This is a genomic window from Lelliottia jeotgali (assembly GCF_977070485.1).
The window spans coordinates 56,679-112,069 of the sequence record NZ_CDRVFO010000006.1 but is presented as its reverse complement, the minus strand read 5'-3'; the positions used below and the strand labels follow the sequence as shown (position 1 = coordinate 112,069).

56 protein-coding genes (2 of these 56 cut by a window edge) are annotated in these 55,391 nt (G+C 61.6%); 34 read left to right on the top strand and 22 right to left on the bottom strand.

All coding sequences use genetic code 11. The features are described from left to right. The 6 genes from prlC to ACW4TB_RS10890 form a co-directional block, all read left to right on the top strand. On the top strand, positions 1–549 hold the final stretch of the coding sequence (prlC, locus tag ACW4TB_RS10915) for an oligopeptidase A (RefSeq protein ID WP_279930223.1). It extends 1,503 nt beyond the left edge of the window; the window shows 549 of its 2,052 coding nt (coding positions 1,504–2,052); its start codon lies beyond the left edge, outside the window; the stop codon is at positions 547–549. After that, entirely contained in the window at positions 546–827 is a 282-nt protein-coding gene (locus ACW4TB_RS10910; protein WP_012312067.1) for a YheV family putative zinc ribbon protein, read from the top strand. The genes prlC and ACW4TB_RS10910 overlap by 4 nt, the downstream gene beginning before the upstream one ends. 164 nt (positions 828–991) lie before the next feature. Further along, on the top strand, positions 992–2,920 hold the full coding sequence (locus ACW4TB_RS10905) for a M3 family metallopeptidase (RefSeq protein ID WP_455842970.1): 1,929 nt from the start codon (positions 992–994) through the stop codon (positions 2,918–2,920). A gap of 65 nt (positions 2,921–2,985) precedes the next feature. Then, the gene (locus ACW4TB_RS10900; RefSeq protein WP_279930219.1) at positions 2,986–4,044 is read left to right on the top strand and encodes a PA0069 family radical SAM protein; all 1,059 of its coding nucleotides are present in this window, start codon (positions 2,986–2,988) and stop codon (positions 4,042–4,044) included. 271 nt (positions 4,045–4,315) lie between these two features. Beyond that, on the top strand, positions 4,316–5,035 hold the full coding sequence (locus ACW4TB_RS10895; protein ID WP_012312070.1) for a carbonic anhydrase: 720 nt from the start codon (positions 4,316–4,318) through the stop codon (positions 5,033–5,035). A 192-nt stretch (positions 5,036–5,227) separates the two neighbouring features. Then, positions 5,228–6,754, top strand: coding sequence for a SulP family inorganic anion transporter (locus ACW4TB_RS10890; protein WP_254466918.1), 1,527 nt, complete (start codon positions 5,228–5,230; stop codon positions 6,752–6,754). 2 nt (positions 6,755–6,756) lie between these two features. Here the strand turns inward: ACW4TB_RS10890 and ACW4TB_RS10885 are convergent, their stop codons facing one another. After that, positions 6,757–7,845: a hypothetical protein gene (locus tag ACW4TB_RS10885; RefSeq protein WP_012312072.1), complete on the bottom strand. Its 1,089-nt coding sequence runs from the start codon at positions 7,843–7,845 to the stop codon at positions 6,757–6,759. Positions 7,846–7,961: 116 nt separating this feature from the next. Next, positions 7,962–8,603 carry a hypothetical protein gene (locus ACW4TB_RS10880; RefSeq protein WP_012312073.1) on the bottom strand — a complete coding sequence of 214 codons (642 nt, stop codon included), beginning with the start codon at positions 8,601–8,603 and terminating at the stop codon, positions 7,962–7,964. Positions 8,604–8,972: 369 nt separating this feature from the next. Here ACW4TB_RS10880 and coxB point away from each other — a divergent pair, with 369 nt between their 5' ends. The 4 genes from coxB to ACW4TB_RS10860 are packed head-to-tail and all read left to right on the top strand — an operon-like array spanning position 8,973 to position 13,214. After that, positions 8,973–10,100 carry a cytochrome c oxidase subunit II gene (gene coxB, locus ACW4TB_RS10875; protein WP_012312074.1) on the top strand — a complete coding sequence of 376 codons (1,128 nt, stop codon included), beginning with the start codon at positions 8,973–8,975 and terminating at the stop codon, positions 10,098–10,100. A 43-nt stretch (positions 10,101–10,143) separates the two neighbouring features. Next, positions 10,144–11,733 (top strand): cytochrome c oxidase subunit I, encoded by a 1,590-nt coding sequence (gene ctaD / locus ACW4TB_RS10870; protein WP_012312075.1) that lies wholly within the window; start codon positions 10,144–10,146, stop codon positions 11,731–11,733. A 10-nt stretch (positions 11,734–11,743) separates the two neighbouring features. Further along, positions 11,744–12,310 (top strand): cytochrome c oxidase assembly protein, encoded by a 567-nt coding sequence (locus ACW4TB_RS10865; RefSeq protein WP_012312076.1) that lies wholly within the window; start codon positions 11,744–11,746, stop codon positions 12,308–12,310. A 16-nt stretch (positions 12,311–12,326) separates the two neighbouring features. Then, positions 12,327–13,214, top strand: a complete 888-nt coding sequence (locus tag ACW4TB_RS10860) for a cytochrome c oxidase subunit 3 (protein WP_012312077.1) — start codon at positions 12,327–12,329, stop codon at positions 13,212–13,214. A 135-nt stretch (positions 13,215–13,349) separates the two neighbouring features. On the opposite strand, the gene ACW4TB_RS10855 is transcribed toward ACW4TB_RS10860, so the two are convergent. Continuing rightward, the gene (locus ACW4TB_RS10855; RefSeq protein WP_254466920.1) at positions 13,350–13,553 is read right to left on the bottom strand and encodes a twin transmembrane helix small protein; all 204 of its coding nucleotides are present in this window, start codon (positions 13,551–13,553) and stop codon (positions 13,350–13,352) included. 51 nt (positions 13,554–13,604) lie between these two features. Here ACW4TB_RS10855 and ACW4TB_RS10850 point away from each other — a divergent pair, with 51 nt between their 5' ends. The 5 genes from ACW4TB_RS10850 to ACW4TB_RS10830 are packed head-to-tail and all read left to right on the top strand — an operon-like array spanning position 13,605 to position 17,486. Next, entirely contained in the window at positions 13,605–14,345 is a 741-nt protein-coding gene (locus ACW4TB_RS10850) for an SURF1 family protein (protein ID WP_254466921.1), read from the top strand. Further along, a complete protein-coding gene (locus ACW4TB_RS10845) occupies positions 14,311–14,895 on the top strand; it encodes a hypothetical protein (RefSeq protein ID WP_254466922.1) in 585 nt (194 codons plus the stop codon). Before ACW4TB_RS10850 ends, ACW4TB_RS10845 begins: the two co-directional genes overlap by 35 nt. 10 nt (positions 14,896–14,905) lie before the next feature. Continuing rightward, a complete protein-coding gene (locus tag ACW4TB_RS10840) occupies positions 14,906–15,979 on the top strand; it encodes a COX15/CtaA family protein (RefSeq protein ID WP_279930209.1) in 1,074 nt (357 codons plus the stop codon). Then, a complete protein-coding gene (cyoE, locus tag ACW4TB_RS10835; protein WP_279930207.1) occupies positions 15,964–16,857 on the top strand; it encodes a heme o synthase in 894 nt (297 codons plus the stop codon). Before ACW4TB_RS10840 ends, cyoE begins: the two co-directional genes overlap by 16 nt. Continuing rightward, positions 16,854–17,486, top strand: a complete 633-nt coding sequence (locus ACW4TB_RS10830) for an SCO family protein (RefSeq protein ID WP_012312083.1) — start codon at positions 16,854–16,856, stop codon at positions 17,484–17,486. The genes cyoE and ACW4TB_RS10830 overlap by 4 nt, the downstream gene beginning before the upstream one ends. Before the next feature lie 97 nt (positions 17,487–17,583). Here ACW4TB_RS10830 and ACW4TB_RS10825 read toward each other — a convergent pair whose 3' ends face one another. The 4 genes from ACW4TB_RS10825 to aspA all read right to left on the bottom strand — a co-directional run bounded on the left by ACW4TB_RS10825 (position 17,584) and on the right by aspA (position 22,415). Next, on the bottom strand, positions 17,584–18,690 hold the full coding sequence (locus ACW4TB_RS10825) for a polyamine ABC transporter substrate-binding protein (protein ID WP_455842979.1): 1,107 nt from the start codon (positions 18,688–18,690) through the stop codon (positions 17,584–17,586). Next, positions 18,687–19,730: a histone deacetylase family protein gene (locus tag ACW4TB_RS10820; RefSeq protein ID WP_012312085.1), complete on the bottom strand. Its 1,044-nt coding sequence runs from the start codon at positions 19,728–19,730 to the stop codon at positions 18,687–18,689. The genes ACW4TB_RS10825 and ACW4TB_RS10820 overlap by 4 nt, the downstream gene beginning before the upstream one ends. 111 nt (positions 19,731–19,841) lie before the next feature. Beyond that, positions 19,842–20,834, bottom strand: coding sequence for an AraC family transcriptional regulator (locus ACW4TB_RS10815; RefSeq protein WP_012312086.1), 993 nt, complete (start codon positions 20,832–20,834; stop codon positions 19,842–19,844). A gap of 156 nt (positions 20,835–20,990) precedes the next feature. Beyond that, a complete protein-coding gene (gene aspA / locus ACW4TB_RS10810) occupies positions 20,991–22,415 on the bottom strand; it encodes an aspartate ammonia-lyase (protein WP_042111854.1) in 1,425 nt (474 codons plus the stop codon). A 182-nt stretch (positions 22,416–22,597) separates the two neighbouring features. Here aspA and ACW4TB_RS10805 point away from each other — a divergent pair, with 182 nt between their 5' ends. Continuing rightward, on the top strand, positions 22,598–23,515 hold the full coding sequence (locus ACW4TB_RS10805) for a LysR substrate-binding domain-containing protein (RefSeq protein ID WP_012312088.1): 918 nt from the start codon (positions 22,598–22,600) through the stop codon (positions 23,513–23,515). On the opposite strand, the gene ACW4TB_RS10800 is transcribed toward ACW4TB_RS10805, so the two are convergent. Further along, positions 23,507–24,127: a hypothetical protein gene (locus ACW4TB_RS10800; RefSeq protein WP_012312089.1), complete on the bottom strand. Its 621-nt coding sequence runs from the start codon at positions 24,125–24,127 to the stop codon at positions 23,507–23,509. The genes ACW4TB_RS10805 and ACW4TB_RS10800 overlap by 9 nt on opposite strands. Positions 24,128–24,396: 269 nt before the next feature. Between ACW4TB_RS10800 and purE the strand changes: the two genes are divergently transcribed. The 4 genes from purE to ACW4TB_RS10780 all read left to right on the top strand — a co-directional run bounded on the left by purE (position 24,397) and on the right by ACW4TB_RS10780 (position 26,917). Beyond that, complete coding sequence (purE, locus tag ACW4TB_RS10795; RefSeq protein ID WP_012312090.1) at positions 24,397–24,888, top strand: 5-(carboxyamino)imidazole ribonucleotide mutase; 492 nt, start codon at positions 24,397–24,399, stop codon at positions 24,886–24,888. 10 nt (positions 24,889–24,898) lie between these two features. Continuing rightward, entirely contained in the window at positions 24,899–25,981 is a 1,083-nt protein-coding gene (locus ACW4TB_RS10790) for a 5-(carboxyamino)imidazole ribonucleotide synthase (protein WP_254466925.1), read from the top strand. Positions 25,982–26,089: 108 nt separating this feature from the next. Beyond that, positions 26,090–26,335 (top strand): GlsB/YeaQ/YmgE family stress response membrane protein, encoded by a 246-nt coding sequence (locus ACW4TB_RS10785; protein ID WP_012312092.1) that lies wholly within the window; start codon positions 26,090–26,092, stop codon positions 26,333–26,335. 48 nt (positions 26,336–26,383) lie between these two features. Further along, positions 26,384–26,917 carry a DUF3299 domain-containing protein gene (locus ACW4TB_RS10780; RefSeq protein WP_012312093.1) on the top strand — a complete coding sequence of 178 codons (534 nt, stop codon included), beginning with the start codon at positions 26,384–26,386 and terminating at the stop codon, positions 26,915–26,917. 86 nt (positions 26,918–27,003) lie between these two features. Here ACW4TB_RS10780 and ACW4TB_RS10775 read toward each other — a convergent pair whose 3' ends face one another. Further along, on the bottom strand, positions 27,004–27,900 hold the full coding sequence (locus ACW4TB_RS10775) for a D-hexose-6-phosphate mutarotase (RefSeq protein ID WP_012312094.1): 897 nt from the start codon (positions 27,898–27,900) through the stop codon (positions 27,004–27,006). A gap of 71 nt (positions 27,901–27,971) precedes the next feature. Beyond that, positions 27,972–28,370 (bottom strand): acyl-CoA thioesterase, encoded by a 399-nt coding sequence (locus ACW4TB_RS10770; RefSeq protein ID WP_003253317.1) that lies wholly within the window; start codon positions 28,368–28,370, stop codon positions 27,972–27,974. A gap of 378 nt (positions 28,371–28,748) precedes the next feature. Here ACW4TB_RS10770 and ACW4TB_RS10765 point away from each other — a divergent pair, with 378 nt between their 5' ends. The 8 genes from ACW4TB_RS10765 to ACW4TB_RS10730 all read left to right on the top strand — a co-directional run bounded on the left by ACW4TB_RS10765 (position 28,749) and on the right by ACW4TB_RS10730 (position 39,330). Beyond that, on the top strand, positions 28,749–30,017 hold the full coding sequence (locus ACW4TB_RS10765; RefSeq protein WP_455842978.1) for an MFS transporter: 1,269 nt from the start codon (positions 28,749–28,751) through the stop codon (positions 30,015–30,017). A 165-nt stretch (positions 30,018–30,182) separates the two neighbouring features. Beyond that, the gene (locus tag ACW4TB_RS10760) at positions 30,183–31,181 is read left to right on the top strand and encodes a phosphate ABC transporter substrate-binding protein PstS (RefSeq protein WP_012312096.1); all 999 of its coding nucleotides are present in this window, start codon (positions 30,183–30,185) and stop codon (positions 31,179–31,181) included. A 138-nt stretch (positions 31,182–31,319) separates the two neighbouring features. Continuing rightward, positions 31,320–33,608 carry an ABC transporter permease subunit gene (locus tag ACW4TB_RS10755; RefSeq protein WP_254466926.1) on the top strand — a complete coding sequence of 763 codons (2,289 nt, stop codon included), beginning with the start codon at positions 31,320–31,322 and terminating at the stop codon, positions 33,606–33,608. A gap of 92 nt (positions 33,609–33,700) precedes the next feature. Further along, entirely contained in the window at positions 33,701–35,296 is a 1,596-nt protein-coding gene (pstA, locus tag ACW4TB_RS10750; protein ID WP_455842977.1) for a phosphate ABC transporter permease PstA, read from the top strand. A gap of 135 nt (positions 35,297–35,431) precedes the next feature. Continuing rightward, positions 35,432–36,232, top strand: coding sequence for a phosphate ABC transporter ATP-binding protein PstB (gene pstB / locus ACW4TB_RS10745; RefSeq protein WP_196998186.1), 801 nt, complete (start codon positions 35,432–35,434; stop codon positions 36,230–36,232). 131 nt (positions 36,233–36,363) lie between these two features. Next, positions 36,364–37,134: a phosphate signaling complex protein PhoU gene (gene phoU / locus ACW4TB_RS10740; RefSeq protein ID WP_012312100.1), complete on the top strand. Its 771-nt coding sequence runs from the start codon at positions 36,364–36,366 to the stop codon at positions 37,132–37,134. A gap of 165 nt (positions 37,135–37,299) precedes the next feature. Then, positions 37,300–38,202: a response regulator gene (locus ACW4TB_RS10735; RefSeq protein WP_012312101.1), complete on the top strand. Its 903-nt coding sequence runs from the start codon at positions 37,300–37,302 to the stop codon at positions 38,200–38,202. Between the two features lie 225 nt (positions 38,203–38,427). After that, positions 38,428–39,330 carry a peptidoglycan DD-metalloendopeptidase family protein gene (locus ACW4TB_RS10730; protein ID WP_012312102.1) on the top strand — a complete coding sequence of 301 codons (903 nt, stop codon included), beginning with the start codon at positions 38,428–38,430 and terminating at the stop codon, positions 39,328–39,330. Between the two features lie 33 nt (positions 39,331–39,363). Here the strand turns inward: ACW4TB_RS10730 and ACW4TB_RS10725 are convergent, their stop codons facing one another. The 3 genes from ACW4TB_RS10725 to phoB form a co-directional block, all read right to left on the bottom strand. Further along, positions 39,364–40,704, bottom strand: a complete 1,341-nt coding sequence (locus tag ACW4TB_RS10725; protein ID WP_012312103.1) for a hemolysin family protein — start codon at positions 40,702–40,704, stop codon at positions 39,364–39,366. Between the two features lie 116 nt (positions 40,705–40,820). Next, a complete protein-coding gene (gene phoR / locus ACW4TB_RS10720) occupies positions 40,821–42,128 on the bottom strand; it encodes a phosphate regulon sensor histidine kinase PhoR (protein WP_012312104.1) in 1,308 nt (435 codons plus the stop codon). A 136-nt stretch (positions 42,129–42,264) separates the two neighbouring features. Then, positions 42,265–42,954: a phosphate regulon transcriptional regulator PhoB gene (gene phoB / locus ACW4TB_RS10715; protein ID WP_012312105.1), complete on the bottom strand. Its 690-nt coding sequence runs from the start codon at positions 42,952–42,954 to the stop codon at positions 42,265–42,267. A 174-nt stretch (positions 42,955–43,128) separates the two neighbouring features. Between phoB and ACW4TB_RS10710 the strand changes: the two genes are divergently transcribed. After that, a complete protein-coding gene (locus ACW4TB_RS10710) occupies positions 43,129–43,500 on the top strand; it encodes a COG4315 family predicted lipoprotein (protein WP_012312106.1) in 372 nt (123 codons plus the stop codon). 72 nt (positions 43,501–43,572) lie between these two features. Here the strand turns inward: ACW4TB_RS10710 and ubiA are convergent, their stop codons facing one another. Continuing rightward, complete coding sequence (gene ubiA / locus ACW4TB_RS10705) at positions 43,573–44,463, bottom strand: 4-hydroxybenzoate octaprenyltransferase (protein ID WP_012312107.1); 891 nt, start codon at positions 44,461–44,463, stop codon at positions 43,573–43,575. Then, positions 44,463–45,020: a chorismate--pyruvate lyase family protein gene (locus tag ACW4TB_RS10700; protein ID WP_012312108.1), complete on the bottom strand. Its 558-nt coding sequence runs from the start codon at positions 45,018–45,020 to the stop codon at positions 44,463–44,465. Before ACW4TB_RS10700 ends, ubiA begins: the two co-directional genes overlap by 1 nt. A gap of 131 nt (positions 45,021–45,151) precedes the next feature. Here ACW4TB_RS10700 and ACW4TB_RS10695 point away from each other — a divergent pair, with 131 nt between their 5' ends. From ACW4TB_RS10695 to ACW4TB_RS10680, 4 genes are all read left to right on the top strand, one after another. Continuing rightward, complete coding sequence (locus ACW4TB_RS10695; RefSeq protein ID WP_012312109.1) at positions 45,152–45,319, top strand: rubredoxin; 168 nt, start codon at positions 45,152–45,154, stop codon at positions 45,317–45,319. A gap of 34 nt (positions 45,320–45,353) precedes the next feature. Next, the gene (locus tag ACW4TB_RS10690; RefSeq protein ID WP_279930204.1) at positions 45,354–46,502 is read left to right on the top strand and encodes an NAD(P)/FAD-dependent oxidoreductase; all 1,149 of its coding nucleotides are present in this window, start codon (positions 45,354–45,356) and stop codon (positions 46,500–46,502) included. Between the two features lie 188 nt (positions 46,503–46,690). Beyond that, on the top strand, positions 46,691–46,990 hold the full coding sequence (locus ACW4TB_RS10685; RefSeq protein WP_254466929.1) for an HU family DNA-binding protein: 300 nt from the start codon (positions 46,691–46,693) through the stop codon (positions 46,988–46,990). A gap of 146 nt (positions 46,991–47,136) precedes the next feature. Further along, positions 47,137–47,514 carry a helicase gene (locus ACW4TB_RS10680; RefSeq protein WP_254466930.1) on the top strand — a complete coding sequence of 126 codons (378 nt, stop codon included), beginning with the start codon at positions 47,137–47,139 and terminating at the stop codon, positions 47,512–47,514. A gap of 32 nt (positions 47,515–47,546) precedes the next feature. Here the strand turns inward: ACW4TB_RS10680 and ACW4TB_RS10675 are convergent, their stop codons facing one another. From ACW4TB_RS10675 to exbB, 6 genes are all read right to left on the bottom strand, one after another. Beyond that, on the bottom strand, positions 47,547–48,950 hold the full coding sequence (locus ACW4TB_RS10675; RefSeq protein ID WP_012312113.1) for an aminoacyl-tRNA deacylase and HDOD domain-containing protein: 1,404 nt from the start codon (positions 48,948–48,950) through the stop codon (positions 47,547–47,549). Between the two features lie 78 nt (positions 48,951–49,028). Continuing rightward, positions 49,029–51,107 (bottom strand): ATP-dependent DNA helicase RecG, encoded by a 2,079-nt coding sequence (recG, locus tag ACW4TB_RS10670; RefSeq protein ID WP_254466931.1) that lies wholly within the window; start codon positions 51,105–51,107, stop codon positions 49,029–49,031. Positions 51,108–51,110: 3 nt separating this feature from the next. Beyond that, positions 51,111–52,037, bottom strand: coding sequence for a hydrogen peroxide-inducible genes activator (locus ACW4TB_RS10665; RefSeq protein WP_012312115.1), 927 nt, complete (start codon positions 52,035–52,037; stop codon positions 51,111–51,113). A 94-nt stretch (positions 52,038–52,131) separates the two neighbouring features. After that, entirely contained in the window at positions 52,132–52,866 is a 735-nt protein-coding gene (locus ACW4TB_RS10660) for an energy transducer TonB (protein ID WP_012312116.1), read from the bottom strand. Then, positions 52,863–53,291, bottom strand: coding sequence for a TonB system transport protein ExbD (gene exbD, locus ACW4TB_RS10655; RefSeq protein WP_012312117.1), 429 nt, complete (start codon positions 53,289–53,291; stop codon positions 52,863–52,865). Before exbD ends, ACW4TB_RS10660 begins: the two co-directional genes overlap by 4 nt. A gap of 3 nt (positions 53,292–53,294) precedes the next feature. Further along, the gene (exbB, locus tag ACW4TB_RS10650; protein ID WP_012312118.1) at positions 53,295–54,266 is read right to left on the bottom strand and encodes a tonB-system energizer ExbB; all 972 of its coding nucleotides are present in this window, start codon (positions 54,264–54,266) and stop codon (positions 53,295–53,297) included. Between the two features lie 191 nt (positions 54,267–54,457). Here exbB and ACW4TB_RS10645 point away from each other — a divergent pair, with 191 nt between their 5' ends. After that, positions 54,458–55,315, top strand: coding sequence for an SDR family oxidoreductase (locus ACW4TB_RS10645; RefSeq protein WP_254466932.1), 858 nt, complete (start codon positions 54,458–54,460; stop codon positions 55,313–55,315). 74 nt (positions 55,316–55,389) lie between these two features. Here ACW4TB_RS10645 and ACW4TB_RS10640 read toward each other — a convergent pair whose 3' ends face one another. Then, a protein-coding gene (locus ACW4TB_RS10640) for a hypothetical protein (protein WP_279930203.1) crosses the window boundary here: on the bottom strand, positions 55,390–55,391 show a 2-nt sliver of it. Its footprint extends 721 nt past the window's final position; a 2-nt sliver of its 723-nt coding sequence is all that appears in the window; the start codon falls outside the window, past its right edge — the gene reads right to left on this strand; its stop codon straddles the right edge of the window (only 2 of its three bases are visible, at positions 55,390–55,391).

The window sequence follows — 55,391 nt, the reverse complement described above, 5'->3', positions numbered from 1 at the left end:
CCGAGCCAGTTCATGGAGAACTGGTGCTGGGAGCCGGAAGGCCTGGCACTGATCTCCGGCCATTACGAAACGGGGGCTGCCCTGCCCCAGGACCTGCTGGACAAGATGCTGGCGGCGAAGAACTTCCAGTCCGGCATGATGATGGTGCGGCAGCTGGAGTTTTCGTTGTTCGACTTCGAGCTGCACGCCAGCCACGGCGATGGCCGCAGTGTGCTGCAGGTGCTTGAAGGCGTGCGCGACGAGGTGACGGTCATGCGCCCACCGGCGTACAACCGCTTCCCGAACAGCTTTGCGCACATCTTTGCTGGCGGTTACGCGGCGGGCTACTACAGCTACAAATGGGCCGAAGTACTGTCGGCTGATGCCTTCTCACGGTTCGAGGAAGAAGGCGTGCTCAACGCCGAGACAGGCCGCGCCTTCCGCGAGGCCATTCTGGCCCGAGGCGGCTCGCGCGAGCCGATGGTGCTGTTCGTCGACTTCCGTGGCCGTGAGCCTTCCATCGATGCATTGCTGCGCCACTGCGGGCTGAGCGAGGACGCGGCGGCATGAGCGAGGTAGCTGTGAACAAGACCAAGAAGCGCTTCATCGCCGGGGCGGTCTGCCCGGCGTGCAGCGAGCCGGACAAGTTGATGATGTGGAGCGAAGACGACGTGCCGCACCGAGAGTGCGTGGCCTGCGGCTTCACCGACACCCTGAATGAACAGGGGCTGTCGGTACCCAAGGAGCTTGGGACGCGGGTCAACCACTTGGCGCCCAAGGCGGCGCCGGCCAAGGTACAGACGGTGCAGTTCTTCCCCAATCCCAAGCTGAAGAAACCGGCTGACTAAGGCCCGCCCGCCTGTGTCGGGGTGGTAGAAGATCAAGGCTCTACCGCTCCGCCAGGCAGGCATGCTCGCCCGCTCCCACTTGAGACAGGCGATGCAACATGAACAATCCCCTGCTGCCAGGCAGCAACTCCCCTATTGATTTCCCTTCGATAACGCTGGAAAACATGGTCGCTGCTTTCGACCATGTGCTTTCGGCGCATGAGCAAGGTATCGCGCGCATCATCGAACGACAGCAGGCGCAGCCGACCTGGGACGACCTGGTGCTCGCCGTGGATGAACTTGACGCGCAGTTGTCGGGCACGCTGTTTGCCGTGATTCCCTTCGTGGGCCGGGACCAGGACTGGGCCGAATCCATTCTGGGGTTCTACGGCAGAACAGTTGCGCGCTCGGAGCAGAAATTTACCGACAGCAAGCTGCACGCTTTGTATGAACGGTTGGCGCGCAGTGCCATCGGCGTCAACCTGGCCGCGATGAAGCGCGCTACTTTGCGCAGGCATCTAGACAGGTTTGCAACCAGCGGCGCAGCGTTGGACGACGACGACAAAGCCCGCCTCGCCGGGCTGCAAGCGCAGATAGGCACGTTGCGGGAGGCCTTTGTACGCAATATCGACCGGCCGGGGTTGCTGATCGAGGACGAGCGCGAACTGATTGGTCTTTCGCAGCGGTTGCGAGATGAGCTGGCCGTGCGCGCCAGCGAGGCTGGCTTGCAAGGTTGGCTGGTTGCCTGCGAAAGCGCCCCAACCGAGGCCGTGCTTCGGCAAGCGAAGCATCGCCCCCTGCGCGAAAGGCTCTACCGTGCTTTCCACACCCGTGGCGTCAATACTGGCCTGCAGGAGGACAACGGTACGCGCTTGCAGCGTTTGGCTGAACTGCTGGATGAAAAAGCGCGTCTGCTCGGCTTTGCCAGCCACCTCGAACTGAGCCTGAATTGCAAAAGTGCCGGCTCTGTCAGCGCTGTTCGGGGTTTTCTACAAACTCTCGCAGCCAGCGTGCAACCGGCCATGCAACGATGGCGTGAGAGCTTAGGGCAGAAGGCTCTCGTGACGGGGCTCACGCGCGTGCAGCCTTGGGATGTCATTCATCTGCAGGCATTGTCGGAGCATGCGCAACCGAGTGAGGTGTTTCGCGAGCACTTCCCCTTGAGTGCTGTGGTTACTGCACTGACCCGGCTGGCGCAGCAGCTGTTTAAGCTTGAGCTGCGGCCTGCCCGAATGCCTGTATGGGATGGCAGCGTGCAGACCTTCGAGGTCTGGCAGGACCACGCGCATATCGGCCTCTTCTATCTGGACGCCGTGCAACACGCCGGTAAGCAGGCCGACGCCGTGTTCACCACGTATGTGCGCAACCGGCGCGTCGATGCCGAGGGTATCTACCATGCAGCGGTGGTGGTGGTGAACGTTGATATCCCGGCAGCCCTCGGTGCCAGTGAGCCGCTTTTGGACCATCTGGCACTGCGCAAGCTTTATCACGAGTTTGGCCATGCCTTGCATCACCTGCTGGTCCGCACCAGCAACAATGTCATGTCTAATGTTTCGGAATTGGGCACCGATGGCATGGAACTGTTCGGCAAGTTAATGGAGCGCTGGGTTTGGGATGCAGGGTATTTGGCAAGCATCGCCGTGCCGGACCAATCTGGCGGCAGGCTGAGCAAGGCTGGCGCTGCAGAGTACCTGAACCAGTTCAAGCAGGAGGGGGTCGAGGAAATTGGGCGCGACCTGAGCCTGGCGTTGTTCGACATGGACCTGCACGGCACGCCGTATGACGGCAGAACGCTTGAGCAGCGGCTTGACGATGCCCGTGAGCGATGCGGCTATTGGCCATTGGCAGATTTCGAGCACCCCGCGCATGCTTTTGACCATCTGGTCAGCGGATACGATGCGGGCTATTACGCTTATCTGTGGGCCGATGTGCACGCGTTTGACCTCTTTACCCGTTTTGAAACGAACGGTTTGCTTGACCGCGCAACGGGCCACGCGCTCCAGCAGGCATTGTTCGAGCCTGGCGCCTCGCGGCCACTGCGCGAGGGCCTTGAAGCGTTTCTTGGGCGCGCCCCAAGCCATGCCCCCTACCTGAGTTGGCACGGGCTGGCCTGACCAGAGGTACTGGCAAGATAAGCCTTGCCCCTATACTGTTCATATGTACAGTATAGGGTTTGGCGATGAATTCTCCAGCACCACAGAAAGGCCGTGGAACGGCGCATAATCCACACAACCGCTTCGCCCCGAGCCATTCGGTGGCCGAGGATGACGGCTGGTACGTTGAGGTTCCCCTGACCGAAGGCACCGAGGTGCGAGTTGAAACGGCCAAGACGATCATCAGCCGCAACACCTCACCCGACCTGCCCTTCGATCGCTCCATCAATCCCTACCGAGGCTGCGAGCATGGCTGCATCTACTGCTATGCCCGGCCCTCGCACGCCTATTGGGACTTGTCCCCAGGGTTGGATTTCGAAACCAAACTGATCGCCAAGACCAACGCTGCCGAGGTGCTTGCCGAGCAACTGAGCAAGCCTGGCTATGTGTGCGCCCCCATCAACCTGGGGGCCAACACAGACCCCTACCAGCCGATCGAACGTGAGCACCTATTGACCCGGCGCTTGCTGGAAGTGCTGTTGCGTTTTCGCCACCCGGTGACCATCGTCACCAAAGGTTCGCTGGTATTGCGTGACCTGGATTTGCTGGCCGAAATGGCCAGCCAGCGGTTGGTGCGGGTGATGATCAGCCTGACCACGCTGGACGACGACCTCAAGCGGGTGCTCGAGCCGCGTGCGGCCTCGCCCAAGGCCAGGCTGCGGGCAATCCGGGTGCTGCGCGAGGCGGGTGTGCCGGTGGGCGTGTTGTGTTCGCCGATGATTCCCATGATCAACGACAGCGAACTGGAGCACCTTTTGGAAGCCGCCAAGGAGGCTGGCGCGCAGAACGCAGCCTACATGATGTTGCGCCTGCCGATGGAAGTGGCACCGCTGTTCGAGCAGTGGCTGCAGGACCACTATCCCCAGCGCGCCAGCCATGTGTTGAGCCTGATTCGCCAGAGCCGGGGTGGCGAGCTGTATGACAGCCGCTTCGGTGCGCGCATGCGCGGTGAGGGCATTTTCGCAGAGCTGCTGGCGCAACGCTTTGCCAAGGCCATGCGCAAGGTGGGTTTGGAGGGGCGGGAAGCGCAAATGCTGGATTGCTCGGCATTCTGTCCACCCGGTGGGCAGATGGCATTGTTTTGACCCTCAATGCAACTAATCCAAGCACGTAATCTTATTCGGGGCTCTTGGCTTTTGATGTGTTTTTGCTATTATTCAGTTCCCGCCTTTTATATCTGGAACACCCGTTCTAGAGCCTCCGAATTAAGTTTCAGTTAAGTTTTCCCCGCTAGCGTAGGAAACCAGTCCACGAAGACTGTGATCTATGGCCTGTGCGTGTCATCTAATTCCTCGCATAGCCAGAATCTTTCACCGGTAAAATGGATTTACCAACTCACCGTCAAGAGGATGAATCATGCCCGTCAAGGACCCATCCAAGGTCGTTCCGCAGGCCCCCGCGGAGAGCGCCGATGCCGCCCTCAAGCACATCGTCGACGGCTTCCTGCGTTTCCACCATGACGTCTTCCCCGAGCAGCAAGAGCTGTTCAAGAAGCTCGCCACCGCGCAAACGCCGCGCGCTATGTTCATCACCTGTGCCGACTCGCGCATTGTCCCCGAGCTGATCACCCAAAGCTCGCCAGGCGACCTGTTCGTGACCCGTAACGTCGGTAACGTAGTGCCGCCTTATGGCCAGATGAACGGCGGCGTTTCCAGCGCCATCGAGTACGCCGTGTCGGCGCTGGGCGTACACCACATCATCATCTGTGGCCACTCCGACTGCGGCGCGATGCGTGCGGTACTCAACCCGCAATCGCTGGCCAAGATGCCGACCGTTTCCGCCTGGCTGCGTCATGCCGAAGTGGCACGCACCGTGGTCGAGAACAACTGCTCCTGCGGCAGCGAGCATGAAACCATGCAGGTGCTGACCCGGGAAAACGTCATTGCCCAGTTGCACCACCTGCGCACCCACCCGTCGGTGGCGTCGCGCCTTGCGGCTGGCGAGCTGTACATCCATGGTTGGGTCTATGACATCGAGACCAGCCGGATCGAAGCCTACGATGCCGCCAGCGACAGCTTCATGCCCTTGGCCGCCGGTGAGCCGGTGCCCTGCGCGACTCCGAGAGGCCGCTACTAAGCGACCCATCCACCGCTAGAACCTTGATAGCCGGCTGCACCCCGCAGGGGTGTGGCGCGGCCTTCGGCTGCCTTGAATTCCCTGACTGCCTTGCCGGCATGCTCGCTGGCGGCCCGCGCCTGCGCGCTTGTCAGGGGCCAAACGTGCCCATGGCCAGAGGAATGGCCATGTGACAGAGAAAGGAGAAACACGGTGAACATTACACAGTTGAAAGCGGCCTTGCCGCGAGAATTGCTGGCGTCGGTTGTGGTCTTTTTGGTGGCCCTGCCCTTGTGCATGGGCATTGCGATCGCTTCGGGCATGCCACCGGCCAAAGGCCTGATAACCGGCATCATCGGCGGTATCGTGGTGGGCTTTCTGGCCGGTTCGCCACTGCAGGTCAGTGGCCCTGCTGCGGGCTTGGCCGTGCTGGTGTTCGAACTGGTGCGCCAACACGGCGTGGCGATGCTCGGGCCGATCTTGCTGCTGGCGGGTTTGTTGCAGTTGCTGGCCGGGCGCTTGCGCTTGGGCTGCTGGTTCCGCGTCACCGCCCCGGCGGTGGTGTACGGCATGCTGGCAGGTATCGGTGTGCTGATCGTGCTGTCACAAGTGCATGTGATGTTCGACACGGCGCCGCAGCCTTCGGGCTTGCAAAACCTTATCGGGTTCCCCGCTACAGTGGCTAGCGCCCTGCCCTTTGAAAGTGCCGGCAGCGGCTGGCAGGCCGGCCTGCTCGGTTTGGGGACCATCGCTGTGATGTGGGGGTGGGAACGCTTGCGGCCACAGCGTCTGCGGTTCGTGCCTGGGGCCTTGCTCGGTGTTGCGGGGATGACGCTGCTCAGCATGTGGCTGGCACTGCCCGTCAATCGTGTGCAGGTGCCGGCGGACTTGTCTGAGGCCATCGACTGGCTACGCCCCGAAGATTTGCTGCAAATGGCTGACCCGACTTTGCTGGTGGCCGCCTTCGCACTGGCTTTCATTGCCAGTGCCGAAACCCTGTTGTCTGCCGCTGCGGTGGACCGCATGCACAGCGGTCAGCGCTCGGACTTCGACCGTGAACTCTCCGCGCAAGGGATCGGCAACATGCTGTGCGGTGTACTGGGCGCGCTGCCAATGACCGGAGTGATCGTACGCAGTTCGGCCAATGTGCAGGCAGGCGCGCAAACCCGTGCATCGGCGATTCTCCATGGCTTGTGGCTGTTGGCTTTCGTGGTGGTCTTGAGCAGTGTGCTGCAGCAGATCCCGGTGGCAAGCCTGGCGGGTGTGCTGGTTTACACCGGTATCAAGCTGGTGGACTTTAAGGCCTTTCGCGGGCTTGGCCGCTACGGTCGCATGCCTATGTTCACCTATGCAGCTACCGCGCTGGCGATCATCTTCACTGACCTGCTGACCGGTGTGCTGCTGGGCTTTGCCCTGACGCTGCTAAAGCTGGCACTCAAAGCAGCCCGCCTGAAGATCAACCTGCTCAGCCTGGACCGGCCGGGGCATATGGAGCTGCGGCTCACGGGCGCCGCCACCTTCCTCAAGGTGCCGGCACTGACCCAGGTGCTGGAAACGGTACCCCCTGGCACACAGCTGCACGTACCGCTGGCCAACCTGAGTTACATCGACCACTCGGTGCTGGAGTTACTGGAGGACTGGGGGCGTACTCAGCGCAGCGGTGGTTCACGCCTGATCATCGAGCCCCGTGGACTCAAGCGGCGTATCGAGGGGGGCTTGCGCACTGCGGCAGAGTGTTGAGGTCAGTCTTCCTCGACGACACGGATGGAGGGCGAACCGGGCCATGTACCATACAGGTTGATGGTCCGGCTGCCGCCAACCCACTGGCTGAGCGGTGTGGCCCAATGCCTTTTGAGTGTTTGATTGTCGCCCAGGTTGACGAATTCGGCGCTGAAGTCGAGATTTCTGGCACCGAGCGCAATGGTGAAGTTATGCGACAGGCCGCCGGGAATGGTAATCGGGCCAATCGTGGTGCGGCGTTCACCTGGCAGATCATATGCAACCGATACCTTGGTGATGTAGGTGGTGGCAGAGGTGGCCTTGCTGTCTACATGCAGTTGCAAGCTGCCAACTTTGCGCACCCAGATCGGAATGATCATCCTGTCGGGGCCAAAAGAGGCAAAGCTGTAGGCTACAGGCAGCGGGATGGTCGCAACCTGGCCATCTTGCGCAGGTAGCGTATGCGATTCCACTGAAGCGGTATCGCGGGTGGAAATGAACGTTGCCCCGCCTTTGCCTGAAATACCGTTTTCGCCCAGCAAGGTGTTCAGGCCGCTGGCCGAACCCGAAAGGGAGAATTTGGCATTCTTGCTCTTGGCCCCGGCATTCACGCCGCTATTGGCCAGAATGACGCTCGTTACCACGCCAAAACCCTCTGCAATCCTGCCATCGCTGGCCATACCGACCTTCTCGGCCTGTGCGTATAGCCAATCGTACTGGTCGTGGATCAGGGCCAGGTCACTCAGACGTTGCTCACCATGCAGGGCGAACTCCGAAGCGATCGACTCCTCTTTACCGAAGTTCCACTCCAGCGTCAGGTCTGGCTTGACCTGAGCCCCGGTGGCAGGGTCGATCACCGTCCCTGAAACATTGGCCTTGGTCTCCCTGCGTGATACGTCCTTGGAGCTGATGGCCCAGCGGCGCCCTTGCTGAACATTGGAAATCTGCACGGTGGGCAACGCTTCGTTGACCAAGGTGAAATCGCCGGAAGCCGGGTCGATGATACCCACTGCACCGGGTTTGATGACCGGGTTGAGGGCCCAGTTGCCCCAAAGGGTGGAGCGGCTGCCGCGTAACAGGTCCGTGTAAAGCCTGTTCCATTTGATGCTCATGGTTTCTTCCTCGCCTTGTTAGGTCAATGCCTACCCGATACGGGCGGGGAAGAATCTATCCGTGCGCGGTACAGCCGATCAGTTGGAGCCTGTTCCCATGGGGCTGTGGGCAGCGGTCAGGCCGGTTGGCCCAGTTCGACACCCAGCTGGCGCGACAGGCATGGCCAGCGTTTCCAGGCCTCGCCAGTCTTCGGGCTGCTCAAGGTTTCCCGGTAGGCTTCTACTGATTCGGTAGCAAAGCTTTCCTCGTTCAGCATTTCATCCACCGAGTGGTGCACTACCTCATCGAGCTGGTTGGCGAAGGTCTCTCCGATCAGTTGATGGGCAATCAAGTTGGCCATGGTGGTATCGAATGGGATCAGTGGTTGCTGGAAGTGGCGGATATAAAGGTCGTTCACCTCCTCCACCAGACGGTGCGCCAGGTAGGCTTCATCAAGCAGACAGTCCAGGCCCACGTGCCCTTGCATCACGCTCGGCGGCTGCAGGAAATAGGCTTCGGCGATCTTCAGTACAGGTTTGATCTGCGACTCGATACCGGCCTCGAGCGCCACCGCGTGGGCAGCCTCCAGCAACTCCGGCACCTGGTCGATATAGGCGCTGACGAAGCGCGCCAATGTACCCTGTGCGTCCTGCTCAGGCAGTTGGATCGAGGGGTGCAGGTGGGGCAGTTGCAGCTCGAGACGCTCTTTCAGTTGGCCAGTATGGCGTTCGTGATCGTGGGCTTGGCTTATTTGCTCGCGTACAGCAGCGATGTTCATGACAACTCCAGGGACAATACGTTTCAAACGGAAGACACTAAATTAGCTCGGTATACAGAATACCTAAGACGCATTTGTTATAAATCGCGCAAACGTGTGCGCTGTTGGATATATGCAGATGCCACCATTATGCCACTTAGCGTCTAGAGCAGGCCTTGCAGGCGATTTCACGATTTCATGAAGATCATTTCACCTGCGTCGTTGCGTGCCATTGGTCGCTGTCTATACTCGGGTTGAACGTGATTCGCTGATGAGGCCCGACTGCTTTTCGCAGGGGCTCGGTCGTCGAAGCCAGGCAGTCTTGACCGCCGTTCCCTCTTGCCGCAGGCCACGCCTCCGGGACAACAAGAATTAGAAGGGGAACCCGCAATGATGCGACATCCACCAGTCTGGATGGGCCTCCTGTTGTGGTTGGTTTTAGGTCAGGCCAACGCCGCCTGGACCGTGAACATGGCGCCGGGGGCGACGGAAGTCTCCAACGCCGTGTTCGACCTGCACATGACCATCTTCTGGATCTGCGTGATCATCGGCGTCGTGGTGTTCGGCGCGATGTTCTGGTCCATGGTCATCCACCGCCGTTCCACCGGCCAGCAAGCTGCGCATTTTCACGAGCACACCTGGGTGGAAATCTTGTGGACCGTGGTCCCCTTGCTCATCCTGGTGGCCATGGCCATCCCCGCCACCAAGACCCTGATCGATATCTACGACGCCAGCGAATCGGACATTGATATCCAGGTTACGGGCTACCAGTGGAAATGGCACTACAAATACCTGGGCCAGGACGTGGAGTTCTTCAGCAACCTGGCCACTCCTGCCGACCAGATCCAGAACAAGGCGCCCAAGGACGAGCACTACCTGCTTGAGGTCGACCAGCCGCTGGTGCTGCCGGTGGGGGCGAAAGTGCGCTTTCTGGTGACGGCCGCCGACGTGATCCATTCCTGGTGGGTACCGGCTTTCGCGGTCAAGCGTGACGCCATCCCCGGCTTTGTCAACGAAGCCTGGACGCGTGTCGAAAAGCCCGGCATCTATCGCGGCCAATGCACCGAGCTGTGTGGCAAGGATCACGGTTTCATGCCGGTGGTGGTGGAGGTCAAATCCAAGGCCGACTACGACACCTGGCTCGGCGAGCGCAAGGCCGAAGCGGCCAAACTCAAGGAGCTGACCAGCAAGGAATGGACCCTTGAAGAGTTGGTCGCGCGCGGCGACAAGGTTTATCACACCACCTGCGTGGCCTGTCACCAGGCCGAAGGCCAGGGCTTGCCGCCGATGTTCCCGGCACTCAAGGGTTCGAAGATCGCCACCGGCCCCAAGGATGCCCACCTGAACATCGTCTTCCACGGCAAGCCCGGTACCTCTATGGCGGCCTTCGGCAAGCAGCTGTCTGAGGTCGATATCGCCGCCGTGGTCACTTACGAGCGCAACGCCTGGGGCAATGACAAAGGCGACATGGTCACACCGAAGGACGTGCTGGCGCTCAAGCAGGCACAAGCGCAATGAACCGGGTTACTCGCGGCAGTCAGTGGGCTGCAGGAGACAGGACATGAGTGCAGTGATCGACGACCACGCCCACGGCCATGAGCATGCCCACGGCCCGGCAAAGGGCCTGATGCGCTGGGTGCTGACCACCAACCACAAGGACATCGGCACGATGTACCTGTGGTTCAGCTTCATCATGTTCCTCCTTGGCGGCTCGTTCGCCATGGTGATACGCGCCGAACTGTTCCAGCCCGGGCTGCAGATCGTCGAGCCGGCATTTTTCAACCAGATGACCACCATGCACGGCCTGATCATGGTGTTCGGCGCAGTGATGCCTGCCTTCGTCGGCTTGGCCAACTGGATGATCCCGCTGATGATCGGCGCGCCGGACATGGCCCTGCCGCGGATGAACAACTTCAGTTTCTGGCTGCTGCCGGCGGCGTTCCTGATGCTGGTATCGACCCTGTTCAGCCCTGGTGGTGGGCCGAACTTTGGCTGGACCTTCTACGCCCCGCTATCGACCACCTATGCCCCCGCAAGCGTGACCTTCTTCATCTTTGCCATCCACTTGATGGGTATCAGCTCGATCATGGGGGCCATCAACGTCATAGCCACCATTCTCAACCTGCGCGCACCGGGCATGACCCTGATGAAAATGCCGCTGTTCGTTTGGACCTGGCTGATCACGGCCTTCCTGCTGATCGCGGTGATGCCGGTGCTGGCCGGTGTGGTGACCATGATGCTGATGGATATCCACTTTGGCACCAGCTTCTTCAGTGCCGCCGGTGGCGGTGACCCGGTGCTGTTCCAGCATGTGTTCTGGTTCTTCGGCCACCCAGAGGTGTACATCATGATCCTGCCGGCCTTCGGCGCGGTCAGCTCGATCATCCCAGCGTTCTCACGCAAGCCGCTGTTCGGCTACACATCGATGGTTTATGCCACGGGTGCGATCGCATTCCTGTCGTTCATCGTCTGGGCGCACCACATGTTCGTGGTCGGTATACCGGTGGTGGGTGAGTTGTTCTTCATGTACGCGACCATGCTCATTGCCGTGCCCACCGGGGTGAAGGTGTTCAACTGGGTCAGCACCATGTGGGAAGGCTCACTGACCTTCGAGACGCCGATGCTGTTCGCCATCGCCTTCGTCATATTGTTCACCATCGGTGGGTTCTCCGGGTTGATGCTGGCCATCGCGCCGGCAGACTTCCAGTACCACGACACGTACTTCGTGGTGGCGCACTTCCACTACGTGCTGGTGCCCGGGGCGATCTTCGGCATCTTCGCCTCGGCCTATTACTGGCTGCCGAAGTGGACCGGCCACATGTACGACGAAACCCTCGGCAAGTTGCATTTCTGGCTGTCATTCATCGGTATGAACCTGGCCTTCTTCCCCATGCACTTCGTTGGCCTGGCCGGCATGCCGCGGCGTATTCCTGACTACAACCTGCAGTTCGCCGACTTCAACATGGTGTCATCGGTCGGTGCGTTCATGTTTGGTGCCACGCAGATCTTCTTCCTGTTCATCGTCATCAAGTGCATTCGGGGCGGCGCGCCGGCCCCGGCCAAACCCTGGGATGGTGCAGAGGGGCTTGAGTGGTCGGTCCCTTCTCCGGCGCCGTATCACACCTTCCAGACGCCACCGGATGTGAAATAGGTAACCGCCCATGACCGGCCAACCGCTCAAACGTCTGGTGCTGCGCCTGTTGATGCTGACGGTGGTGATGTTCGCCTTCGGCTTTGCCCTGGTGCCGATCTACGACGTCATGTGCAGGGCCTTCGGCATCAATGGCAAGACCGGCGGGCAGTATGAGGGAAGCCAGGTCAGCGATCCGACGCGTTCGGTGCGGGTGCAGTTCATGTCGACCAATGCCGGCGACATGGTCTGGGACTTCTACGCCACTGCCGACCAGCTCGCGGTCAACCCGGGGGCCGTCAACCAGATGATCTTCGTGGCTCACAACACCACTGACCGGCCGATGAGCGCCCAGGCCGTACCCAGCATCACACCGGCCGAGGCTGCAGCGTATTTCCACAAGACCGAGTGCTTCTGCTTTACCCAGCAGGTGCTGCAGCCCGGCGAACGTATCGAGATGCCCGTGCGCTTCATCGTCGACCGGGACCTGCCGACCAGCGTGAAGCACCTGACACTGGCCTACACCTTGTTCGACATCACCGCTCGCCACCCGCCGGTCGCGCATGTCGCGCCCCAGGACGTTCAGGGCGCCCGTTAAGGGAAGGAGAACAGCAATGGCAAGTCATGAACACTACTACGTCCCTGCGCAGAGCAAGTGGCCGATCATTGCCACCATCGGCATGTTCATCACGGTGTACGGCCTTGGCACGTGGTTCAACGACCTCAAGGCTGGCCACCCCGACTCCCATGGGCCGCTGATTTTCTTCGTCGGTGCGCTGCTGCTGGCCTACATGCTGTTCGGCTGGTTCGGGGCGGTGGTTAAGGAAAGCCACGCCGGGCTGTATAGCGCGCAGCTGGACCGCTCGTTCCGCTGGGGCATGAGCTGGTTCATCTTCTCCGAGGTGATGTTCTTCCTGGCCTTCTTTGGCGCACTGTTCTACGTACGGGTACTGGCCGGGCCATGGCTCGGTGGTGAAGGCGACAAGGGGGTTGCACATATGCTGTGGCCCAGTTTCGAATTCACCTGGCCTCTGCTCAATACCCCGGACCCCAAGCTGTTCCCGCCGCCCAAGGACGTCATCGACCCCTGGCACCTGCCTTTGATCAACACCATTTTGCTGGTCAGTTCGAGTGTGACCATCACCATCGCCCACCATGCACTGCGACGTGACCACCGTGGGGCGCTGAAGCTCTGGATGGCGATCACCATCCTGCTGGGGCTGAGCTTCATCGCGCTGCAGGCCTACGAATACTTCGAGGCCTACACCAAGTTGGGCCTGACGCTGGGCTCGGGGATCTACGGCGCAACCTTCTTCATGCTCACAGGCTTCCACGGTGCCCACGTTACCTTGGGCACGATCATTTTGATCGTGATGTTCGTGCGTATCCTGCGTGGGCACTTCAACCCGGACAAACACTTCGGCTTCGAGGCAGCAAGCTGGTATTGGCACTTCGTCGATGTGGTGTGGGTCGGTTTGTTCATCTTTGTATATGTGCTGTGAAGGGCGACGCAGCCCTTGTAGGAGCGGCCTTGTGTCGCGAAAGGGCCGCAGCGCGGACCCTGGATGTCGGCTCAAACGCATAAAGTGCCGGGGCTGCTCTGCACCCCTTTCGCGACACAAGTGGCGCAGAGAAGCTTAAAAAGGAGCGTGGGAGACCAACTGGCCACTGATGAGGCCATAAGCAACCAGGGCGATGGTCAGGCAGGCCAAGGTGACACGCACGGTCAGTGCCTTGAGCAGGCGGGTCGAGTTCTCATTGTCCTTGACCAGAAACACCAGGCCGCTAAACAGGCTGGCAATGGTGGCCAACAGCATCATGACAATCGCGGCCTTGAGCATGGCGTTTCTCCAGGGGGATGCGGTGATGTGGATAAGTATAGCGAGGCGCCCGTGAGGCCGTTTCGCCCGGGCTGGGTACCCACCCTGGTAGTGCTTGCGCTACTGCCGGGGTTGATTGCCCTTGGCTGCTGGCAATTGGGCCGAGCCGACGAAAAGCGCGCATTGCTGGCCAACCATGCCGAGCGCAGCGTCGACGCGCCGCTTTCCGCGGCCCAGTTGCAGTTGAGCAACGATACCGCCTTCCGCCGTGTGCACCTCTACGGCCGCTTCGATGCCGAGCACAGCGTGCTGCTGGACAATCGCATGCGCGACGGCCAGGCAGGCGTCGAGTTGCTGCAGCCCTTTCTCGACCAGCCCAGCGGCTTGTGGCTGTTGGTCAACCGCGGGTGGTTGCCCTGGCCCGACCGCCGCGTACCGGTGCCCTTCGACACCCCTGCGCAGGCTCTGGCCCTGGATGCCTGGGTATACGTAGCACCCGGCAGCACCTTTCAATTGCACCCCGACCCCGTTGGGGGCCAGTGGCCGCACCTGCTGACGGCCGTGAACCCTGCACAACTGTGGCAACAGCTCCAGCGCGAAGGATTTGCCCATGAACTGCGCCTGCAGCCCGGCCCGGCGGCTTACCGCCTGGACTGGCCAGTGGTGGCCATGGGGCCGGAGAAACACCTGGGCTATGCCGTGCAATGGTTCGCCCTGGCCACCGCACTGGTGCTGCTCTACCTCTACTTTGGCTGGCACAACAAAAAGGAGAACCGCAATGGCCGCCACCACCACTCCACTGGACATGCCTGAACGTCGCAAACCCAGAGCCCGCGGGCGTTTGCAGCTGATCCTGATTCTGCTGGTGGTGCTCGGCCCGATGATCCTGGCCACCAGCATGTACAAGCTCAAGTTCTGGGTGCCGGAAGGCCGAAGCTATCACGGTACGATGATCGGCAATGGCCAGAGCCGCAGCGATATCGGCATCGCTGGCGAAGACTCACGTTGGCAACTGCTGGTCAGCGCCCCAGAAAGCTGTGCCGAAGACTGCCAGCGCCTGGTTTACCTGGCGCGGCAGATCCAGATTGGCCTTGGCCGGGACGCCAGCCGTGCCAGCCATGCCCTGGCCGCTGCCCAACCGTTGAGTGCCGACTACCAGGCCTTACTGGGGCGCGAGTACCCACAGCTGCAGCGTTATCCACTCGATACACAGCGCTACCTTCAGAAGGTAGGAAACCCCGCGCCGCAACTGTGGATCGTCGACCCCCACGGCAACCTGGTGCTGCGCTATGACGGCAAGGTCAGCGGCAAGCATGTACTGGATGACCTGCGCCACCTGCTCAAGCTGTCCAACATCGGCTAGGAGCCCTGCCATGGCCAGACCCGGATTCCGCCTCGCTGTGTTCGCCACCCTGCTGGCGCTGCTGGTCGTACTGCTCGGTGCGTATACCCGTCTGACCCATGCTGGCCTGGGCTGCCCCGACTGGCCTGGCTGCTATGGCTTCATCAGCGTGCCGAAAACCGACGCGCAGCTGGCCCATGCCGAGCTGCACTTCCCCGAGCATCCGGTGGAGGTCGCCAAGGGCTGGGCCGAGATGGTCCATCGTTACTTTGCCGGCACGCTTGCCTTGGTGATTGCCCTGCTCGCCTTCCAGGCCGTGCGCCGGCATTCGCGCAACGGCCAGCCCTACCGCCTGCCGGTGCTGTTGCTAGGCGTTGTACTGGCCCAGGCGGCATTCGGCATGTGGACAGTGACCCTCAAGCTGTGGCCGCAGGTCGTCACCGCACATCTGCTGGGTGGCTTTACTACCCTGGCCTTGTTGTTCCTCCTGTCGCTGCGTCTGTCACGGGCCTTTGCACCGTTGCCGAAATTACCGCTGAGCTTGCGGCGGATTGCTGCCTTGGCGCTGCTGGTGGTTATTGGCCAGATTGCCTTGGGCGGCTGGGTCAGTTCCAACTATGCGGCCGTTGCCTGCACAGACTTGCCGACCTGCCATGGCCAGTGGTGGCCGGCAGCGGACTTCAGCAACGGTTTCCACCTGACCCAGCACGTCGGCCCGAACTACCTGGGCGGGCAACTGGACAGCGATGCGCGCACGGCCATCCATATCAGCCACCGCCTGGGCGCGCTGCTGGTCACTGGTGTGCTGCTGATGCTCAGTTGGAAGCTGCACCGCTGTGGCTTGCCTGGGTTGGGGCGCCTGGTACTGCTGGTGCTGGCGCTGCAGGTAGGCCTGGGCATCAGCAATGTGCTGTTGCACCTGCCTCTGGCAGTGGCTGTGGCGCATAACGCAGGCGGCGCACTGTTGCTGCTGAGCATGGTGCTGGTCAACTACCGTATCCGCGTCGTCGACAAGGTGCGCGTGGGCCAAGGCTGGCGCCTGACGCCGGTGACAGGCGTGGGCGCGGCCCATCAGTTGAGGAACGATTCGTGGCGACGCTTCTAACTGCGCAGCGCGCAGGCTGGCGCGACTATCTGGAGCTGACCAAGCCCAAGGTGGTGGTGCTGATGCTGATCACCTCGCTGGTGGGCATGTTCCTGGCGACCCGTGCCGGGGTACCTTGGAGCGTGCTGCTGTTCGGCAACCTCGGCATTGCCCTGTGCGCGGGGGGCGCTGCGGCGGTCAACCATGTACTGGACCGACGCATCGATGCGCTGATGGCCCGCACCCACAAGCGGCCGCTGGCCGAGGGCCGGGTTGCGCCACTGCCGGCGTTGCTGTTCGCCCTCGCCCTGGCGCTGCTGGGCATGGCACTGTTGCTGATGTTCACCAACGCCCTTACCGCCTGGCTGACGCTTGCCTCCCTGCTCGGCTATGCGGTGCTTTATACCGGCTTTCTCAAGCGTGCGACGCCGCAGAACATCGTTATCGGTGGCCTCGCAGGCGCGGCGCCGCCTCTGCTCGGCTGGGTGGCAGTCAGTGGCCATGTCAGTGCCGAGCCTTTGCTGCTGGTGCTGATCATCTTCGCCTGGACGCCGCCACACTTCTGGGCCCTGGCCATTCACCGCAAGGAGGAGTACGCCAAGGCCGATATCCCGATGCTGCCGGTAACACACGGCGAGCGCTACACCAAGCTGCACATCCTGCTCTACACCCTGATACTGCTGGCGGTGACCTTGCTGCCCTACGCCATCCACATGAGCGGCCCGCTGTATCTGGTCTGCGCCCTCGCCCTTGGCCTGCGCTTCCTGCAATGGGCCTGGGTGTTGTACCGTGGCAGCCGGCCGCACGCGGCGATCGGCACGTTCAAGTACTCTATCGGCTACCTGTTCGCGCTGTTCATTGCGTTGCTTGTTGACCACTACCTGTTGCTGAACCTATGACCCGAACCCAGAAAACCGTCTTCATCCTCGTTGCCCTGGTCGCGTTGATCATGGGCCTGACCGTCAACAAGGTGCTAAATGGCAGTGACCAGCCAAACCCCACCGAGCTGATCGACGCCGGCATCATCCTCCTGCCGCAGAGCCGCACGGTTGCCGACGTGACCATGACCAACCAGGACGGCCAGCCGGTGCAGCTGGACGATCTCAAGGGAAAATGGTCGCTGCTGTTCTTTGGCTATACCTATTGCCCGGATATCTGCCCCACCACCCTGGCCCAGTTGCGGCAGGTGAAGAGCGAGCTGTCCAAGGAAGCGGCCGACCGGCTGCAGGTGGTACTGGTGAGTGTCGATCCGAACCGCGACACGCCGAACCAGCTCAAGCAGTACCTGGGTTATTTCGACAAGGATTTCGTCGGCGTGGCGGGGTCGATCGAGGATACCCAGAAGCTGGCTAATGCCTTGAGCATTCCGTTCATTCCAGCGGATACCAGCAAGCCCGGATATACCGTGGATCATAGCGGTAACCTGGCGATTGTCGGGCCTGATGGGCGTCAGCGTGGGTTCATACGGGCGCCGTTCAACAACCAGAAGCTGGTGGCGCAGTTGCCGGGGCTTGTTAAGCGGGATTGAGATTGCTGGCCTGCTTTGCAGGCCATCGCGACACAAGGCCGCTCAACAAGGAACCGCGCTCTCCTGCAGGAGCGCGCGGTCCTGTTGCAAGACGGTATCAAGTCCCGGACTTGATCCTGGTCCAGGCCCGCGTCCTCGCCCGCTCTGCCTCACGCGTCAAAGGCTTGAGCGTATACAGCTTGGCCATCGCTTCGGCTGTCGGATACAGGTTGGGATTATTGCGAATCGCAGGGCTTACCTTTTCCGTCGCATCCTTGTTCGGGTTCGGGTAGCCGACAAAGTCGCTGATCGGGGCAATCACCTCTGGGCGCAGCAGGTAGTTGATGAACGTATGCGCATCCTCCGGGTTGGCGGCGCCCTTCGGAATCGCCAGCATGTCGAACCATATCGGCGCCCCCTCCTTGGGCAGGCGCATGTCCACCACCACACCGTTCTTCGCATCCCGGGCGCGGTTTGCTGCCTGGGAGAAACTACCGGAATAACCAACGGCAACGCAGATGTCACCGTTGGCGATATCTGCCATGTACTTGGAAGAGTGGAAGTAGGTGATGTAGGGGCGGATCTTCTGCAGCAGAGCTTCGGCTTGCTTGTAGTCATCCGGCTTGCTGCTGTTGGGGTCCAGCCCCAGGTATTGCAACGCCAGAGGCAGGATCTCTGATGGCGAGTCAAGCAGCGCTACGCCGCACTGCTTGAGTTTGGCGATGTTCTCTTCCTTGAAGAGCAGGTCCCAGCTGTCCACGGGAGCCGTGTCGCCAAGTACCGCCTTGACCTTGTCCGGGTTGAAGCCGATCAGCACCGTGCCGTACATGTAGGGCACGGCGAACTTGTTGCCCGGGTCGTTGGCCTCGATGAGCTTCATCAGTGCCGGGTCCAAGTGTTGCCAGTTCGGCAGCTTGCTGCGGTCCAGTGGCTGGAACACCCCCGCCTCGATCTGCTTGGCGAGAAACACGTTGGACGGTACTACCACGTCGTAGCCGGAGTTGCCTGTTAGCAGCTTCGCTTCCAGGGCTTCGTTGGTGTCGAAGATGTCGTAGACCAGCTTGACGCCGCTGTCCTTCTGGAAACCGGTCAAGGTTTGCGGGGTGATGTAATCGAACCAGTTGTACACGCGCAAGGTGCGCTGTTCGGCTTGTGCCTGGAAGGCACCGGTGAACAGGGTGGTTGCTATGAGTGGGGCGAGCAGGCACTTGAGTCGGACCATTATCGGGCTCCTGGCTGGGCGAGCTGGAAACCTTCCAGCACATTGACCGCGTTGATACCGATTTCTTCCACTGCGTAGCCGCCTTCCATCACAAACAAGGTCGGCTTGCCGAGTTGGGCGATACGTTTGCCCATCTTCAGGTAGTCCGGGCTGTCCAGCTTGAACTGGGAGATAGGATCATCCTTGAAGGTATCCACGCCAAGAGAGATGACAAGGACGTCGGCGTCGTAGTCTGCGATGCGCTCGCAGGCGTCTTCCAGCGCGGCGCTCCAGGCAGCCCAGTCACTGCCCGCTGGCAGCGGATAGTTGATGTTGCAGCCTTCGCCCGCGCCTGCGCCGGTTTCGTCCGCGTAGCCCAGGAAGAACGGAAACTCGTCTTGCGGATCGCCGTGGATCGAGGCGAAGAACACGTCATCGCGCTGGTAGAAGATGTCCTGGGTGCCATTGCCATGGTGGTAGTCGACGTCAAGGATGGCCACCCTGGCCCTGCCTTGGTCGAGGAAGGCCTGGGCGGCGATCGCGGCGTTGTTCAGGTAGCAGTAACCTCCCATCACTTCGGCGGCGGCGTGATGCCCTGGTGGGCGGCACAGGGCGAAGGCGGCATGGGCGCCTTGCTCGATTGCAGCCTGGGCGGTGAGGGCAACCTGTGCTGCGCTGTAGGCGGCCTGCCAGGTGCCTGCGGTGATGGGCGCGCCGGCATCGAAACTGTAGTAACCCAATTCGCCATGCAGGCCGGTGGGTTTGACTTGGCGCAAGGTGCGTGCCGGCCAGGTGAAGGGCAGCAGGTCGCCTTCCTGACCCAGCGCGGCCCAACGTGCCCAGGCGCCTTCGAAGAAGTCGAGATAGTCGGCGCTGTGGATGCGCTGCAGCGGTGCACGGCCAAAGTCGGTCGGGCCCTGGACATCACCGAGGTTGCGCTTTTTCACCTGCTCGAGCACATGGTCGGCGCGCGAAGGCATTTCGAAGCAGGGCATCAGCTTGCCGTCGATCAGCTCGCAGCGGCCGTGGTGCAGGCGGTGGTCATCGGAATAGATCGTCAGCATTGTTGTTCTCCGGTGGTTCTGGCGTTGGCCCATTTTCACGGGCTGCCGGGCGCGGGAGAACGACGCAAACGGCCAAAAGGGGATCGATGTGGCCAAGCTCGCTGGCCGTGATCAACCTCGGAAATGGCTGGGCGCCACACCGCTCCAACGCTGGAACGCATGCCGAAAGCTCGCCGTCTCACTGAACCCTAAGCGCTCGGCAATCCGGTAGATCGGCATCTGGTCATCGGCCAGCAACTGCTTGGCTTGCTCGAATCGAAGCTCATCGAGCAGTTGTTGATAACTGCTGCCAAGCGCCTGCAGGTGCCGGCGCAAGGTGCGAGACGAACAGTTCATCTGCTGCGCCAAGCCCTCCAGGCCGGGGGCCGCGTCCAGTTGCTGCAGCAGTAATTGGCGTATCCGCCCCAGCCAGGCCTGGCGCCCGGTGAATTCAAGGTTCAGGCGCCGGCAGCGCTCGCTCATGGCTTTGTGGGTGATCGGGTCGGCGAGAGGTAGCGGGGTGTCCAGCCAGCGCCGCTCGAAAGCAAAGGCGTTGTCATGCGCGTCAAAGCCGAGCGGACAGGGGAAGGCACTGCTATAGCGCTTGTGGTAGGCAGGTCGGGCATGCCCGAAACGGGCGCCGAACAGGGGCAGTGGGCGGCCCAGAAGGTCGTCACAGATTACTTTCAGCGACACCAGGCAGAACTCGGCATTGAAAGCGGCCAGCGCCGGTAGGTCGCGATATTCATCAGCGCTAAGCCAGATACGCTGGCCATCGTCTATCAGGCGTAAGCGAAAGACTGTTCCCAGCAGTGCCGGATACTGCAAAGCCAGGCGCAAGGCGTCACCCAAAGTGGCACTGGAGAGCAGGGCGTAACCAAGCATGCCGTAGCACGACACATGCATGCGTCTGCCCAGCTCCAGGCCTATGTCTTCACGCCGTGCCACGGCGTTGGCGCATACCTGCAGCTCTTGCTGGGTAGTGATGCGCGCATCGGCATGGCCAAGGTCTGCCGGGCCTATACCGCTGCCAGCCAGCAGCGCAGCAGCCTCGCACCCCTGTTCCTGAAACAGGTTGAGGATCAGCGAAACCGCGTTGAGGGTGGTCAGGTGGCTGTGCAGCATGCTCGGTATTTCCGTGGGGCCGGGGGACATTACAGAGCAAGTTGTGTGCCGGGATTTCGCGGGCGAAAAAAAGGGCCCGGAGCGTGCGCTCGGGCCCTTGAAAGGTCGAGAGGTGTCTAGTCCCTCAAACCTGGTGAGACTGTTACAGCAGCCGGGTTACGCCTTCAGCGGAACCAGACGTGGAGCGATCATGTTTTCCGGACGCAGGATGTCGTTGAGCATCACTTCGTCCAGCAGCTGTTCTTCGCGTACCAGTTCCAGCACGCCACGGCCGGTTTCCAAGGCTACGCGGGCAATACGGGTGGCATTTTCGTAGCCGATGTATGGGTTCAGGGCGGTGACCAGGCCGATCGAGTGCTCGACCAGTTCACGGCAACGCTGTTCGTTGGCGGTGATGCCGACGATGCAGTGCTCGCGCAGCATGTCCATGGCACGCTGGAGCAGGCGGATCGAGTCGAAGATCTTGTAGGCGATCAGCGGCTCCATCACGTTCAACTGCAGCTGGCCACCTTCGGCGGCGACGGTCAGTGCCAGATCGTTGCCCATGATGGCGAAGGCAACCTGGTTGACGGCCTCCGGGATGACCGGGTTGACCTTGCCTGGCATGATCGAGCTGCCTGGCTGGCGCGCTGGCAGGTTGATTTCGTTGATGCCGGTACGTGGGCCGCTGGACAGCAGGCGCAGGTCGTTGCAGATCTTCGACAGCTTCACCGCAGTACGCTTGAGCATGCCGGAGAACAGCACGAAGGCGCCCATGTCTGAGGTGGCTTCGATCAGGTCGGCAGCCGGTACCAGCGGCTGGCCGCTGATGGTCGCCAAGCGCTGTACGGCCAGGGCCTGGTAGCCAGGGTCGGCGTTGATGCCGGTGCCGATGGCGGTACCGCCCAGGTTGATTTCGGTCAGCAGTTCCGGGGCCAGCGAGCGCAGACGCTGCAGGTCTTCGGTCATGGTGGTGGCGAAGGCGCGGAATTCCTGGCCCAGGGTCATTGGCACGGCGTCCTGCAGCTGGGTACGACCCATCTTCAGTACGTGGTCGAACTCTTTACCTTTGGCAGCGAAGGCCTGGATCAGGCTGTCGAGGCTGGCCAGCAGCGCGTCGTGGCCCAGCAGCAGGCCCAGACGGATCGCGGTCGGGTAAGCGTCGTTGGTCGACTGCGCCATGTTCACATCGTTGTTCGGGTGCAGGTACTGGTACTCACCCTTCTGGTGGCCCATGGCCTCCAGCGCGACGTTGGCGATGACCTCGTTGGCGTTCATGTTGGTGGAAGTACCAGCGCCACCTTGAATCATGTCCACAACGAACTGGTCGTGGAAGTCACCGCGGATCAGGCGGGCGCAGGCCTCGCTGATGGCGGCGTGCTTGGCATCGCTCAGGTGCCCCAGCTCGCGGTTGGCGTCGGCAGCGGCCTGCTTGACCATGGCAAGTGCCACGACCAGCTTCGGGTAGTGCGACAGCGGAACACCGGAGAGATGGAAGTTGTTGGCAGCGCGCAGAGTCTGGATGCCGTAGTAGGCATCGGCAGGGACTTCAAGGGTACCAAGCAGATCTTTTTCGACGCGGAACGATGCAGCGGAGGACATGATGGATATCATCTCGATTTTGACCCGGCACATGCCGGAATGGCGCCAATCCTAGGCCTTAAGGGGATTTTGCGGCCAATGCTGTTGCACGCTAACCTATGCACAAACGGCATAGTGTTTGATGTGACGCCAATTGACATTCGAGCGTGTTCCATTTTGGTGCATGCCGGGAGATTCGCTTAGTGAACCTAGAAAGCAAATGGCTGGAAGACTTCAGTGCGCTGGCCGCCACCCGTAGTTTTTCCCAGGCAGCGGAGCGCCGTTTCGTCACCCAACCGGCCTTCAGCCGACGGATTCGTAGCCTTGAGGCGGCGCTTGGTCTGACGCTGGTGAATCGTTCCCGCACACCCATCGAGCTGACGGCGGCTGGTCAACTTTTTCTTGTTACAGCGCGGACAGTTGTCGACCAGTTGAGCGAAGTTCTACGCCATTTGCATCATCTTGAAGGTGGCCAGGGCGAGGTGATCCAGGTGGCGGCGGCGCACTCGCTGGCATCAGGCTTTTTCCCTCGCTGGGTTGCACAACTGCGCAACGATGGTTTGAACATCGCCACACGGCTGGTGGCGACCAACGTGGGGGATGCCGTGCACGCGCTGCGCGAAGGTGGCTGCGATCTGATGCTAGCTTTCTACGACCCGGATGCGGCGCTGCAGATGGACGCCGAAATCTTTCCCTCGCTGCACATGGGGACCACCGAAATGCTTCCCGTCTGCGCCGTGGGGGCCGATGGAAAGCCGATGTTCGACCTTGAGGGCGATGCCAGCGTGCCGTTGCTTGCTTACAGTGCGGGCGCCTTCCTTGGCCGCTCCGTGAGCCTGCTGCTGCGCCAACGCAATTTGCGCTACACCACGGTGTATGAGACAGCCATGGCCGACAGTTTGAAGAGCATGGCGTTGGAAGGCATGGGCGTTGCCTGGGTGCCCCGGCTTTCGATGCGTGGTGAACTGGAGCGTGGCGAGCTGGTGATCTGCGGAGGTGCCCAGTGGCACGTGCCCCTGGAAATCCGCTTGTATCGCTGTGCACTGGTGCGCAAGGCCAACGTGCGTCTGCTTTGGCGCAAGCTCGAGTCCGCTGGAGCTCAAGGTGAAGGTTCAGCGTGAGTTGTATTTGAGGTAGTCGGCGATGTTCGCCCGGTTCTTGTCGCTGTACTGGTAGCAGTTCGATCGGGCCGGAATTCGGGGATGTGTGTAGGTTTCGCAGACCCACCCGTTGAACTTCAGTTCGGCGTCTTCATGCGTGGCTGAAAGCAGATGGCCGATTTCATGGGCGGCGCTACTGTAAGCGGCCAATGAAGCGATGGCGGTGTTCTGTTTGAAGTAGGCCAGGCCCGCATTGTAGTTCAGCCCGCTGTGGTCATAGCTGTTGCGCGTCATCAGCAGGTGTTTGTTCATGAGAGAGAAGGGATGGTTCGAGGTTAGTTCAAGCACTCCTTGGGTGAATGCCTCAAGAATCTGACTGGATGGCAGGCCTTGGTAATCAATATCGGTGATGCCCGGCACGTTGCGTCGCAAGATCAGTTCCGTGGGGTGGGCGGTGAAACTGCGCATCTCATCGATCCAGTGCTGAAAGTAATCGTTGTGCAATTGCTCGTCGCTGATGCTGGTCAGTTCGTCGTGAAGGTAAACGGTCACAACCAGCGACTTGGCCGCTACGGCGCAAGGCAGCTGCAGGGACAGCAGGAGGCTGAAAAAGAGCGTGAGGGTCTTGGGCATGGCGATTCTCCGGGTGGATTGAATTGGCGGCGCGATCGTCACCACCTGGAATGCCTTTCGGCAGTCGGAAAAAGTTGTCCCACGAGACAGCTTGCCCTTTGATCCGACATGTGCTTGTGGGGGTGGGCGGGCCGACTTGAAATACGCTACAATCCCGCGCCTTCGGCCGACCCGGTCGATTCAGAATCCGTATGACAAGCCACGCCGGTCCACCTGCGTGGCTTGTTGCTTTTAGCGCGCCTGAAGGCGCTTGCAGGAGAGGCTCGACGATGAGTGCACTGGTTGGCGTGATCATGGGCTCCAAGTCCGATTGGTCCACCCTTAGCCACACCGCCGATATGCTGGAAAAACTCGGCATTCCCTACGAAGTGAAGGTGGTTTCCGCCCACCGCACCCCGGATCTGCTGTTCCAGTACGCTGAAGAGGCCGAAGAGCGTGGCATCGAGGTGATCATCGCTGGCGCTGGTGGCGCTGCGCACCTGCCTGGCATGTGCGCTGCCAAGACCCACCTGCCGGTGCTGGGTGTGCCGGTACAGTCGTCGATGCTGTCGGGTGTCGACTCGCTGCTGTCGATCGTGCAGATGCCTGCCGGCGTGCCGGTTGCCACCCTGGCCATCGGCCGTGCCGGTGCGGTCAACGCCGCGCTGCTGTCGGCTAGCATTCTCGGTGCCAAATACCCGCAGTATCACGCGGCGCTCAAGCAGTTCCGCACCGAGCAGACCGACACTGTGCTGGACAATCCAGACCCACGTCAGGCTTGAGGCTGAACCCATGAAGATCGGTGTTATCGGTGGCGGCCAGCTGGGCCGCATGCTGGCTCTGGCGGGAACCCCGCTGGGCATGAACTTCGCCTTCCTCGACCCGGCGCCGGACGCCTGCGCTGCGCCACTTGGCGAACACCTGCGTGCCGACTACGGCGACCAGGACCACCTTCGCCAGCTGGCGGACGAAGTCGATCTGGTGACTTTCGAGTTCGAAAGCGTCCCGGCCGAGACCGTGGCCTTCCTCTCGCAGTTCGTCCCGGTGTACCCGAGCGCCGAAGCGCTGCGCATTGCCCGCGACCGCCTGTTCGAGAAGAGCATGTTCCGCGACCTGGGCATTCCTACCCCGGCCTTCGCCGATATTCTCTCGCAGGCCGACCTTGATGCGGCGGTGGCCAGTATCGGCCTTCCGGCTGTGCTCAAGACCCGGACCCTGGGTTACGACGGCAAGGGCCAAAAGGTACTGCGCACGCCTGAGGATGTGGTGGGTACTTTTGCCGAGCTGGGCAGCGTGCCGTGCCTGCTGGAAGGCTTCGTGCCGTTCACCGGCGAAGTGTCCTTGGTGGCCGTGCGAGCACGCGATGGCGAAACCCGCTTCTACCCGTTGGTGCATAACACCCACGAGAGCGGCATCCTGCGCCTGTCTGTGGCAAGCCAGGCGCACCCGCTGCAGGCCCTGGCCGAAGATTATGTCGGCCGTGTGCTCAAGCAGCTGGACTATGTGGGTGTGATGGCCTTCGAGTTCTTTGAAGTCGACGGTGGCCTCAAGGCCAACGAGATCGCGCCGCGTGTGCACAACTCCGGCCACTGGACCATCGAAGGTGCCGAGTGCAGCCAATTCGAAAACCACCTGCGCGCTGTTGCCGGCCTGCCGCTGGGTTCGACTGCCAAGGTCGGCGAGAGCGCCATGCTCAACTTCATCGGTGAGGTGCCGGCAGTAGAAAAGGTAATTGCCATCGATGACTGCCACCTGCATCACTATGGCAAGGCCTTCAAGGCCGGGCGCAAGGTCGGTCACGCCACCCTGCGTTGCCAGGATATGGCCACCCTCGAGCGCAAGATTGCCGAAGTAGAGGCCTTGATCGGCAACTGATCGGGCATCTGATCGAACTTCTGCAAGCGGTTCGCCCTCTGAAATGGCAACAAGCCAAAGCGCTGTCTAGGCTTTGGCTTGCTCCATCTTCACTGCAGAGGGATTGCCATGGGCATCATTGGAACTATCTTCATCGGCCTCATCGTTGGCCTGCTGGCGCGCTTCATCAAGCCCGGCGACGACAGCATGGGCTGGATCATGACCATCCTGCTGGGTATCGCCGGCTCCTTGATCGCCACGTATGGCGGCCAGGCCTTGGGGATTTACCAGGCCGGGCAGGCAGCGGGCTTCTTCGGCGCGCTGGTCGGTGCCATCGTCCTGCTGGTGATCTTCGGATTCATCAAGAAACGCTGAATTCTGGTTAGAATGCCCGGCAATTCATCCGAGTTGCCGAGCATTTTCATGCGTGCCTTTTTTCTCATCCCCATGCTTCTGGCCAGCACCCTGGCCCATGCCGAACTGCCTGAAACCGACTGGCTCGAGCTCATGCCCAAGTCGGACCAGAAAGCCCTCGAACAGATGCCCGAGATCGACCACAACTCGCCGGAGGCGATGGGTACCTTTACCGACAAGGGCGGCTTGAAGCAAAGCAAGGGCCTGCCGGCGGTTATGTACTCGACCAAGACCGTGGCCGCCATGAACGGCAAAGAAATTCGTCTTGGCGGTTACCCCGTGCCGCTTGAAAGCGATGCCAAGGGCAACAGCACGCTGTTCTTCCTGGTGCCTTACCCGGGCGCTTGCATCCATGTACCGCCGCCGCCACCCAACCAGCTGGTGCTGGTGCGCTATCCGAAGGGCTTGAAGATCGATGACATCTACACGCCGTTGTGGGTCAGCGGGACGTTGAAGGTGGAAAAGGTCAGCAACGATCTGGCCGATGCGGCGTATGCTCTGGAAGCCGGGAAGGTGAGGGTGGTGGAGGACGCTGACCTGTGAAGGGGCTGCACCTGCAGGTATGCGCGATCTCCGTAGGAGCGGCCTTGTGTCGCGAAAGGACCGCACAGCGGTCCCAGGCAGTTGAATCAAAGCGCTTCGCTGCCAATTGCCACTTGCAGCGAATGGAACGCCCCAGGCTTCAACTCCACCACATCGTCCCAGACATTCGCCGTCTCGATGCACAGCATTCGCTGCCAGCCATCATCGGCCATGTCAGGCAATTCCTGGGCTCTGTCGGTCCATGGGTTCCAAATCACCGCTGAACGTGAACCGCTGCTGCTCAGGGTAATGCGCCGGTTCCAGTGCGGGTCGACAATGCCCAGTTGCGCAGGCGTATTCAGGTAGATGCGATCGGTCTCACCGGTGAACGTCAGCGCACCCTGCTGCTGGCGCTGTTCCCAGTCAGCCAGAGTCTCGATGTAGCCCAGCCCGTCGACACCCTCGACCCGCGCCTGACGCACATCGCTGACGGCAAAATAGCTGTGCAGGGCCTGGCTGATGGTGACAGGGGTATTGCCCCTGTTACGGCTGGTGAGGGTCAGTTCAAGCGCATCACCCATGACGATCAGCAGCTTCAGCTCCACATCATGTGGCCACTCCGGCAGGTCGCCCTGGGCCTCCGGCAGTTCGAATTCGATGCGCAGCGCGCTGGCTGCTTCTTCGATGCCCAGCAGTTGCCAGTCCCGTGTGCGGGCCAACCCATGGGCGGGAGCCTGTGTGCCACGGTACATGCCCTGGACGGATTCGGGGTTGCGCTGCAGGTTACCGAACCACGGCCAGCACACCGGCACACCTGCGCGCACCGACTTACCCTGACGGAACATGGCCTGGTCACTCAGCCACAGCAGCGGCGGCTCGCCAATGTGCTGGTAGCTGAGGATCTGCGCGCCCTGCTGGGCGATCAGTAGTTCGGCACGGTCGCTGGTGATACGCCAGCAGTTGAGTTCGCCGTGTTGCTCGGTTACAACCTGGAAGGTAGCCATTGCGCTCGTCTCATTGATTGCCTGTGGGCCTTCGACCCGGTGGCTTGCAATGAGTTTACCGCTCGTATGGCTTAGCGACGAGGCACCGAGCGGGTGCGGCCGCTGCCATCGATGGCGACGAAGACGAACACTGCTTCGGTAACCTTGCGCCATTCGCTGGACAGCGGGTCGTCGCTCCACACTTCGACCATCATCTGGATCGAGCTGCGGCCGATTTCCAGCGTCTGGGTATAGAACGACAGTTGTGCGCCCACGGCCACAGGCACCAGGAAGGCCATGCGGTCAATGGCCACTGTCGCCACCCGGCCACCCGCGACGCGGCTCGCCATGGCAGTGCCTGCCAGGTCCATCTGGGCGACCAGCCAGCCGCCAAAGATGTCGCCAAAACCGTTGGTTTCGCGGGGTAACGCAGTGATTTGCAGGGCCAGGTCGCCTTGCGGGATAGGATCTTCTTGTTCGAGCTCAATCATGCGGTGGGGCCTCTGACCCGTGACGCTTTCGTTGGTGTGGCGCAAAGGCCGAGTAAACGATTCAGCTTGAAACATACTACGCCGATTTCGTTTCGCTGGACGGCCGTAGGGAAATTCTGCGAAACCGCCTGACTTAAAAGACCGGCGTTTTCGCACAACATCCCACCGTGGCGGCAACGTTTTCCTACGAACGGGCAGTATATATAGCCAAACGCTCAGCGACGACCGTGCAGTCATGAATATCTGTATGGATTTTGTATCGCTTTCAGCACGCCCCGGCAATTTGCTATCTTCGCCTGTCACCGCCAGAAGCCGCGTGCCAAGCGGCCTGCATGCCCTACAAGAGAAGAACAAGCAATGACCTCCGTGCCGAGCAGTATCGAGCAGCCCTCGCGGCCGCTGACCCGCAGTGACTACAAGACCCTCTCACTGTCCGCGTTAGGCGGAGCCCTTGAGTTCTACGACTTCATCATTTTTGTGTTTTTCGCCACGGTGGTCGGCAAGCTGTTCTTCCCGGCCGACATGCCCGAGTGGCTACGTCTGATGCAGACCTTCGGCATTTTCGCCGCTGGTTACCTGGCCCGTCCGCTGGGCGGCATCATCATGGCCCACTTCGGCGACCTGCTTGGGCGCAAGAAGATGTTCACCCTGAGCATCTTCATGATGGCCCTGCCAACGCTGATCATGGGCCTGCTGCCGACCTATGCCCAGATCGGCATGTGGGCACCGATCCTGTTGCTGTTGATGCGCGTGATCCAGGGTGCGGCGATCGGAGGCGAAGTGCCTGGCGCCTGGGTGTTCGTGTCTGAGCATGTGCCAGCGCGCAACACCGGCTATGCCTGCGGTACCCTGACCGCAGGCCTGACTGCTGGCATTCTGCTTGGCTCGCTGGTGGCGACACTGATCAACACGGTCTATAGCGTTGAAGAAGTCGCCGACTACGCTTGGCGTATCCCGTTCCTGCTTGGCGGCGTGTTCGGCCTGTTCTCGGTGTACTTGCGCCGCTGGCTGCACGAAACTCCGGTATTCGCCGAGATGCAGCAGCGCAAGGCGCTTGCCGAAGAGCTGCCGCTGCGGGCCGTGCTGCGTGATCACCGCGGGCCGATCATCCTGTCGATGCTGCTGACCTGGATGCTTTCTGCCGGCATCGTAGTGGTCATCCTGATGACACCGGCGTTGTTGCAGAGCATCTACCACATCAGCCCCACCGACTCGCTCAAGGCCAATAGCCTGGCGATCGTGCTGCTTAGCCTTGGCTGCATCGGCTCTGGGAGCCTGGCCGACCGCTTTGGTGCCGGCCGCGTCTTCGTGATCGGCAGCCTGTTGCTGCTGGTGACATCCTGGACCTTCTACCACAGCCTGCCGACCCACCCGCAACTGCTGTTCCCGCTGTATGCCATCACCGGCCTGTGCGTAGGCGTGATCGGCGCGGTGCCCTATGTGATGGTCAAGGCGTTCCCGGCGGCAGTGCGCTTCAGCGGCCTGTCGTTCTCCTACAACGTGGCCTATGCCATTTTCGGCGGCTTGACGCCGATGGTGGTGACCGCGCTGCTCAAGGTCAGTCCGATGGCGCCTGCTTATTACGTAGCGGGCCTGTGCGCCGTCGGTCTGGTTGTCGGGCTGTATTTGCTGTCGAAAAAACGCTGATAGTGCTCTAGCCCCCGCTCCTGCAACATTTTGAAAGGCCATCCTGGGTATCCAGTGATGGCCTTTCATCCAATTGTCATATTGGAGTCATATCGTGTTCATGCGGCCTGCAGATACTTGGGCCCGATCCATCCAACATCCCAATATTCCTGCTAGGAGCAAGGCATGAAACTGAAGCGTTTGATGGCGGCCCTTACCTTTGCCGCCGCTGGCGTTGCAACCGCCAACGCGGTAGCCGCCGTCGACCCTGCGATCCCGACCTACACCAAGACCACTGGTGTTTCGGGCAACCTCTCCAGCGTCGGTTCCGACACCCTCGCGAACCTCATGACTCTGTGGGCCGAGGCCTACAAGAAGGAATATCCAAACGTCAACATCCAGATCCAGGCTGCCGGCTCCTCCACTGCGCCACCCGCGCTGACCGAAGGCACCGCCAACCTTGGCCCGATGAGCCGCAAGATGAAGGACGTCGAGCTGCAGGCCTTCGAGCAGAAGTATGGCTACAAGCCGACCGCCATCCCGGTCGCCGTCGACGCCCTGGCCGTGTTCGTACACAAAGACAACCCGATCAAGGGCCTGACCATGGCTCAGGTCGACGCGATTTTCTCTTCCACTCGTCTGTGCGGCGCCAAGGCTGACGTCAAGACCTGGGGCGACCTGGGCGTGACCGGCGACCTGGCCAACAAGCCAGTTCAGCTGTTCGGCCGTAACTCGGTATCGGGTACCTACGGTTACTTCAAGGAAGAGGCTCTGTGCAAAGGTGACTTCAAGCCTAATGTCAACGAACAGCCCGGCTCGGCGTCGGTCGTGCAGTCGATCAGCTCCTCGTTGAACGGCATCGGCTACTCGGGTATCGGCTACAAGACTGCCAGCGTCAAGACCGTAGGTCTGGCCAAGAAGGAAGGTGGCGAGTTCATCGAAGACAACGAGGCCAATGCCCTGAACGGCACCTACCCGCTGTCGCGCTTCCTGTACGTCTACGTCAACAAGGCCCCGAACAAGCCTCTGGCCCCGCTGGAAGCCGAGTTCGTCAAGCTGGTGCTGTCGCAGGCTGGCCAGCAGGTCGTGGTGAAGGACGGCTACATTCCGCTGCCGGCCAAGGTGGTCGACAAGACCCTGGCTGACCTGGGCCTGTCCCACGCCGGTAACGTTGCAAAGAAGTAAGTAACTGAGGAAAAGGCCGGCACTGAAGCCGGTCTTTTCCACGAATTCTCGGTCCGAAGCCAGGGCTCCTGAGCGGCGGGCTTTTTTGCGTCAACGCACTGTCATGTTTTTGTCATACGGGACCGCTAGGGTGTGCGCATGAATGATCTGGCCAACTCCACCATGACCCAAAAATCCCCTCCCGAGCGGATTGATTTCAATACGCCCGAGTTGCAACGCAAGCGCCGCATGCGCGCGCTCAAGGACCGCCTGACCCGCTGGTATGTACTGGTGGGCGGGCTTGCCGTGCTGGCAGCCATCACGCTGATCTTCTTCTATCTGGCCTACGTGGTGCTGCCGCTGTTCCAGGGCGCCGAGCTGACCAGCAAGAAGGCCCTGGAGCCGACCTGGCTGCAGCAGGATGCCGGTAAGCCGCTGATGATCGCGCTCGAAGAGCAGAACCTGGTCGGCATGCGTGTCTCGGACAAGGGGCAGGCACTGTTCTTCGATACCAAGACCGGGAACGAGCTAAACCGCGTCGACCTGCCGCTGCCGGCAGGCACCCAGGTGAGCTCGATCAGCACCGACCAGCCGGGCAGCCCCCTGGTAGTGCTGGGCTTGTCCAATGGTCAGGCGCTGGTATTCCACCACACCTACAAGATCACCTACCCGGACAACAAAAAGACCATCACTCCAGGCATCGACTACCCGTATGGCCCGGAGCCGTTCGTGTTGGATGAGCAGGGCCGCGCGCTGGAGCATGTCAGCGTCAACGTAAACGGCGATACTCTGATGCTGGCCGGTTCCACCGGTGCGCATCTGCAGGTGGTCGAGCTGACGCGCACCGAAAACCTGATGACCGAAGAGGTCACCACCGAGCAGAACCGCATCGAGCTGCCGCAAATGACCGAGGTGGTGAAGAACATTTTCATCGACCCGCGCCAGCAGTGGCTGTACGTGATCAACGGCCGAGCCACCGCAGATGTCTTCAGCCTGCGCGACAAGAGCCTCAATGGCCGCTACAAGCTGTCCGAGAGCGCTGACACCGAGATCACCGCCACCGCGCAACTGGTCGGCGGCATCTCGCTGATCATCGGTGACTCCAAAGGCGGCCTGGCCCAGTGGTTCATGGCCCGTGACCCGGATGGCGAATCGCGTTTCAAGCAGATCCGTACCTTCCAGATGGGCAAGGCGCCGATCGTCCAGATCGACGCCGAAGAGCGCCGCAAGGGCTTCATCGCCCTGGACGCCGAAGGCAAGCTGGGCGTCTTCCACAGCACCGCGCACCGCACCCTGCTGGTCGAGCCTGCTGCCGAAGGCCCAGGTATCCTGGCCCTGTCGCCGCGTGCCAATCGCATCTTCATCGAAGAGGGTGGCAAGCTGCTGCCACTGAACCTGAAGAACCCGCACCCGGAAATCTCCTTCAGCGCGCTGTGGGGCAAGGTCTGGTATGAGAACTACGACGAGCCCAAGTACGTCTGGCAGTCGACGGCTTCGAACACCGACTTCGAGCCTAAGCTGAGCCTGTCGCCCCTGACCTTCGGTACCCTCAAGGCCGCGTTCTACGCGATGATCCTGGCGGCACCGCTGGCCATCGCTGCAGCTATCTACACCGCTTACTTCATGGCCCCGGGCATGCGCCGCAAGGTCAAGCCGGTGATCGAACTGATGGAAGCGATGCCGACGGTGATCCTCGGCTTCTTCGCTGGCCTGTTCCTCGCGCCGTACCTGGAAGGGCACCTGCCGGGTGTGTTCAGCCTGTTCCTGCTGATGCCGTTCGGCATCCTGCTGGCGGGATTCACCTGGAGCCGCCTGCCTGAGTCGATTCGCCTGCGCGTTCCGGATGGTTGGGAAGCCGCCATCCTGATCCCGGTGATCCTGTTCACCGGCTGGTTCGCCCTGACCATGAGCCCGTACCTGGAAACCTGGTTCTTCGGCGGCGACATGCGCCTGTGGATCACCAATGACCTGGGTATCACCTACGACCAGCGCAACGCCCTGGTAGTGGGTATCGCCATGGGCTTTGCGGTCATCCCGAACATTTACTCGATCGCCGAAGACGCCGTGTTCAGCGTTCCGCGCAGCCTGACCCTGGGCTCCCTGGCCCTGGGTGCGACGCCGTGGCAGACCTTGACCCGCGTGGTCATCCTCACTGCCAGCCCGGGTATCTTCTCGGCGCTGATGATCGGCATGGGCCGAGCGGTGGGCGAGACCATGATCGTGCTCATGGCCACCGGCAACACCCCGGTGATGGAGATGAACCTGTTCGAAGGCATGCGTACCTTGGCCGCCAACGTGGCGGTGGAGATGCCCGAATCCGAAGTCGGCGGCAGCCATTACCGTGTGCTGTTCCTCGCTGCTCTCGTGCTGCTGATGTTCACCTTCATCATGAACACCTTGGCCGAGCTGATTCGCCAGCGTCTGCGCAAGAAATACTCGTCGCTTTGATAGAAAGGTAGAGATCCGTGAAAAAGGATTCCCTCAAAGGCTGGTTCAAGAGCGGCGCCCCAGGCGTCTGGATCAGCGGTGGCGCGGTCGCCATGGCGGTCATCATGACCGTCGGCCTGCTGGCCGTGATTGCCGTACGCGGCCTGGGCCACTTCTGGCCCGCCGACCTGGTCCAGGCCACCTATAAGGTGCCGGGCCAGGGTGACCACGTCATCGTCGGTGAAGTGGTTCAGAAAGAAGAAGTGCCCCGCGTTCGCCTCAAGGGTGCCGGCCTGCCGGTGCCGGACGAAGGCCCGGAGTTCATGACCCGTGAGCTGATCAAGGTGGGTAACCGTGACCTCAACGGCAGTGACTTCACTTGGGTGGTCGGTGAATGGTTGGTCGACGAGCAGCGTCCGGTCGACCTGATCGCCCTGGAGCGCCGCGAATGGGGCAACTTCTACGGCTACCTGGTGAGCGTCAAGGAACAAGGCCGCGTGGTCGCCGAGGGCGCTGGCGCCTGGAACGAGCTGCAGGCACGCCTGAAACGCGCTAACCAGCTCAACAGCGAGCTGCAGCAGCTTGAGAAAAAAGACATCGGTGCCATCAACCATGGTCTTGAGCGCCTGCGCCTGCAAGGCCGCAAGCTGGAACTGGAAGGCAAGCTGGACGCTACGGCCCAGGCCGACATAGATGCCGAACGCGCCGAGTTGAACAGCCGCTACAAGGCCATCGAAGACCGCCTCAGCAGCCTGCATCAGGCCTTCTCCCGCGACAGCCTGGTCGCTCGCGACGGCAACGGCCGCGAAGTGGAGATCAACCTGAGCAAGGTCGTGCACGCCATCCAGCCTAACGCCATGTCCGGCTTTACCAAGATGGGCACCTATTTCGCCAAGGTCTGGGAATTCCTCAGCGACGATCCTCGTGAAGCCAACACCGAAGGCGGTATCTTCCCGGCGATTTTCGGTACCGTGATGATGACCCTGATCATGGCCGTGATCGTCACCCCGTTCGGCGTGCTGGCGGCGGTCTACTTGCGCGAATACGCCAAGCAAGGCCCGGTGACGCGCCTGATCCGCATCGCCGTGAACAACCTGGCGGGGGTTCCGGCCATCGTCTACGGCGTGTTCGGCCTGGGCTTCTTCGTCTACGTGCTGGGTGGTTCGATCGACCGCCTGTTCTTCCCCGAATCGCTGCCGGCACCGACCCTGGGCACGCCAGGCCTGCTGTGGGCATCGCTGACCCTGGCGCTGCTGGCCGTGCCGGTGGTGATCGTGGCCACCGAGGAAGGCCTGGCGCGTATTCCACGCACCGTGCGTGAAGGCTCGCTGGCGCTTGGCGCGACCAAGGCCGAGACCCTGTGGAAAATCGTGCTGCCAATGGCCAGCCCGGCAATGATGACCGGCATGATCCTCGCCGTGGCCCGTGCCGCTGGTGAAGTAGCGCCGCTGATGCTGGTGGGTGTGGTCAAGCTGGCGCCGTCGTTGCCGCTGGACGGTAACTACCCGTACCTGCACCTGGACCAGAAGATCATGCACCTGGGCTTCCACATCTACGACGTCGGCTTCCAGAGCCCCAACGTCGAGGCCGCGCGACCGCTGGTATACGCCACTGCGCTGCTGCTGGTGATGGTGATCGCCACCCTCAACCTCTCGGCGGTGTGGATCCGTAACCACCTGCGCGAGAAGTACAAGGCCCTGGACCACTGATTGAAGCTTTAAGCCACAAGCGGCAAGCTCCAAAAGGAGTGCCGCTTTGCCCTAACTTGCAGCTTGCAGCTTAAAGCTTGCAGCTACAAACGGAGTGAGACCATGCAGCAAGAATCCCACACCCACGGCATCGACATGGCTGCCCTGGGCCGCGACAAGCAGAGCCTGCGTCTGGCCGAAGAGACCGTGGCTATCGAAGTACCCGGCCTTAGCCTGTACTACGGCGACAAGCAGGCGTTGTTCGACGTCAGCATGAACATCCCCAAGCAGCGCGTGACGGCTTTCATCGGCCCTTCGGGCTGTGGCAAGTCGACGCTGCTGCGCACCTTCAACCGCATGAACGACCTGGTTGACGGTTGCCGTGTTGAAGGTGCCATCAACCTGTACGGCAACAACATCTACCGCAAGGGCGAGGACGTGGCCGAGCTGCGCCGTCGCGTGGGTATGGTGTTCCAGAAGCCAAACCCGTTCCCCAAGACCATCTATGAGAACGTGGTGTATGGCCTGCGTATTCAGGGCATCAACAAGAAGCGCGTGCTGGACGAAGCGGTCGAGTGGGCGCTCAAGGGCGCTGCGTTGTGGGAGGAAGTGAAAGACCGTTTGCACGACTCCGCGCTGGGCCTGTCCGGCGGCCAGCAACAGCGTCTGGTCATCGCCCGTACCATCGCCGTCGAGCCTGAAGTACTGCTGCTCGACGAGCCTTGCTCGGCACTGGACCCGATCTCGACGCTGAAGGTCGAAGAGCTGATCTACGAACTGAAATCCAAGTACACCATCGTTATCGTGACCCACAACATGCAACAGGCGGCCCGTGTTTCGGACTACACCGCGTTCATGTACATGGGCAAACTGGTCGAATTCGGTGATACCGACACCCTGTTCACCAACCCGGCGAAGAAGCAGACCGAAGACTACATCACCGGTCGCTACGGCTAACGGCGCTTTTGGGCGCGGCTGCAGGCTTTGGGCTGCAAGCTTCAAGCTTCAAAAAAAAGCAGCTAGCGCGGAGCCAGGAAACGACACGAACTACTTGAGGCTTGCAGCTTGCAGCTTCGCGGAGCGAAACGATGATCAACAAAGAAAGCCTGACGCACCACATTTCCCAGCAGTTCAACGCCGAACTCGAAGAGGTGCGCAGCCACCTCCTGGCCATGGGCGGGCTGGTCGAGAAACAGGTCAATGACGCGGTTACCGCACTGATCGAAGCCGACTCGGGCCTGGCCCAGCAGGTGCGTGAAGTCGACGAGCAGATCAACCAGATGGAGCGCAACATCGACGAGGAGTGTGTGCGCATCCTCGCCCGTCGCCAGCCGGCGGCCTCCGACCTGAGGTTGATCATCAGCATCTCCAAGTCGGTGATCGACCTGGAGCGTATTGGCGACGAATCGACCAAGATCGCCCGCCGCGCCATCCAGTTGTGCGAAGAAGGCGAATCGCCGCGCGGCTACGTCGAGGTGCGCCACATTGGCGACCAGGTACGCAACATGGTGCGCGATGCACTGGATGCCTTCGCCCGCTTCGATGCCGACCTGGCTCTGTCGGTGGCCCAGTACGACAAGACCATCGACCGCGAGTACAAGACCGCCCTGCGTGAACTTGTGACCTACATGATGGAAGACCCGCGCTCGATCTCGCGGGTACTGAGCGTCATCTGGGCCCTGCGTTCGCTGGAGCGTATCGGCGACCACGCACGCAACATCTCGGAACTGGTGATCTACCTGGTGCGCGGTACCGACGTACGTCACATGGGCCTCAAGCGCATGAAAGCCGAAGTTCAGGGCACGGCTGGCGATGAGGCTGAAATTGCTAATGTTCCGGCTGAACCGGACGATAAATAAGATTGCTCCCGAGCATCGACGCCCGGCCTTCGCCGGGCGTTTTCGTTTGCGCTTGAGCAGTCAGCAGGCACCCGCGAACGATGCAAAGAGATCCCGGCGTGATCCAGGTGTTGGCAAATGGCCACCAATCGACGGTAGGCTAGTCGGGATTCAAGAGGAGTATCGATGAGTAAAGTCAATGTGCTGGTCGTGGATGACGCCCCGTTCATCCGTGATCTGGTGAGGAAGTGCCTGCGTAATGCCTTCCCGGGCATGGTCATCGAGGATGCGGTCAACGGCCGCAAGGCCATGACCATGCTGGGCAAGGAAACCTTCGACCTGGTGCTGTGCGACTGGGAAATGCCCGAAATGTCCGGCCTTGAACTGCTGACCTGGTGCCGACAGCAGCCAGAGATGAAGAACCTGCAGTTCATCATGGTGACCAGCCGCGGCGATAAGGAAAATGTCATCCAGGCCATTCAGGCGGGCGTCTCCGATTTCGTTGGCAAGCCATTTACCAACGAGCAGTTGCTGACCAAGGTGAAGAAAGCCCTGACCAAGATCGGCAAGCTTGAAAGTTTGGTCGCCGGTGGCCAGGCGCGGGTGAATTCGGCGTTCGCCAACGATTCGTTGAGCGCGCTGACCGGGGGCAAACCAGAAGCGGTCAAGGCCCCGCCTGCTGCGGCTGTGCCGGCCAAGCCGTTGATCAATGCACCGAAACCGCAGACGGCCGCCGCAGCCGCTGCGCAGACCGGGCGTGGACAAGGCCAGCTGCGCCTTTCCAGTGGTACTCAGCCTTGTGTGATCAAGGCGCTGAGCCTCAAGGAGGCGCTGCTGGTGGTACGACGCAGTGCAGTGCTGCCACAGGTGCTCGAAGGCGCTGTACTGGACCTTGAGCAGGGCGAGAGCGCTGAAGTTGCTCGCCTGAACGGTTACCTGCATGCCATTGCGGCATTGGAGCCGAAACCTGAAAGCGACTGGCTGCAACTGACCTTCAAATTCGTCGACCAAGATGCGCAGAAGCTCGACTACCTGTCGCGGCTGATTGCCCGCGGCACCACGCAGAAGCACTTCACCCCCGGCGCCTAGTTTCGTCGTACTCCGATTCTGTAGGGGCGGCCTTGCGTCCGCGAAAGCGCTGTACAGCGTCCCCCGTTTTGCGGCGCGGCAAGCATGGCTGGGGCTGCGCTGCAGCCCTTTCGCGACGCAAGGCCGCTCCTACAGAGCTGCGGCGGTCTTCCGACCAACTGTCATACCGCTCCCGGATCCCACTGCTAGGCTTCGACAGAACGCCACTGTCAAAAAGCCACCATCATGCCCGCCGCCGCCCGCTTGCTGCTGTTCTGTGCCTTGCTCACGGCCTCGGCGTCGAGCCTGGGCATGACCATTTACAAGACCACCGACAATTTCGGCGTGGCTTCCTATTCCGAGCGCCCTAGCCCAGGTGCCAAAGCGCTGGAGCTGCGCGAGCCGATGTTCGAGCAGTTAGAGGGTCAGGTACGCCTGCAAACCGAGCCGTTTCCTGGCGGCGTACGCTTCCTGGTGCGCAATGAGCTGTACGTGCCCATGCAGGTTGAACTGCGCGTCGATCAGTTGGCCAATGCCTTCGGCGGCAACGGCCCGCGGATCGTGCGGGCCGTAGTCGGGCCACGCTCGACCAAGGTGCTCAGCTCGGTGCTGGCGGCACCCGGCGGGCCGCTCCGTTATGCCAGCAAATTTCAGTACGCCATGGGTGACCCCGGTCAGCGCTCGCAGGCTTATCGTTATCCTTTCCCATGGAAAGGCGGCCCTTTCCGCCTGACTCAAGGGCCCAACGGCCGCTTCAGCCATTACGGTCCCAAGGGCCGTCATGCCATGGACATCGCCATGCCGGAGGGCACCCCGATCATTGCGGCGAGGGGTGGGATGGTGGTGAAGATCGAGAACAACCAGAGCGGACGAGGTACCAACCCCTCAGGCAATTTCGTGCGCATTCTTCACCCGGACGGCACGATGGGAGTGTATCTGCACCTGATGCGCGGTTCAGTGGTAGTGGCCGAGGGGCAGCAGGTGGCATTGGGGCAGGCGTTGGCAAAGTCGGGCAATACTGGCAACAGCACTGGCCCCCACCTGCATTTCGTGGTGCAGCGCAACGTCGGCTTGGCGCTGGAGTCGATCCCCTTCCAGTTCGACCGGCCGATTGGCGGTTTGCCGAACTTTACTGCGGGTAATCCCTGAAATTGTCAGGGGCCGCCAAGCGGCCCCGCCAGTTCAGTCGAGCTTGAGCACCTTGGCCAGCACGATCTTGGGCCCTTTCATCTTCTTGATGATGATGCGCAGGCCTTCGACTTCCAGCACTTCCTCTTCCTCAGGCACGCGCTTGAGCGTTTCGTAGATAAGCCCGGCCAGAGTTTCCGCTTCGATGTGGTCAAGGTCGATGCCCAGCAGGCGCTCCACCTTGAACAGCGGCGTGTCGCCACGCACCAGCAGTTTGCCTGGCTGGTAGGCCAGGATGCCGCGCTCGGTCTTGCGGTGTTCGTCCTGAATGTCGCCCACCAGCACTTCCAGCACATCTTCCATGGTCAGGTAGCCGATCACCTTGCCATCGGCTTCCTCGACCAGCACGAAGTGCGCACCGCCCTTGCGGAACTGCTCCAGCAGCTGGGACAACGGCATGTGCCGCGATACACGCTCCAGTGGGCGGGCCAGGTCTTCGAGGTCGACGGTTTCGGGCAGGTGCTCGAGCTCGGCCAGTTCCAGCAGCAGATCCTTGATGTGCAAAAGCCCGGTGAACTCCTCACGCTCGGCGTCGTACAGCGGATAGCGGCTGAACTTGTGGCGGCGCACCAGAGCCAGGATTTCCTTGAGTGGCGCATGGGCGTCGATGCTGACCATGTCTTCGCGCGAGTTGGCCCAGTCGACTACTTCCAGCTCGCCCATTTCCACGGCCGAGGCCAGTACACGCATACCCTGGTCGCTCGGGTCCTGGCCACGGCTGGAGTGCAGGATCAGCTTGAGCTCTTCACGGCTGTAATGGTGCTCGTGGTGCGGGCCAGGCTCGCCCTGGCCGGCAAAGCGCAGGATGGTGTTGGCACTGGCGTTGAGCAGGTAGATGGCCGGGTACATCAGCCAGTAGAACAGGTAAAGCGGCACCGCAGTCCACAGCGACAACAGTTCGGGCTTGCGGATCGCCCAGGATTTGGGCGCCAGCTCACCGACCACGATGTGCAGGTACGAGATGACGAAGAAGGCGACGAAGAACGAGACACCCTTGATCAACTCTGGCGTGTCCACGCCCAGGTACGCCAGCAGCGGCTCTAGCAGGTGGGCGAATGCCGGCTCACCGACCCAGCCAAGGCCCAGAGAGGCGAGGGTGATACCCAGCTGGCAGGCCGACAGGTAGGCGTCGAGCTGGTTATGTACCTTGCGCAGGATGCTGCCGCGCCAGCCGTGCTGCTCTGCAATGGATTCGACACGCGTTGAGCGCAGCTTGACCATGGCGAACTCGGCGGCTACGAAAAAGCCGTTGAGCAGCACCAGGAACAGGGCAAAGAGAATCATGCCGAAATCGGCGAATAACGAGGTGAGGCTGATACCAGGGGAAGGGTCCATGATGGATTTTTTACGGGGTCCGTCTTTGGGAAAGGTAGAAAAAAAGTGCCAGCTTTTGCTGGCACAGGGGGGTCAATGTAGCGGCTGGGGCAGCAAAAGCAAAGTGGCCCTTGGAATCAAGCGTCACCGTTAGCCAGTTGTGCGGGGGCAAAGTGACAGGTGAAGGTACTGCCATGGCCCGGTACGCTGCTGATCTCAAGGCGCCCGCGATGGCGCATGAGCACATGCTTGACGATCGCCAGCCCCAGGCCGGTACCTCCGGTGTTGGAGGCGCGGCTGGAGTCGACGCGGTAGAAACGTTCGGTCAGCCGCGGCAGGTGCTTGGCGTCGATACCGACTCCCGAGTCCTGCACTGACAGGTGGGCGCCCTGGTCGTCGGCCCACCAGCGGATACGGATGTTGCCTTCGTCCCGGGTGTACTTCACCGCGTTGAACACCAAGTTGGAGAAAGCGCTGCGCAACTCTGACTCGCTGCCTTTGAGGCGAAGGCCCGGCGCGGCCTCCAGGGTAATGCGCTGGTTGCGCGGCCCGGACAGCGCCTGGGCGTCGTTCATGATCGCGCCGAGCAGGGTGTCGACTGCCACCGGCTGGTTGTCCGACGGGTAATCGGTCGCTTCCAGCTTGGCCAGCAGCAGCAGGTCGTTGAGCAACGTCTGCATGCGCGAACCTTGCTGACTCATCTGCTGCAACGCCCGGTTCCAGCGGGGGTTAACGTCTTCGACGTTATCCAGCAGGGTTTCCAGGTAGCCGGCAATCACCGTCAGCGGTGTACGCAACTCGTGCGAGACGTTAGCCACGAAGTCCTTGCGCATCTGTTCGAGCTGATGGATGCGAGTAACGTCGCGCACCAGCATCAGGTGTTCGTTGTTGCCGTAGCGGGTGAGGTGCAGTTGCACGCGCATGCGGTCATTGATGGGGGAGGGAATTTCCAGCGGTTCGGCAAAGTTTTGCGACTCGAAGTATTCCTTGAAGCGTGGGTGGCGTACCAGGTTGGTGACCGGCTGGCCGCCATCCTGCGGCGTCTTGAAGCCCAACAGGGTTTCTGCGGCGCGGTTCCACCATTCCAGGTTACCGTCGCTGTCGAGCATGATCACCGCGTCGCGCAGTGCGGCGGTGGACTCCTGCACCCGGTCGATCACTGCCTGCAGACGGCCGCGTACGCGCTGGTCGCGTCGTTGCAGGTGGTAGATGCTGTCGAACACCTCGCCCCACAGGCCATAGCCGTCGGGCGGTGCCTCGTCGGGCTGATGGTTGCGCAGCCAGTCATGCAGGCGCAGCAACTGTTTGAGGGTCCAGCCCAGGTAGAAGCCCAGGCCGATGGCCAGGCTCCATCCGTAAAAACCGCTGACCAGGCCGCCTATCAAGCAGACAGTGATCAGCAGGAGCAGGTGGCGAATGAGGGTTGCGTGCCAGTTCTGGTTCAATTGACAGATCCTTCGGATCCAGCCGCAGGCTGCAAGCGATAAGCTGCAAGATGAAGCGGATCGGTGATGCTGATAGTCCTTTGTCTAGCCTGGATGCTGCTTGTTTTCCTTGCAGCTTGAGGCTTGAAGCTCGCAGCTAGCTTTTGGTCGAGAAGCGGTAGCCAGTGCCCCGGACGGTTTGTACCAGATTTTCGTAGGCTTCACCCAGTGCCTTGCGCAGGCGGCGGATGTGCACATCGACGGTGCGCTCCTCGACGTAGACGTTGCCGCCCCAGACTTGGTCGAGCAACTGGCCCCGGGTGTAGGCGCGTTCCTGGTGGGTCATGAAGAACTGCAGCAGGCGGTATTCGGTGGGGCCCATTTCGGCCGGTTTGCCGTCGATGGTCACGCGGTGGCTGATCGGGTCGAGCAGCAGGCCGCCGACTTCGATCGGGGCTTCGCTGTCGCTCGGGCCAGCGCGGCGCAGTACGGCTTTCAGGCGCGCCACCAGTTCCCGAGGCGAAAAGGGTTTGGTGATGTAGTCGTCGGCGCCGACTTCCAGGCCCTGGATCTTGTTGTCCTCTTCGCCCTTGGCGGTGAGCATGATGATCGGGATATCGCCGGTGAGCTCATCGCGCTTGAGGCGGCGAGCCAACTCGATGCCGGAGGTGCCCGGCAGCATCCAGTCGAGCAGGATCAGATCCGGTTTACGGTCGACAATGATTGCGTGGGCCTGTTGGGAGTTCTCGGCTTCCAGGCAGTCATAGCCGGCCATTTCCAATGCAACGGCGATCATCTCGCGAATGGGCGCTTCGTCGTCGACGATCAGAATGTTTCTGCCAACCATGCTGTAAACCTCTCCTGGAATGTCGTGTCTGGCCCGCATTAGATAACGGAATTATTGCAGCTGTGTGACAGGGCGTTGGCCATTCTGGCGACATTGCATGACTGGGCTAGGCTAGAAGGGGCTGCCGCGGCGGCTGTTCGAACTCACTCCACCCCCGAATTCACGGTGATTCCAATGACACGACACACGCTGAGCTGGATGGCCCTTTGTGCTGCAATGGCACTGCCCGGGGTAGCGTCGGCCCACCATGCCATGGAGAAGGACGGCATGTGGGTCGACCATGCGGGTATGACGTTGTACACCTTCGACAAGGATGCTGGCGGCAAGTCGATGTGCAACGGTGAGTGCGCCGCCAACTGGCCGCCGCTGCTGGTCAAGGCCGATGACGAGCCTGCCAAGGACAAGTGGTCGGTGGTGATGCGCGACGACGGCAAGAAACAGTGGGCTTATGACGGCAAGCCTCTTTATACCTTTGTGAAGGACAAAAAGGCTGGGGACATGACAGGTGATGGTTTGAAAGACGTCTGGCACGTCGCCAAGCCTTGAGATGGCTGGGCCCGATTTGCGGCCCAATCGCCGGCAAGCCAGCTCCCACAGGGTGGCTTGCCGAGGTTGTGTTCAGCGCAGGGCGTAATCGAGCACCACACCCATGAACACCAGCAGCCCCGCCCAGTGGTTGTGAAGAAACGCCTTGAAGCACGACTCTCTGTCCAGCTTGCGCGTCGACCAATACTCCCAGGCAAAGCACAGGGCGGCGCCCAGCAGCCCAAGATGGAACCAGCCACCCAGCTCGAAGCGGCTCCCCGCCAGCAACAGGCAGCCCAGCGACAGCATCTGCAGGGTCAGGATGATCATCCGGTCGGATTCGCCGAACAGGATCGCGGTCGATTTCACCCCGATTTTCAGGTCATCGTCCCGATCGACCATGGCGTAGTAGGTATCGTAGCCCACCGTCCACAACAGGTTGGCGATGTACAGCAGCCAGGCGCTGGCCGGCAACTCGCCGCCGGCGGCAGTGAAGGCCATGGGGATACCCCAGGAATACGCAGCCCCCAGCACCACCTGCGGGTAATAGGTGTAGCGCTTCATGAACGGGTAACAGAACGCCAAAGCCACCGCGCCGAATGACAGCCACACGGTCTTGCTGTTGGTACACAGCACCAGCAGGAAGCTCACCGCCACCAGGATCCCGAACAGCGCCAGCGCCTCGCGTGGCTTGACCCGCCCACTGGCCAGCGGGCGGTCGGCGGTGCGTTTGACGTGGCCATCGACCTTGCGATCGGCGAAGTCATTGATGCAGCAGCCAGCGGCACGCATCAGCACCACGCCTAGGCCGAAGATCAGCACGTTGGCCAAGGTGGGCGAACCAAGGCCTGCAATCCACACCGCCGTCAGGGTCGGCCACAGCAGCAGGTAGATGCCGATCGGCCGGTCCATGCGGCTGAGCTGGATGAAGTCCCATGCGCGCGGGTGCACGCGGTTGAGCGACTTGAGCAGTTGCAGGTACATCAGCAGTTTTCCTCCTTGGCTGCTTGCCACAGTGCCGGCAGGAATACTTCGGCCACCAGCAGATCGAGGCCATCGCGCTCGAAGCGCGAGCGCCGCCCCCACAACCCTGCATGGGCCGCTTCGACAGGTAACCACTGCTGTGGATAAGTGCACACTTCAATGGGGTGACGGATGAACGCCTGGTCGCAGAACAACAACTCGCCCAGCGAACGGCTGCCCAAGGTTTCCAGGTGCAAACCGCCGCGTTCCAGGGCGCTACGGCTGGCCACGCTGCGGGCGAAGACCCAAGGCTGACCATGGCCGCGCAAGTACACCTCGCGCACCCAGCCTTCAGCGCCTGGCGCGATACCCAGCGCCAGGCATTCGTCATCGCGCAGCGCCTGCCAGCCCTCGAACAGCGGAGTCACGCTGAAATGATCGTGAGACAGTCGGGTAAGGCGGCGAGTCAGGGAACCTTCGTCGAACAGCCAGTCGAGGGCAGGCTGGTCGGTATCGACCGCCAGTTGTGGATACGCCAGCCACGCGACAGCGGCTGCTTGCGGGGATTCGTACGACACGTCGATATGCTTGATTACAGCCAGAGAGGCGGCGAGCTTAGCATGATTGCCCCAACTGCTTGCATAATGCCCGCGTAAGGGCCCTGAGCCCGCATGACAAAGCCTGAGCCTGTACCGAGGAACGACAAATCATGAAGAAGTGGCAGTGTATTGTCTGTGGCCTGATCTACGACGAGGCCCAAGGATGGCCGGATGACGGCATCGCGCCGGGTACCCGCTGGGAGGATGTGCCGCAAGATTGGCTGTGCCCCGATTGCGGCGTTGGCAAAAGCGACTTTGAAATGATCGCCATCGGCTGATCGCAATGCTGTTCAACCAAGAGGAAAGCACGAAATGACGTCCCCCGTGGTCATCATCGGGACCGGCCTGGCCGGCTACAACCTGGCCCGTGAGTTTCGCAAGCTCGATGGCGAGACGCCGCTGCTGCTGATTACGGCCGACGACGGTCGCTCCTATTCCAAGCCCATGCTCTCCACTGGCTTCGCCAAGCAAAAGGACGCGGATGGCCTGTGCATGGCCGAGCCGGGGGCCATGGCCGAGCAACTCAAGGCGGTTATCCGCACCCACACGTGTATCAGCGGTATCGACCCTGGCCACAAGCGCCTGTGGATTGGCGAAGAAGCGGTGGAGTATCGCGATCTGGTGCTGGCCTGGGGTGCGCAGACCGTGCAAGTGCCGGTCGAGGGCGACGGGGCTGATCATGTGTTCCCGGTCAATGATCTGGAAGACTACGCACGTTTGCGTGCTGCCGCAGCTGGCAAGCAGCGTGTTCTGATCCTCGGAGCCGGCCTGATCGGCTGCGAGTTCGCCAATGACATGCGCCTGGGTGGTTTTGAGGTCGATGTGGTGGCACCGTGCGAGCAGGTCATGCCGACCCTGTTGCATCCTGCCGCTGCCGCTGCCGTTCAGAGCGGGTTGCAAGGGCTGGGCGTGCGTTTTCACCTGGGCCCCGTACTCACTCGCCTGCAGCGGGTTAGCGAAGGCCTTGAGGCGCACTTGTCCGACGGCAGCGTGATCGCCTGCGACCTGGTGGTATCGGCCATCGGCCTGCGCCCACGCACCGACCTTGCCGCTGCAGCCGGCCTGCAGACCAACCGCGGCGTAGTCGTGGACCGCCAACTGCGCACCTCCCACGGCAACATTTTCGCGCTGGGCGACTGCGCAGAGGTCGAAGGCATCAACCTGCTCTATGTGATGCCGTTGATGGCCTGCGCGCGAGCCTTGGCCCAGACGCTGACAGGCAACCCGACGCAGGTCAGTTACGGGCCGATGCCCATTACTGTGAAAACACCTGCTTGCCCTTTGGTGGTTTCGCCACTGCCACCTGGTCGTGAAGGTAACTGGCAGGTGCAAGGGCAGGGCAGTGACCTGAAAGTGCTCTGTCACGCTGCTGACGGCCAGCTGCTGGGCTATGCCCTGACAGGCAGCGCCGTCACGGAAAAACTGGCCCTGAACCGGCAGCTGCCTGCGCTGATGGCGTAAACAGCGGGCGTTCTGTCGGATTTATCCTGTAGTTGACCGCACAATGGCCGCCCAGATACTGGCGCGGCCCCGGTCGGCGTGCCATTCTCACTTCCGTCTGCCGCAGATTAGAGCCTGCGGTGCCTTGAACGCTGCCTCACGGGCAGCACGGCAATAACAACAAGAATTCCCGTCAAAGAGGCTTCATTATGCGTAAACCAGAACTCGCCGCCGTCATCGCCGAAAAGGCCGATCTGACCAAGGAAAAGGCCAATCAAGTGCTCAATGCCATTCTCGACAGCATCACCGGTGCGCTGGACAAAGACACCGTGACCCTCGTCGGCTTCGGCACTTTTGAAAAACGGCATCGCGGCGCCCGTACCGGCAAGAATCCTCAGACCGGTGAGCCGGTGAAAATCAAGGCCAGCAATACTGTGGCCTTCAAGCCTGGCAAAAACCTGCGTGAGAGCGTCAATGTGCCCCCCAAGCCGGCCAAGAAAGTCAAATGACCGACGTTTGACTTGCAGCCTCTGGTCAACGGGCGCCTCAGGGCGCCCGTTGTGCTTTCGGAAAGCATCGTGCTGCGAGTCTGCGTAAATAGTTCAGGAAACGGATAAACTGCGCAGCTCAGTCATTTTTTATTCGAGGCGCGTTGATGAAGTTCCGCTTTCTTCTCTGGGCCCTGGGGCTGTTGATGGCCAGGGCCAGCCGTAACAACCCGGCTTTTCAGCAGCAACTCAAGGACAAGGACCTCGTGTTCCAGATGCAGACGCTCGATGGCAAGGTTGCACGGCACTTCATCGTCAATGGCGAGCGCATCAGCAGCAAAGGCGGCGCTCATCCGCAGCCAGCCTTTGCTATTGCCTTCAAGGACGCTGCCTATGGCTTCGCCACGATGCAGGCGAGCAACAAGCAGTTGGCGTTCATGCAGGGCATTCAGGACAAGAGCATCCAGATCAAGGGAAATCCGGCACTGGTGATGTGGTTCCAGGGTTTGATGAAATACCTGAAACCGAAGAAGAAAAAAGGCTGAATAGCTGGGGCTGCAGTGCAGCCCCAAAGTTTTCAGTGCGGTGCGTTGAACTGCGACGCCAGTTCGCGCAGCAAACTCTCGGCCTCGAGCACCTTGTTCACGACGTCCTCAGCCTTCTCCCGGGTAACGCCCAGGCGCTCCAGCAACTCGTCAGGGATCGCCTCCTGCGGCCCCGAGCCGATGCCGCGGCAGCGCAGCAGACGGGTCGCCAGGCACACCAGGTTGGGGTACGCCGAGTATTCGCCGTCATAGGCAGGATCATGCTGGAAGCGCAGCGCGGTCGACAGCTCTTCGGGCATGTCCCACAGCTTCATCAGCCAGGCGCCAATCTGCTCGCGGCTGATACCCAGCAGGTGCTGCTCCACATAGGTGTGGCACAGGTGCGGGTTGACCTCCAGATGGCGGCAGATCAGCGAGAAGTGCGGCGGGAACACATGGGCCAGCAGTAGATAGCCGAAGTTGTGCAGCAGCCCGGCCAGGTAAGTCAGGCCGGCCTCAGGGCGTTCGGCACGGGGCATGGCCCGGGTCAGGCCTTCGATGATCGCCGCGGTGTAGATCGACTGTTGCCAGTACGGCGTCGCCTGTTGCGGATGGTCCTTGGGCAGGCTCAACGTCTTGCCCAATGCCAGGCCCAGGGCCAGGTTGATCACCAGATCGAAGCCAAGGACGCGGACGATGGCATCTTCCACCGAGCGGATCTTGCCTGGGGAAGCGTAATAGGGCGAGGCTGCCCAGCTGACGACTTGTGCGGCCAGAGCCGGGTCGGTTTCGACCACACCGGTGATGTCGTCGATGCTGGCGTTGGGGTCGACCCGCAGCTTGATGATTTTCTGCGCCGTATCGGCCAGTGGCGGGATCTCTATGGTTTCTTCCAGGCGCTTCTGGATGCGGCGGGCGGTGAATGCCTGCACTGCAAGGGTAATCTCCCTGGAGTCATCATCCGGGCGGTCGAGATTGGGGCGGATTTCCCTTACGGGTTGGCCGAAAGTGCCAGCGCTGGCCTTTTGCATCATGCGCTTGAAGTCGTCACGCTGGATTTCCAGCAACAGACCGGCTTCGCCGGACTGGATCAACAGGCGTTCGGCATCGAGCAACTTGCCTTCATAGAGGCAGGGCGAGCTGGTCAGTGCCGGAATCGCAGGCAAGGCCTTCAGATGGTGCTTGTCGAGCATCTGCTTCAGGCGTTGTACCGGCACGGCTTTGAGCTTGCGGCCCGTCAGCTCTTCCAGACGATTGAGGTCCAGCAGCTTGCTCTGCGGGAACAGCACCATCAATGCGCCGATTTCGTCATCGAGCAGGATCGCCTGTACCCGTGAAGCAGCCGGCAGTTGCGTATGCTCTGGCACCTCGCGATAGGCAACGCCCAGTTTTTCGAGCAACAGCCGGATAACAGACGGTGCGTGTGGGGTTGCGGTGTCCAGGGCAGCTTCAGTCATGGTCCGTATCCACTGATTCTTTTAAACGCGAAGTATAACCAGTCTGGTCGCAAAGCTGGATCCATTCTGGTACTGACGTCACACTTGGCCATATTGCTGGCCGTGGCGCAGCCAGCGGTCGAGCAGCGGGCTGACGTGCTCGGGCCAGCGTGCAATGAGGGCTTGTGCGGCGTCGCGCACGGCTGGCAACAGGTCGGCATCGCGCATCAGGTCGGCGACCTTGAATTGTAACAAGCCGGTCTGGCGCGTCCCGAGCATCTCGCCCGGGCCGCGCAGCTCCAGGTCCTTTTCAGCGATGACGAAGCCGTCGTTGGTTTCGCGCATGATTCCCAGGCGTTCGCGGCCGATCTGCGACAGCGGCGGGTGATACAGCAGCACGCAGTGGCTCACCGCGCTGCCCCTGCCTACCCGGCCGCGCAACTGGTGCAGTTGGGCAAGGCCCAGGCGTTCAGGGTTCTCGATGATCATCAGGCTGGCGTTGGGGACGTCCACACCCACTTCGATCACCGTGGTTGCGACCAGCAGTTGCAGGTCGCCTTGCTTGAATTCGGCCATCACCGCGGCCTTTTCCGCGGGTTTCATGCGCCCGTGGATCAGGCCCACGCGCAGTTCCCCCAAGGCGCTGCCCAGCTCCTCGTAGGTGCTCTCGGCTGCCTGGCAGGTAAGTTCTTCGGACTCTTCGATCAGGGTGCAGACCCAATAGGCTTGGCGCCCTTCGGCGCAAGCGGCGCGCACCCGCTCGACCACTTCGAAACGCCGGCTGTCGGCCACCAGCACGGTATTTACCGGCGTGCGCCCTGGCGGTAATTCGTCGAGCACCGAGGTGTCGAGGTCGGCATAGGCGCTCATCGCCAGCGTGCGCGGGATCGGGGTGGCGGTCATGATCAGCTGGTGCGGGCACAGTTCGCCTGCGACACCCTTCTTGCGCAGGGCCAGACGTTGTTGCACACCAAAACGGTGCTGTTCGTCGATGATCGCCAGGGCCAGGTGCTTGAATTGCACTTCTTCCTGGAACAACGCGTGGGTACCCACCACCATCGGCGCACCGTTGGCGATCTGTTCCAGGGCGCTGGCGCGGGCCTTGCCCTTGAGCTTGCCGGCCAGCCAGGCGACTTCCAGGCCCAGCGGCTCCAGCCAGCGCTTGAAGGTGATGTAGTGCTGCTCGGCGAGAATCTCGGTGGGCGCCATCAGCGCCACCTGGTAGCCGGCCTCCAGTGCCTGCAGCGCCGCCAGTGCGGCAACTACGGTCTTGCCGGCGCCGACATCACCCTGTACCAGGCGCATCATCGGCTCGGCCTGGCTCAGGTCGTAGGCGATTTCATCGGCTACCCGCTGCTGTGCGCCCGTCGGCTTGAAGCCCAGGTTGGCCAGGTATTGCAACTGCAGGCGCTTGGCCTTGGGCAGAACCGGTGCGCGCAAGCTGCGCAGGCTTTCACGCAGGCGCTGTTGCGACAGCTGGTGGGTGAGCAGCTCTTCGAAGGCAAGGCGGTGCTGGGCCCAGTGCTGGCCTTCGGCGAGCTCATCAAGGTCGGCATCGGCCGGCGGGTTGTGCAGGTAGCGGATGGCATCGTCCAGCGGTGCCAGGTGGTAGTCCCGGGCCAGTTCGTCCGGCAACCAATCCGGCAGGCTGCGTGGGCCAAGCATACCCAAGCTTTGCTGGCAGAGCAGGCGCAGGCGCTGCTGGGTGAGGCCTTCGGTAGACGGGTAGATCGGCGTCAGGGTCTGCTCTACCGGCGGTGGCGGCTCGTCGCCATTGAGTGCACGGTACTCCGGATGGTAGATCTCCAGGCCCGAGGCGCCGGGGCGGGCCTCGCCATAGCAGCGCAGGTGGGTACCGCGCTTGAGGCCTTCCTTTTGCGCATTGCTGAAGTGATAGAAGCGCAGGCTGAGCACGCCGCTGCCATCACCCAGGCGCACTACAAGGCTGCGGCGTTTGCCCATGGTCACATCGGCGCCACTGACCACCCCTTCGATCACGGCGTCCTGGCCGGGGCGCAGGGCACCGATAGGCACCACCCGGGTGCGGTCCTGGTAACGCAGCGGCAGGTGGAACAACACGTCCTGCAGGTTTTCCAGGCCCACCTTGGCGAGCTTCTGCGCCATGGCTTCGCCTACGCCCTTGAGCGCGGTGACAGAGACCTTCGACAGCTCAGTCATGACTCAGGCCGGTTGTTCCACAGCGGGCTTGGCTACCGAGCAGAGGCGAATCGAGTCGGCAAGGATCTCGATGGCCTTGGGCCGCGGGAAGCTTGCGCGCCAGGCGATGGCTACAGTGCGGAACGGTGCCGGTGCGGTGAGCGGCCGCACCTCGATGACCCCTGGTGCGTAGTGGTGGCTGTGCACCGCCGAAAGCGGCAGGATCGACACGCCCAGGCCCGAAGCGACCATGTGGCGGATGGTTTCCAGCGAGCTGGACTCCACCGTGGTGTGCTTGGCGCCTTCGCCCCCCTTGTTCAGCGTCGGGCAGGCCTCCAGAACCTGGTCGCGGAAGCAGTGGCCCTCGCCGAGCAGCAGCAGGCTCTTGTCGTTGAGCATGGCGGTGTCGATGGTTTTTTTCGCCGTCCAAGGGTGGTCGGCGGGCATCAGGGCACAGAATGGCTCATCGTACAGTGGCAGCGTCAGCACGTCGGCTTCGTTGAACGGCAGGGCGATGATCACTGCGTCGAGTTCACCGTTGCGCAGTTTTTCGCGCAGCACGTGGGTGAAGTTCTCTTCGATGTACAGGGGCATCTGCGGTGCCACGCGGTGCAGCTGCGGGATCAGGTGCGGGAAGAGGTAAGGGCCGACGGTATAGATCGCACCGACCTTGAGCGGGGCGGTGAGCTGGTTCTTGCCGGCCTGGGCCAGTTCGCGGATGCCCTGCGCCTGCTCCAGTACCTTCTGTGCTTGGGCGACGATGCTTTCACCGACTGGCGTCAGTCGCACCGCGCTCTTGCTGCGCTCGAAGATCAGCACGCCAAGCTCGTCCTCAAGTTTTTTGACACCGACGGACAGAGTGGGCTGGCTGACATGGCAACGCTCGGCGGCGTGGCCGAAGTGCTGTTCCTGGGCAAGAGTGACGATGTAGCGTAGTTCTGTGAGGGTCATAACGTGCGTCCATGAAGTTGCGAGGCCAGCATAGCGGCTGCAATCGATAGACGCACGTTATCAGACTTGCCGATTTGTGACAGAAACAAAAGTCTCAGCGACGGTCCAGCGAGTAGACGAACGGTGCTACGACTTCAATCGTGCCATTGTTCAGCAATTCCGCAGGCGGCTTGGGCACTTTGCCGGCCCGGCGGATCATTTCCAGGGTTGCCCGGTCCAGTGCTGCGCTGCCCGAACCTCCTGCCATGGAGTACGAGACCACTTTGCCTTCAGCATCGACCACGAAGCGCAGGCGGTTGATGCCCTGAAGGCCCCGGCGACGTGCGTCCTCCGGGTAGCGCTTGTACTTCGCCAGGTGGCGCAGCAGATCACTCTGCCACGTAGGCAACGCTTTGCTGTTCGCTGCAATACTTGGTGCCGGTGCCGCCGACTTCTGCGGTGGCGTGTTGGTTGGTGGGGTGTCCACGACCTGTTCTTTGGCCGGTGGCTCATCCTTCGGCGGCTCAGGCTTTTTCTCAGGCTTCGGCGGTTGAGGCTTGGGTTTGGGCTTGGGCGGCTTGGCGATGGCGATCTTTGGTTTGGGCGCTTCAGCCACCTTGGGCAACGGCGGCTCTTCGACCGGTGCCGGCGGCTGTGGAGCGGCCTTCGGTGGTGGTGGCGGTGCGGGCTCGGGCAGCGGTGCCAGTTCAACCATCATGGCTGCCGGGGGCAGCTCGACGGCCTGGGGCACCGACCAGTTGAGCGTGAGCAGCACAGCGACGGCATGGACACCCAGCACAAGTGCCAGGCTGCCGCTGTAACGCGCCAGATTGTGCCGCGTCTTCGTCATTTCTTGGCTGCCGTCTCGAGACCTACCAGACCGACTTTGAGGTAGCCGGCCGCGCGCATGTTGTTCATCACTTCCATCAGGTCACCGTAATCCACGCCTTTGTCGGCCTGGAAGAAGATGGTGGTTTCCTTGTCGCCCTTGGTCTTGGCGTCGAGCATCGGGCCAAGCTGGCTGGGTGCAGGCACCTGATCGTCACCGACATACAGCTTCTGGTCGGCCTTGACGCTGACGAACACCGGTTTTTCCGGCCTCGGTGCCGGCTTGGCAGTCGAAGCCGGCAGGTCGACCTTGATGTCGACCGTGGCCAGGGGCGCGGCCACCATGAAGATGATCAGCAGTACCAGCATCACGTCGATGAACGGCGTGACGTTGATTTCGTGGTTTTCGGCGAGGTCGTCGCCACCTTCGTTGAGATGCAGGCCCATGGCTTACCCCACTTTCACCATGTGCGGGGCGACGCGCTCGCCACCCTGGTGGTCCAGGTCACGGCTGACCAGCAGCAGAACCTGCGCCGAAGCATCGGAAACCTGAGCTTTGTAGCCGGCGATGGAGCGGGCGAAGACGTTGTAGATAACTACGGCCGGGATCGCTGCGACCAGGCCCAGGGCGGTGGCCAGCAGGGCTTCGGCGATACCGGGGGCAACGACGGCCAGGTTGGTGGTCTGGGTTTTGGCGATGCCGATGAAGCTGTTCATGATGCCCCACACGGTACCGAACAGGCCGACGAACGGCGCGGTGGACCCGATGGTGGCGAGCACGCCGGTGCCGCTGCTCATGTTGCGTCCGCTGGCATGCACCAGACGCTCCAGGCGGAAGCTCACGCGTTCCTTGATGCCCTCTTTTTCACGGGCGTTTGCAGACAGGCGCATTTCTTCCAAAGCATCGTGGACCAGCGTGTGGGCCAGGGTGCCTTCCTTGTTGGAGACTTCGCTGGCCTCCTTGAGGCTGGCAGACTTCTTCAGCTGTGCGATTTCGCCGCGCAGGCGACGCTTGGCGCCCATCAGCTCGAAGCCCTTGGCGATCCAGATGGTCCAGGTGATGATCGAGGCAATGGCCAGACCGATCATGACCGCTTTCACAACAACGTCGGCGTTCTTGTACATGCCCCATGGGGACAGGTCATGGGCCATGCCCAGCGAAGTGTTCTCGACCACGGCTTCGGTGCTTGGGGCCGCTGCCGCCGGCGCATCGACCGGCGTTGCGACCTGAGCGTCGCCAGCAGGTGCCTGGCCTTCGGCGGCAGGGGTGGCCGGCGCGCTTGCAGCTGCAGGGGTACTGACGTTGGTATTGGGCTCATCGGCCATGGCTACTGGGGCCAGCACCAGGCTGAACATCAGCGCGGCAATGGCGCGCCAGGCGCGTGACGGGGTTGGCGAAGCGGAAGTGTGAGTACGTGTCATGCTGGCCGGACCTGATGAAGAAAAAAGTGTGCGTTCTCCAAGGCCTCGAGATAGGCCGAGAACAGATAGGGGTGCCATTATTGCAAGTAATTCTTGTTAACAAAAGTAATCTCGTTGCTTTTTTCGCCCATGGTCTAGCCGCCTATCGTGTAATCCGGCTAGCCTGATCCTTTGGTCTAGGGAGTTAAGTGATGTCAGACCGTTCCGTATTGATCGTAGGTTGTGGTGATGTCGGCGGCCGGCTGGCTCGCCAATTGCTCGCCCGTGGCTGGCAGGTAAGCGGCCTGCGCCGTTCGGTCGAACACCTGCCACAGGGTGTTGTACCGATCGCTGCCGACCTGTCCGATTCGGGCATGCCCCACGCTTGGCCGCAGCATTCGCCGGATTATCTGGTGTATTGCGTAGCCGCCAGCCAGCACGATGAGGCGGGTTATCAAAGCGCTTACGTTGAAGGCTTGCGTCACGTGCTGGGTTGGCTGGCCGAGCGCGGGCAGCGCCCGCGCCGCCTGCTGTTCGTGTCCAGCAGCAGTGTTTTTGCACAAAAGGATGGGGAGTGGATCGATGAGACCGCACCTACCGAGCCGCAAGGCTATTCGGGGCGTGTGATGCTGGAGGCTGAGCGGCTGGCCCTGGCCAGCGGCATGCCGGCAACCATCGTGCGCCTGACAGGGATCTATGGCCCAGGGCGTGAGTGGCTCCTCAGCCAGGTGCGTCAGGGCTATCGGGTGGCGACCGAGCCGCCGCTGTATGGCAACCGTATTCATGCCGAGGATGCCGCAAGCCTGCTGGCGTTCCTGCTGCAGGCCGATGCCGATGGTGTGGCGTTGGACGATTGCTATATAGGCGTTGACGACGACCCTGCGCCGCTGGCCGATGTGGTTGGCTGGTTGCGAGCGTACATGGGCGTGACCGAATGGTCCGACGAGCAGCGGGTGCGCCGCACTGGCAGCAAGCGCTGCAGCAATGCCCGGGTGCGGGCATTGGGTTGGGTACCGGAGTATCCGAGTTACAAGGAAGGGTACGCGGCGATCCTGAAAGGTGAAGGCTGAAGCCTGCTGTGTTGCTGCTGGCCCTATCGCCGACAAGCCGGCGATAGGGCCAGTGAAGCCTTACGGGGCTTGAGTC

Bases quoted from the DNA above. Each gene is read 5' to 3' on its own strand.
- ACW4TB_RS10910 (WP_012312067.1), top strand. From the start codon at position 546: ATGAGCGAGGTAGCTGTGAACAAGACCAAGAAGCGCTTCATCGCCGGG.
- ACW4TB_RS10905 (WP_455842970.1), top strand. From the start codon at position 992: ATGGTCGCTGCTTTCGACCATGTGCTTTCGGCGCATGAGCAAGGTATC.
- ACW4TB_RS10900 (WP_279930219.1), top strand. From the start codon at position 2,986: ATGAATTCTCCAGCACCACAGAAAGGCCGTGGAACGGCGCATAATCCA.
- ACW4TB_RS10895 (WP_012312070.1), top strand. From the start codon at position 4,316: ATGCCCGTCAAGGACCCATCCAAGGTCGTTCCGCAGGCCCCCGCGGAG.
- ACW4TB_RS10885 (WP_012312072.1), bottom strand. From the start codon at position 7,845: ATGAGCATCAAATGGAACAGGCTTTACACGGACCTGTTACGCGGCAGC.
- ACW4TB_RS10880 (WP_012312073.1), bottom strand. From the start codon at position 8,603: ATGAACATCGCTGCTGTACGCGAGCAAATAAGCCAAGCCCACGATCAC.
- coxB (WP_012312074.1), top strand. From the start codon at position 8,973: ATGATGCGACATCCACCAGTCTGGATGGGCCTCCTGTTGTGGTTGGTT.
- ctaD (WP_012312075.1), top strand. From the start codon at position 10,144: ATGAGTGCAGTGATCGACGACCACGCCCACGGCCATGAGCATGCCCAC.
- ACW4TB_RS10865 (WP_012312076.1), top strand. From the start codon at position 11,744: ATGACCGGCCAACCGCTCAAACGTCTGGTGCTGCGCCTGTTGATGCTG.
- ACW4TB_RS10860 (WP_012312077.1), top strand. From the start codon at position 12,327: ATGGCAAGTCATGAACACTACTACGTCCCTGCGCAGAGCAAGTGGCCG.
- ACW4TB_RS10855 (WP_254466920.1), bottom strand. From the start codon at position 13,553: ATGCTCAAGGCCGCGATTGTCATGATGCTGTTGGCCACCATTGCCAGC.
- ACW4TB_RS10845 (WP_254466922.1), top strand. From the start codon at position 14,311: ATGGCCGCCACCACCACTCCACTGGACATGCCTGAACGTCGCAAACCC.
- ACW4TB_RS10840 (WP_279930209.1), top strand. From the start codon at position 14,906: ATGGCCAGACCCGGATTCCGCCTCGCTGTGTTCGCCACCCTGCTGGCG.
- ACW4TB_RS10830 (WP_012312083.1), top strand. From the start codon at position 16,854: ATGACCCGAACCCAGAAAACCGTCTTCATCCTCGTTGCCCTGGTCGCG.
- ACW4TB_RS10820 (WP_012312085.1), bottom strand. From the start codon at position 19,730: ATGCTGACGATCTATTCCGATGACCACCGCCTGCACCACGGCCGCTGC.
- ACW4TB_RS10815 (WP_012312086.1), bottom strand. From the start codon at position 20,834: ATGCTGCACAGCCACCTGACCACCCTCAACGCGGTTTCGCTGATCCTC.
- aspA (WP_042111854.1), bottom strand. From the start codon at position 22,415: ATGTCCTCCGCTGCATCGTTCCGCGTCGAAAAAGATCTGCTTGGTACC.
- ACW4TB_RS10800 (WP_012312089.1), bottom strand. From the start codon at position 24,127: ATGCCCAAGACCCTCACGCTCTTTTTCAGCCTCCTGCTGTCCCTGCAG.
- purE (WP_012312090.1), top strand. From the start codon at position 24,397: ATGAGTGCACTGGTTGGCGTGATCATGGGCTCCAAGTCCGATTGGTCC.
- ACW4TB_RS10790 (WP_254466925.1), top strand. From the start codon at position 24,899: ATGAAGATCGGTGTTATCGGTGGCGGCCAGCTGGGCCGCATGCTGGCT.
- ACW4TB_RS10785 (WP_012312092.1), top strand. From the start codon at position 26,090: ATGGGCATCATTGGAACTATCTTCATCGGCCTCATCGTTGGCCTGCTG.
- ACW4TB_RS10780 (WP_012312093.1), top strand. From the start codon at position 26,384: ATGCGTGCCTTTTTTCTCATCCCCATGCTTCTGGCCAGCACCCTGGCC.
- ACW4TB_RS10775 (WP_012312094.1), bottom strand. From the start codon at position 27,900: ATGGCTACCTTCCAGGTTGTAACCGAGCAACACGGCGAACTCAACTGC.
- ACW4TB_RS10770 (WP_003253317.1), bottom strand. From the start codon at position 28,370: ATGATTGAGCTCGAACAAGAAGATCCTATCCCGCAAGGCGACCTGGCC.
- ACW4TB_RS10760 (WP_012312096.1), top strand. From the start codon at position 30,183: ATGAAACTGAAGCGTTTGATGGCGGCCCTTACCTTTGCCGCCGCTGGC.
- ACW4TB_RS10755 (WP_254466926.1), top strand. From the start codon at position 31,320: ATGAATGATCTGGCCAACTCCACCATGACCCAAAAATCCCCTCCCGAG.
- pstA (WP_455842977.1), top strand. From the start codon at position 33,701: ATGGCGGTCATCATGACCGTCGGCCTGCTGGCCGTGATTGCCGTACGC.
- pstB (WP_196998186.1), top strand. From the start codon at position 35,432: ATGGCTGCCCTGGGCCGCGACAAGCAGAGCCTGCGTCTGGCCGAAGAG.
- phoU (WP_012312100.1), top strand. From the start codon at position 36,364: ATGATCAACAAAGAAAGCCTGACGCACCACATTTCCCAGCAGTTCAAC.
- ACW4TB_RS10735 (WP_012312101.1), top strand. From the start codon at position 37,300: ATGAGTAAAGTCAATGTGCTGGTCGTGGATGACGCCCCGTTCATCCGT.
- ACW4TB_RS10730 (WP_012312102.1), top strand. From the start codon at position 38,428: ATGCCCGCCGCCGCCCGCTTGCTGCTGTTCTGTGCCTTGCTCACGGCC.
- ACW4TB_RS10725 (WP_012312103.1), bottom strand. From the start codon at position 40,704: ATGGACCCTTCCCCTGGTATCAGCCTCACCTCGTTATTCGCCGATTTC.
- phoB (WP_012312105.1), bottom strand. From the start codon at position 42,954: ATGGTTGGCAGAAACATTCTGATCGTCGACGACGAAGCGCCCATTCGC.
- ACW4TB_RS10710 (WP_012312106.1), top strand. From the start codon at position 43,129: ATGACACGACACACGCTGAGCTGGATGGCCCTTTGTGCTGCAATGGCA.
- ubiA (WP_012312107.1), bottom strand. From the start codon at position 44,463: ATGTACCTGCAACTGCTCAAGTCGCTCAACCGCGTGCACCCGCGCGCA.
- ACW4TB_RS10695 (WP_012312109.1), top strand. From the start codon at position 45,152: ATGAAGAAGTGGCAGTGTATTGTCTGTGGCCTGATCTACGACGAGGCC.
- ACW4TB_RS10690 (WP_279930204.1), top strand. From the start codon at position 45,354: ATGACGTCCCCCGTGGTCATCATCGGGACCGGCCTGGCCGGCTACAAC.
- ACW4TB_RS10685 (WP_254466929.1), top strand. From the start codon at position 46,691: ATGCGTAAACCAGAACTCGCCGCCGTCATCGCCGAAAAGGCCGATCTG.
- ACW4TB_RS10680 (WP_254466930.1), top strand. From the start codon at position 47,137: ATGAAGTTCCGCTTTCTTCTCTGGGCCCTGGGGCTGTTGATGGCCAGG.
- ACW4TB_RS10675 (WP_012312113.1), bottom strand. From the start codon at position 48,950: ATGACTGAAGCTGCCCTGGACACCGCAACCCCACACGCACCGTCTGTT.
- recG (WP_254466931.1), bottom strand. From the start codon at position 51,107: ATGACTGAGCTGTCGAAGGTCTCTGTCACCGCGCTCAAGGGCGTAGGC.
- ACW4TB_RS10665 (WP_012312115.1), bottom strand. From the start codon at position 52,037: ATGACCCTCACAGAACTACGCTACATCGTCACTCTTGCCCAGGAACAG.
- ACW4TB_RS10660 (WP_012312116.1), bottom strand. From the start codon at position 52,866: ATGACGAAGACGCGGCACAATCTGGCGCGTTACAGCGGCAGCCTGGCA.
- exbD (WP_012312117.1), bottom strand. From the start codon at position 53,291: ATGGGCCTGCATCTCAACGAAGGTGGCGACGACCTCGCCGAAAACCAC.
- exbB (WP_012312118.1), bottom strand. From the start codon at position 54,266: ATGACACGTACTCACACTTCCGCTTCGCCAACCCCGTCACGCGCCTGG.
- ACW4TB_RS10645 (WP_254466932.1), top strand. From the start codon at position 54,458: ATGTCAGACCGTTCCGTATTGATCGTAGGTTGTGGTGATGTCGGCGGC.